General features: G+C 69.6%; 60 protein-coding genes and 1 pseudogene (1 of these 61 only partly in view). 50 read left to right on the top strand and 11 right to left on the bottom strand.

The window, feature by feature from the left end:
* The 20 genes from rplN to truA all read left to right on the top strand — a co-directional run.
* Nucleotides 1–142, top strand: partial view of a 50S ribosomal protein L14 gene (gene rplN, locus AC068D_RS16730; protein ID WP_003956455.1) — the 3' end only. It extends 227 nt beyond the left edge of the window; only the last 142 of its 369 coding nucleotides appear in the window; its start codon lies beyond the left edge, outside the window; the stop codon is at nt 140–142.
* A gap of 2 nt (nt 143–144) precedes the next feature.
* Nucleotides 145–468, top strand: coding sequence for a 50S ribosomal protein L24 (rplX, locus tag AC068D_RS16725; RefSeq protein WP_105868304.1), 324 nt, complete (start codon nt 145–147; stop codon nt 466–468).
* A complete protein-coding gene (gene rplE / locus AC068D_RS16720) occupies nt 468–1,025 on the top strand; it encodes a 50S ribosomal protein L5 (RefSeq protein ID WP_153486744.1) in 558 nt (185 codons plus the stop codon). Before rplX ends, rplE begins: the two co-directional genes overlap by 1 nt.
* 5 nt (nt 1,026–1,030) lie before the next feature.
* Nucleotides 1,031–1,216: a type Z 30S ribosomal protein S14 gene (locus AC068D_RS16715; RefSeq protein WP_003956452.1), complete on the top strand. Its 186-nt coding sequence runs from the start codon at nt 1,031–1,033 to the stop codon at nt 1,214–1,216.
* Nucleotides 1,217–1,428: 212 nt separating this feature from the next.
* On the top strand, nt 1,429–1,827 hold the full coding sequence (rpsH, locus tag AC068D_RS16710; RefSeq protein WP_017949652.1) for a 30S ribosomal protein S8: 399 nt from the start codon (nt 1,429–1,431) through the stop codon (nt 1,825–1,827).
* A gap of 22 nt (nt 1,828–1,849) precedes the next feature.
* Nucleotides 1,850–2,389 carry a 50S ribosomal protein L6 gene (gene rplF / locus AC068D_RS16705; RefSeq protein WP_351226545.1) on the top strand — a complete coding sequence of 180 codons (540 nt, stop codon included), beginning with the start codon at nt 1,850–1,852 and terminating at the stop codon, nt 2,387–2,389.
* A gap of 3 nt (nt 2,390–2,392) precedes the next feature.
* Nucleotides 2,393–2,776 (top strand): 50S ribosomal protein L18, encoded by a 384-nt coding sequence (gene rplR, locus AC068D_RS16700; RefSeq protein ID WP_336547169.1) that lies wholly within the window; start codon nt 2,393–2,395, stop codon nt 2,774–2,776.
* Between the two features lie 43 nt (nt 2,777–2,819).
* On the top strand, nt 2,820–3,425 hold the full coding sequence (gene rpsE, locus AC068D_RS16695; protein ID WP_006376045.1) for a 30S ribosomal protein S5: 606 nt from the start codon (nt 2,820–2,822) through the stop codon (nt 3,423–3,425).
* The gene (gene rpmD / locus AC068D_RS16690; protein ID WP_071273185.1) at nt 3,425–3,607 is read left to right on the top strand and encodes a 50S ribosomal protein L30; all 183 of its coding nucleotides are present in this window, start codon (nt 3,425–3,427) and stop codon (nt 3,605–3,607) included. Before rpsE ends, rpmD begins: the two co-directional genes overlap by 1 nt.
* Nucleotides 3,608–3,609: 2 nt before the next feature.
* Nucleotides 3,610–4,065 carry a 50S ribosomal protein L15 gene (gene rplO, locus AC068D_RS16685; protein ID WP_478823759.1) on the top strand — a complete coding sequence of 152 codons (456 nt, stop codon included), beginning with the start codon at nt 3,610–3,612 and terminating at the stop codon, nt 4,063–4,065.
* Between the two features lie 269 nt (nt 4,066–4,334).
* Entirely contained in the window at nt 4,335–5,654 is a 1,320-nt protein-coding gene (secY, locus tag AC068D_RS16680) for a preprotein translocase subunit SecY (RefSeq protein ID WP_478823758.1), read from the top strand.
* Complete coding sequence (locus AC068D_RS16675) at nt 5,654–6,319, top strand: adenylate kinase (protein WP_478823757.1); 666 nt, start codon at nt 5,654–5,656, stop codon at nt 6,317–6,319. Before secY ends, AC068D_RS16675 begins: the two co-directional genes overlap by 1 nt.
* A 115-nt stretch (nt 6,320–6,434) precedes the next feature.
* Nucleotides 6,435–7,271: a type I methionyl aminopeptidase gene (map, locus tag AC068D_RS16670; protein ID WP_478823756.1), complete on the top strand. Its 837-nt coding sequence runs from the start codon at nt 6,435–6,437 to the stop codon at nt 7,269–7,271.
* A 140-nt stretch (nt 7,272–7,411) separates the two neighbouring features.
* The gene (gene infA, locus AC068D_RS16665) at nt 7,412–7,633 is read left to right on the top strand and encodes a translation initiation factor IF-1 (RefSeq protein WP_003956442.1); all 222 of its coding nucleotides are present in this window, start codon (nt 7,412–7,414) and stop codon (nt 7,631–7,633) included.
* Nucleotides 7,634–7,691: 58 nt separating this feature from the next.
* Nucleotides 7,692–7,805 carry a 50S ribosomal protein L36 gene (gene rpmJ, locus AC068D_RS16660; protein WP_003956441.1) on the top strand — a complete coding sequence of 38 codons (114 nt, stop codon included), beginning with the start codon at nt 7,692–7,694 and terminating at the stop codon, nt 7,803–7,805.
* Between the two features lie 199 nt (nt 7,806–8,004).
* Entirely contained in the window at nt 8,005–8,385 is a 381-nt protein-coding gene (rpsM, locus tag AC068D_RS16655; protein WP_093656368.1) for a 30S ribosomal protein S13, read from the top strand.
* 64 nt (nt 8,386–8,449) lie between these two features.
* Complete coding sequence (gene rpsK / locus AC068D_RS16650; protein WP_003956432.1) at nt 8,450–8,854, top strand: 30S ribosomal protein S11; 405 nt, start codon at nt 8,450–8,452, stop codon at nt 8,852–8,854.
* Between the two features lie 183 nt (nt 8,855–9,037).
* On the top strand, nt 9,038–10,060 hold the full coding sequence (locus tag AC068D_RS16645) for a DNA-directed RNA polymerase subunit alpha (protein ID WP_003956430.1): 1,023 nt from the start codon (nt 9,038–9,040) through the stop codon (nt 10,058–10,060).
* Between the two features lie 107 nt (nt 10,061–10,167).
* Nucleotides 10,168–10,662: a 50S ribosomal protein L17 gene (rplQ, locus tag AC068D_RS16640; protein WP_478823755.1), complete on the top strand. Its 495-nt coding sequence runs from the start codon at nt 10,168–10,170 to the stop codon at nt 10,660–10,662.
* 87 nt (nt 10,663–10,749) lie between these two features.
* Nucleotides 10,750–11,646: a tRNA pseudouridine(38-40) synthase TruA gene (truA, locus tag AC068D_RS16635; RefSeq protein ID WP_478823754.1), complete on the top strand. Its 897-nt coding sequence runs from the start codon at nt 10,750–10,752 to the stop codon at nt 11,644–11,646.
* On the opposite strand, the gene AC068D_RS16630 is transcribed toward truA, so the two are convergent.
* On the bottom strand, nt 11,614–12,525 hold the full coding sequence (locus AC068D_RS16630; RefSeq protein WP_478823753.1) for a hypothetical protein: 912 nt from the start codon (nt 12,523–12,525) through the stop codon (nt 11,614–11,616). The two genes, truA and AC068D_RS16630, sit on opposite strands and share 33 nt — an antisense overlap.
* 56 nt (nt 12,526–12,581) lie before the next feature.
* Between AC068D_RS16630 and AC068D_RS16625 the strand changes: the two genes are divergently transcribed.
* From AC068D_RS16625 to AC068D_RS16605, 5 genes are all read left to right on the top strand, one after another.
* Nucleotides 12,582–14,201 (top strand): ABC-F family ATP-binding cassette domain-containing protein, encoded by a 1,620-nt coding sequence (locus tag AC068D_RS16625; RefSeq protein WP_478823752.1) that lies wholly within the window; start codon nt 12,582–12,584, stop codon nt 14,199–14,201.
* 292 nt (nt 14,202–14,493) lie between these two features.
* Nucleotides 14,494–14,937, top strand: coding sequence for a 50S ribosomal protein L13 (gene rplM / locus AC068D_RS16620; RefSeq protein WP_478823751.1), 444 nt, complete (start codon nt 14,494–14,496; stop codon nt 14,935–14,937).
* A 41-nt stretch (nt 14,938–14,978) separates the two neighbouring features.
* On the top strand, nt 14,979–15,497 hold the full coding sequence (rpsI, locus tag AC068D_RS16615; RefSeq protein WP_478823750.1) for a 30S ribosomal protein S9: 519 nt from the start codon (nt 14,979–14,981) through the stop codon (nt 15,495–15,497).
* 174 nt (nt 15,498–15,671) lie between these two features.
* On the top strand, nt 15,672–17,030 hold the full coding sequence (glmM, locus tag AC068D_RS16610; RefSeq protein WP_478823749.1) for a phosphoglucosamine mutase: 1,359 nt from the start codon (nt 15,672–15,674) through the stop codon (nt 17,028–17,030).
* 95 nt (nt 17,031–17,125) lie between these two features.
* Nucleotides 17,126–18,535, top strand: a complete 1,410-nt coding sequence (locus tag AC068D_RS16605) for an alpha/beta hydrolase family protein (protein ID WP_478823748.1) — start codon at nt 17,126–17,128, stop codon at nt 18,533–18,535.
* Here the strand turns inward: AC068D_RS16605 and AC068D_RS16600 are convergent.
* Together AC068D_RS16600 and coaA are read right to left on the bottom strand one after the other, a co-directional pair.
* A complete protein-coding gene (locus AC068D_RS16600; protein WP_478823747.1) occupies nt 18,524–19,474 on the bottom strand; it encodes a DUF389 domain-containing protein in 951 nt (316 codons plus the stop codon). The two genes, AC068D_RS16605 and AC068D_RS16600, sit on opposite strands and share 12 nt — an antisense overlap.
* A gap of 12 nt (nt 19,475–19,486) precedes the next feature.
* A complete protein-coding gene (gene coaA, locus AC068D_RS16595; protein WP_478823746.1) occupies nt 19,487–20,479 on the bottom strand; it encodes a type I pantothenate kinase in 993 nt (330 codons plus the stop codon).
* Nucleotides 20,480–20,710: 231 nt separating this feature from the next.
* On the opposite strand from coaA, the gene glmS reads away from it, so the two are divergent.
* The 7 genes from glmS (at nt 20,711) to AC068D_RS16560 (ending at nt 28,100) form a co-directional block, all read left to right on the top strand.
* The gene (gene glmS / locus AC068D_RS16590) at nt 20,711–22,558 is read left to right on the top strand and encodes a glutamine--fructose-6-phosphate transaminase (isomerizing) (protein ID WP_478823745.1); all 1,848 of its coding nucleotides are present in this window, start codon (nt 20,711–20,713) and stop codon (nt 22,556–22,558) included.
* Nucleotides 22,555–22,923, top strand: a complete 369-nt coding sequence (locus AC068D_RS16585; RefSeq protein ID WP_478823744.1) for a holo-ACP synthase — start codon at nt 22,555–22,557, stop codon at nt 22,921–22,923. The genes glmS and AC068D_RS16585 overlap by 4 nt, the downstream gene beginning before the upstream one ends.
* Before the next feature lie 155 nt (nt 22,924–23,078).
* Nucleotides 23,079–24,512 carry an NAD(P)H-hydrate dehydratase gene (locus AC068D_RS16580; RefSeq protein WP_478823743.1) on the top strand — a complete coding sequence of 478 codons (1,434 nt, stop codon included), beginning with the start codon at nt 23,079–23,081 and terminating at the stop codon, nt 24,510–24,512.
* A 326-nt stretch (nt 24,513–24,838) separates the two neighbouring features.
* Nucleotides 24,839–25,990, top strand: coding sequence for an alanine racemase (gene alr, locus AC068D_RS16575; protein WP_478823742.1), 1,152 nt, complete (start codon nt 24,839–24,841; stop codon nt 25,988–25,990).
* A gap of 39 nt (nt 25,991–26,029) precedes the next feature.
* Nucleotides 26,030–27,259 (top strand): alpha/beta fold hydrolase, encoded by a 1,230-nt coding sequence (locus AC068D_RS16570; RefSeq protein WP_478823741.1) that lies wholly within the window; start codon nt 26,030–26,032, stop codon nt 27,257–27,259.
* Complete coding sequence (tsaE, locus tag AC068D_RS16565) at nt 27,231–27,743, top strand: tRNA (adenosine(37)-N6)-threonylcarbamoyltransferase complex ATPase subunit type 1 TsaE (RefSeq protein ID WP_478823740.1); 513 nt, start codon at nt 27,231–27,233, stop codon at nt 27,741–27,743. Before AC068D_RS16570 ends, tsaE begins: the two co-directional genes overlap by 29 nt.
* A 159-nt stretch (nt 27,744–27,902) precedes the next feature.
* The gene (locus AC068D_RS16560; protein WP_478823739.1) at nt 27,903–28,100 is read left to right on the top strand and encodes a hypothetical protein; all 198 of its coding nucleotides are present in this window, start codon (nt 27,903–27,905) and stop codon (nt 28,098–28,100) included.
* Between the two features lie 124 nt (nt 28,101–28,224).
* Here AC068D_RS16560 and AC068D_RS16555 read toward each other — a convergent pair whose 3' ends face one another.
* Nucleotides 28,225–28,785, bottom strand: coding sequence for a L,D-transpeptidase (locus AC068D_RS16555; RefSeq protein ID WP_478823738.1), 561 nt, complete (start codon nt 28,783–28,785; stop codon nt 28,225–28,227).
* Nucleotides 28,786–28,886: 101 nt separating this feature from the next.
* Here AC068D_RS16555 and tsaB point away from each other — a divergent pair, with 101 nt between their 5' ends.
* The 8 genes from tsaB (at nt 28,887) to AC068D_RS16515 (ending at nt 35,248) form a co-directional block, all read left to right on the top strand.
* Nucleotides 28,887–29,540: a tRNA (adenosine(37)-N6)-threonylcarbamoyltransferase complex dimerization subunit type 1 TsaB gene (gene tsaB, locus AC068D_RS16550; RefSeq protein WP_478823737.1), complete on the top strand. Its 654-nt coding sequence runs from the start codon at nt 28,887–28,889 to the stop codon at nt 29,538–29,540.
* Nucleotides 29,541–29,590: 50 nt separating this feature from the next.
* Nucleotides 29,591–30,127 (top strand): ribosomal protein S18-alanine N-acetyltransferase, encoded by a 537-nt coding sequence (gene rimI / locus AC068D_RS16545; protein WP_478823736.1) that lies wholly within the window; start codon nt 29,591–29,593, stop codon nt 30,125–30,127.
* The gene (gene tsaD / locus AC068D_RS16540; protein WP_478823735.1) at nt 30,120–31,223 is read left to right on the top strand and encodes a tRNA (adenosine(37)-N6)-threonylcarbamoyltransferase complex transferase subunit TsaD; all 1,104 of its coding nucleotides are present in this window, start codon (nt 30,120–30,122) and stop codon (nt 31,221–31,223) included. Before rimI ends, tsaD begins: the two co-directional genes overlap by 8 nt.
* Complete coding sequence (locus AC068D_RS16535; RefSeq protein ID WP_478823734.1) at nt 31,220–31,489, top strand: hypothetical protein; 270 nt, start codon at nt 31,220–31,222, stop codon at nt 31,487–31,489. The genes tsaD and AC068D_RS16535 overlap by 4 nt, the downstream gene beginning before the upstream one ends.
* A 448-nt stretch (nt 31,490–31,937) precedes the next feature.
* A complete protein-coding gene (locus AC068D_RS16530; protein ID WP_478823733.1) occupies nt 31,938–32,786 on the top strand; it encodes a polysaccharide deacetylase family protein in 849 nt (282 codons plus the stop codon).
* Between the two features lie 93 nt (nt 32,787–32,879).
* The gene (locus AC068D_RS16525; protein ID WP_478823732.1) at nt 32,880–33,236 is read left to right on the top strand and encodes a YciI family protein; all 357 of its coding nucleotides are present in this window, start codon (nt 32,880–32,882) and stop codon (nt 33,234–33,236) included.
* 37 nt (nt 33,237–33,273) lie between these two features.
* Complete coding sequence (locus tag AC068D_RS16520; protein ID WP_478823731.1) at nt 33,274–34,578, top strand: RNA polymerase sigma factor; 1,305 nt, start codon at nt 33,274–33,276, stop codon at nt 34,576–34,578.
* 10 nt (nt 34,579–34,588) lie between these two features.
* A complete protein-coding gene (locus tag AC068D_RS16515; RefSeq protein WP_478823730.1) occupies nt 34,589–35,248 on the top strand; it encodes a hypothetical protein in 660 nt (219 codons plus the stop codon).
* Between the two features lie 565 nt (nt 35,249–35,813).
* On the opposite strand, the gene AC068D_RS16510 is transcribed toward AC068D_RS16515, so the two are convergent.
* Nucleotides 35,814–37,022 (bottom strand): class I SAM-dependent methyltransferase, encoded by a 1,209-nt coding sequence (locus tag AC068D_RS16510; RefSeq protein ID WP_478823729.1) that lies wholly within the window; start codon nt 37,020–37,022, stop codon nt 35,814–35,816.
* Nucleotides 37,023–37,112: 90 nt separating this feature from the next.
* Between AC068D_RS16510 and AC068D_RS16505 the strand changes: the two genes are divergently transcribed.
* The 3 genes from AC068D_RS16505 to groL all read left to right on the top strand — a co-directional run bounded on the left by AC068D_RS16505 (nt 37,113) and on the right by groL (nt 40,564).
* Nucleotides 37,113–38,045: a polysaccharide deacetylase family protein gene (locus tag AC068D_RS16505; RefSeq protein WP_478823728.1), complete on the top strand. Its 933-nt coding sequence runs from the start codon at nt 37,113–37,115 to the stop codon at nt 38,043–38,045.
* A gap of 450 nt (nt 38,046–38,495) precedes the next feature.
* Nucleotides 38,496–38,804, top strand: coding sequence for a co-chaperone GroES (gene groES, locus AC068D_RS16500; RefSeq protein ID WP_015035628.1), 309 nt, complete (start codon nt 38,496–38,498; stop codon nt 38,802–38,804).
* A gap of 137 nt (nt 38,805–38,941) precedes the next feature.
* Nucleotides 38,942–40,564, top strand: a complete 1,623-nt coding sequence (gene groL / locus AC068D_RS16495; RefSeq protein ID WP_478823727.1) for a chaperonin GroEL — start codon at nt 38,942–38,944, stop codon at nt 40,562–40,564.
* A 142-nt stretch (nt 40,565–40,706) separates the two neighbouring features.
* Here groL and AC068D_RS16490 read toward each other — a convergent pair whose 3' ends face one another.
* From AC068D_RS16490 to AC068D_RS16480, 3 genes are all read right to left on the bottom strand, one after another.
* Nucleotides 40,707–41,399 (bottom strand): ester cyclase, encoded by a 693-nt coding sequence (locus AC068D_RS16490; protein WP_478823726.1) that lies wholly within the window; start codon nt 41,397–41,399, stop codon nt 40,707–40,709.
* A gap of 496 nt (nt 41,400–41,895) precedes the next feature.
* Entirely contained in the window at nt 41,896–42,669 is a 774-nt protein-coding gene (locus AC068D_RS16485; protein WP_478823725.1) for an SDR family NAD(P)-dependent oxidoreductase, read from the bottom strand.
* A gap of 93 nt (nt 42,670–42,762) precedes the next feature.
* On the bottom strand, nt 42,763–43,434 hold the full coding sequence (locus AC068D_RS16480) for an MOSC domain-containing protein (protein ID WP_478823724.1): 672 nt from the start codon (nt 43,432–43,434) through the stop codon (nt 42,763–42,765).
* An 80-nt stretch (nt 43,435–43,514) separates the two neighbouring features.
* Here AC068D_RS16480 and AC068D_RS16475 point away from each other — a divergent pair, with 80 nt between their 5' ends.
* Nucleotides 43,515–44,405, top strand: a complete 891-nt coding sequence (locus AC068D_RS16475; RefSeq protein ID WP_478823723.1) for a LysR family transcriptional regulator — start codon at nt 43,515–43,517, stop codon at nt 44,403–44,405.
* Between the two features lie 182 nt (nt 44,406–44,587).
* On the opposite strand, the gene AC068D_RS16470 is transcribed toward AC068D_RS16475, so the two are convergent.
* Nucleotides 44,588–44,914: a WhiB family transcriptional regulator gene (locus AC068D_RS16470; RefSeq protein ID WP_451076822.1), complete on the bottom strand. Its 327-nt coding sequence runs from the start codon at nt 44,912–44,914 to the stop codon at nt 44,588–44,590.
* Nucleotides 44,915–45,297: 383 nt separating this feature from the next.
* On the opposite strand from AC068D_RS16470, the gene AC068D_RS16465 reads away from it, so the two are divergent.
* The 4 genes from AC068D_RS16465 to AC068D_RS16450 all read left to right on the top strand — a co-directional run bounded on the left by AC068D_RS16465 (nt 45,298) and on the right by AC068D_RS16450 (nt 49,748).
* Nucleotides 45,298–45,909, top strand: coding sequence for a response regulator transcription factor (locus AC068D_RS16465; RefSeq protein WP_003948568.1), 612 nt, complete (start codon nt 45,298–45,300; stop codon nt 45,907–45,909).
* Nucleotides 45,910–46,244: 335 nt separating this feature from the next.
* A complete protein-coding gene (locus AC068D_RS16460) occupies nt 46,245–46,832 on the top strand; it encodes a sigma-70 family RNA polymerase sigma factor (protein ID WP_478823722.1) in 588 nt (195 codons plus the stop codon).
* A 178-nt stretch (nt 46,833–47,010) separates the two neighbouring features.
* Nucleotides 47,011–48,513 carry an IMP dehydrogenase gene (guaB, locus tag AC068D_RS16455; RefSeq protein ID WP_478823721.1) on the top strand — a complete coding sequence of 501 codons (1,503 nt, stop codon included), beginning with the start codon at nt 47,011–47,013 and terminating at the stop codon, nt 48,511–48,513.
* A 107-nt stretch (nt 48,514–48,620) separates the two neighbouring features.
* On the top strand, nt 48,621–49,748 hold the full coding sequence (locus AC068D_RS16450) for a GuaB3 family IMP dehydrogenase-related protein (protein ID WP_478823720.1): 1,128 nt from the start codon (nt 48,621–48,623) through the stop codon (nt 49,746–49,748).
* Nucleotides 49,749–50,141: 393 nt separating this feature from the next.
* On the opposite strand, the gene AC068D_RS16445 is transcribed toward AC068D_RS16450, so the two are convergent.
* Complete coding sequence (locus AC068D_RS16445; protein WP_478823719.1) at nt 50,142–50,648, bottom strand: hypothetical protein; 507 nt, start codon at nt 50,646–50,648, stop codon at nt 50,142–50,144.
* 160 nt (nt 50,649–50,808) lie between these two features.
* A complete protein-coding gene (locus AC068D_RS16440; RefSeq protein WP_478823718.1) occupies nt 50,809–52,050 on the bottom strand; it encodes a nucleotide sugar dehydrogenase in 1,242 nt (413 codons plus the stop codon).
* 238 nt (nt 52,051–52,288) lie between these two features.
* Between AC068D_RS16440 and AC068D_RS16435 the strand changes: the two genes are divergently transcribed.
* Together AC068D_RS16435 and AC068D_RS16430 are read left to right on the top strand one after the other, a co-directional pair.
* Nucleotides 52,289–53,995: a glycerol-3-phosphate dehydrogenase/oxidase gene (locus AC068D_RS16435; protein ID WP_478823717.1), complete on the top strand. Its 1,707-nt coding sequence runs from the start codon at nt 52,289–52,291 to the stop codon at nt 53,993–53,995.
* 299 nt (nt 53,996–54,294) lie between these two features.
* Nucleotides 54,295–54,746, top strand: a pseudogene (locus AC068D_RS16430) (hypothetical protein); the annotation flags it as partial.

Here is a 54,746-nt window from a genome sequence, read left to right as displayed (position 1 = left end):
CATCCGCTTCGACGAGAACGCCGCTGTCATTCTGAAGAACGACGGCGACCCTCGCGGCACCCGTATCTTCGGCCCGGTCGGCCGTGAGCTGCGCGAGAAGAAGTTCATGAAGATCATCTCGCTCGCGCCGGAGGTGCTGTAAGCATGAAGATCAAGAAGGGCGACCTGGTACAGGTCATCACCGGCAAGGACAAGGGCAAGCAGGGCAAGGTCATCGCGGCCTTCCCCCGCGAGGACCGCGTCCTGGTCGAGGGTGTCAACCGGGTCAAGAAGCACACCAAGGCCAACCAGCCGGGCCGTGCCTCGCAGGCCGGTGGCATCGTCACCACCGAGGCCCCCATCCACGTCAGCAACGTTCAGCTGGTTGTGGAGAAGGACGGCAACAAGGTTGTGACCCGCGTCGGTTACCGCTTCGACGACGAGGGCAACAAGATCCGCGTTGCCAAGCGGACGGGTGAGGACATCTGATGGCTACCACCACCACTCCGCGTCTCAAGACGAAGTACCGCGAGGAGATCGCGGGCAAGCTGCGTGAGGAGTTCTCCTACGAGAACGTCATGCAGGTTCCCGGCCTCGTGAAGATCGTGGTCAACATGGGTGTGGGCGACGCCGCCCGCGACTCCAAGCTGATCGAGGGTGCCATCAAGGACCTCACCACGATCACCGGCCAGAAGCCGGCCGTCACCAAGGCCCGTAAGTCCATCGCGCAGTTCAAGCTGCGTGAGGGCCAGCCGATCGGTGCCCACGTCACGCTCCGTGGCGACCGCATGTGGGAGTTCCTGGACCGCACCCTGTCGCTCGCGCTGCCGCGCATCCGCGACTTCCGTGGTCTGTCCCCCAAGCAGTTCGACGGCCGTGGCAACTACACCTTCGGTCTCACCGAGCAGGTCATGTTCCACGAGATCGACCAGGACAAGATCGACCGCGTCCGGGGTATGGACATCACCGTGGTGACCACGGCGACCAACGACGCTGAGGGCCGTGCCCTTCTCCGTCACCTCGGCTTCCCGTTCAAGGAGGCGTAAGCGAGATGGCGAAGAAGGCTCTCATTGCCAAGGCTGCTCGTAAGCCCAAGTTCGGTGTGCGTGCGTACACCCGCTGCCAGCGCTGCGGCCGCCCGCACTCCGTGTACCGCAAGTTCGGCCTCTGCCGCGTGTGCCTTCGTGAGATGGCTCACCGTGGCGAGCTGCCGGGCGTGACCAAGAGCTCCTGGTAATCCCGGGTTTACCCGGAATTACCAGAGGCTCTCGGTAAGCAACGGGTCGGCGGGTCCCTCCCCCACATGCCGTAGGCTTGTGGGGTTGGGCGCCCGCCGCCCTGATCGACTTACTACGCCGTAGGTCCCCGCGCCGCACCCGTCCCGCCCATGTGTGGGGAGAGGGATGGCGCATACAGGAAACCCCGGCGAGAGAGGCCGAAGGCCAATTCATGACCATGACTGATCCGATCGCGGACATGCTGACTCGTCTGCGTAACGCGAACTCGGCGTACCACGACTCCGTGACGATGCCGCACAGCAAGATCAAGTCTCACATCGCGGAGATCCTCCAGCAGGAGGGCTTCATCACGGGCTGGAAGGTCGAGGACGCCGAGGTCGGCAAGAACCTCGTCCTCGAGCTGAAGTTCGGCCCGAACCGTGAGCGCTCCATTGCGGGCATCAAGCGGATCTCCAAGCCCGGTCTCCGGGTTTACGCGAAGTCCACCAACCTGCCGAAGGTGCTCGGCGGCCTGGGCGTGGCGATCATCTCCACGTCGCACGGTCTCCTCACCGACAAGCAGGCCAGCAAGAAGGGTGTGGGCGGGGAAGTCCTCGCCTACGTCTGGTAGTCGGGAACGGAGGAGAAGAACAATGTCGCGTATCGGCAAGCTCCCCATCTCGGTTCCCGCCGGCGTGGATGTCACCATCGATGGCCGTACGGTCCAGGTGAAGGGTCCCAAGGGCTCCCTGACCCACACCGTTGCCGCGCCGATCGAGATCGTGAAGGGTGAGGACGGCGTACTCAACGTCACCCGCCCCAACGACGAGCGTCAGAACAAGGCCCTGCACGGCCTGTCCCGCACGCTGGTGGCCAACATGATCACCGGTGTGACCCAGGGGTACGTCAAGGCGCTCGAGATCAGCGGTGTCGGTTACCGCGTTGCCGCGAAGGGCTCCAACCTGGAGTTCCAGCTCGGCTACAGCCACCCGATCCTGGTGGAGGCCCCCGAGGGGATCTCCTTCAAGGTCGAGTCGCCGACCAAGTTCTCGGTCGAGGGCATCGACAAGCAGAAGGTCGGCGAGGTCGCCGCGAACATCCGCAAGCTGCGCAAGCCCGACCCGTACAAGGCCAAGGGCGTGAAGTACGCGGGCGAGGTCATCCGCCGCAAGGTCGGAAAGGCTGGTAAGTAAGCCATGGCATACGGCGTGAAGATTGCCAAGGGCAAGGCCTACAAGGGCGCTTCCCTGAAGCGTCGCCACATCCGCATCCGCAAGAAGATCTCGGGTACCCCGGCGCGTCCGCGTCTGGTCGTCACCCGGTCCAACCGCGGCATCACGGCTCAGGTCATCGACGACCTCGCGGGTCACACCCTCGCGTCGGCGTCCACCCTGGACTCGTCCATCCGCGGCGGCGAAGGCGACAAGTCGGCGAAGGCGAAGCAGGTCGGCCAGCTCGTGGCCGAGCGTGCCAAGGCTGCCGGCGTCGAGGCTGTCGTGTTCGACCGTGGCGGCAACCAGTACGCCGGGCGCATCGCCGCCCTGGCGGACGCCGCCCGCGAAGCCGGCCTGAAGTTCTGAGCCGGTTCCGTAGCTCAGCGGAAAACGAAGAGAGGTAATTCCAATGGCTGGACCCCAGCGCCGCGGAAGCGGTGCCGGTGGCGGCGAGCGGCGGGACCGGAAGGGCCGTGACGGCGGCGCAGCTGCCGCCGAGAAGACCGCTTATGTTGAGCGCGTTGTCGCGATCAACCGTGTCGCCAAGGTTGTGAAGGGTGGTCGTCGCTTCAGCTTCACCGCGCTGGTCGTGGTGGGCGACGGTGACGGCACCGTGGGTGTCGGTTACGGCAAGGCCAAGGAGGTGCCGGCCGCCATCGCCAAGGGTGTTGAGGAGGCCAAGAAGCACTTCTTCAAGGTCCCCCGTATCCAGGGCACCATCCCGCACCCGATCACGGGCGAGAAGGCCGCGGGCGTCGTCCTGCTCAAGCCTGCTTCCCCCGGTACCGGTGTTATCGCGGGTGGCCCGGTGCGTGCCGTCCTGGAGTGCGCCGGCGTTCACGACATCCTGTCGAAGTCGCTCGGCTCGTCCAACGCGATCAACATCGTTCACGCGACCGTGGCGGCCCTCAAGGGTCTGCAGCGTCCCGAGGAGATCGCGGCTCGCCGTGGTCTGCCGCTCGAGGACGTCGCCCCCGCGGCTCTGCTTCGTGCGCGTGCGGGAGCGGGTGCGTAATGGCCCGCCTCAAGATCACGCAGACGAAGTCGTACATCGGCAGCAAGCAGAACCACCGTGACACGCTGCGTTCGCTTGGCCTGAAGAGGGTCAACGACGTGGTCGTCAAGGAGGACCGCCCCGAGTTCCGCGGAATGGTGCACACCGTCCGCCACCTCGTGACGGTCGAGGAGGTCGACTGATCATGGCGGAGAACAACCCGCTCAAGATCCACAACCTCCGTCCCGCCCCGGGCGCCAAGACCGCCAAGACCCGTGTGGGTCGTGGTGAGGCGTCGAAGGGTAAGACGGCCGGTCGTGGTACCAAGGGCACGAAGGCCCGCTACCAGGTTCCGGAGCGCTTCGAGGGTGGGCAGATGCCCCTCCACATGCGTCTTCCGAAGCTGAAGGGCTTCAAGAACCCGTTCCGCACCGAGTACCAGGTCGTGAACCTGGACAAGCTGACCGCGCTCTACCCGCAGGGTGGCGAGGTCACGGTGGCCGATCTGGTCGCCAAGGGCGCGGTGCGCAAGAACAGCCTCGTCAAGGTCCTGGGCCAGGGCGAGATCTCCGTTGCGCTGCAGGTTTCGGTTGACGCCGTTTCCGGCTCCGCCAAGGAGAAGATCACCGCCGCCGGCGGTACCGTCACCGAGCTCGTCTGAGACGAGTCGATGGCCTGAACACCCACCGGGGATGCCTCATAAACGGGGCATCCCCGGTTGGTCGTTCCAAGCGGGGCACACTCGCCGGTAAGGTGGCGAGCGTTGTTGCTGTATTTACCGGGGGGCGACTCCCGGCCCATCCCCTTCGGGGGACTCCAGGCCGCGAAGGGCCGCCCTACCGGGCTCCGAGCGGCTCTTGACTTATTCGTATTCGTCGAACCTCAAGACCGTCACCTCTGACGCTTTGCGCGGGGGTCGCAGGAGGCACCGTGCTCACCGCGTTCGCCCGGGCGTTCAAGACGCCCGACCTGCGCAAGAAGCTGCTCTTCACGCTCGGCATCATCGTGCTGTACCGGATCGGCGCACACATCCCGGTTCCCGGCGTCAGCTACGAGAACGTGCAGATCTGTGTCGACCAGGCATCGAAGGGCAACAACAGCCTCTTCGGTCTCGTCAACATGTTCAGCGGCGGTGCGCTGCTGCAGATCACGATCTTCGCGCTCGGCATCATGCCGTACATCACGGCGAGCATCATCCTGCAGCTGCTGACCGTGGTCATCCCGCGCCTGGAAGCCCTCAAGAAGGAGGGCCAGTCCGGCACGGCCAAGATCACGCAGTACACCCGTTACCTCACGGTCGCCCTGGCCGTGCTTCAGGGCACCGGCCTGGTGGCCACCGCCCGCAGCGGCGCCCTCTTCAGCACCTGCACCGTGGGCAGTGAGATCGTCCCCGACCAGTCGATCTTCGTGACCGTCACCATGGTGATCACCATGACCGCCGGCACGGCCGTGGTCATGTGGCTCGGCGAGCTGATCACCGACCGCGGCATCGGCAACGGCATGTCCATCCTGATGTTCATCTCCATCGCCGCCGGTTTCCCGGGCGCGCTGTGGGCCATCAAGGAGAGCGGCAAGCTCGCCAAGGGCTGGATCGAGTTCGGCACGGTCATCCTGATCGGCTTCGTGATGGTCGCCCTCGTCGTCTTCGTCGAGCAGGCCCAGCGCAGGATCCCCGTGCAGTACGCGAAGCGCATGATCGGCCGCAGGTCCTACGGCGGTACGTCCACATACATCCCGCTCAAGGTGAACCAGGCGGGTGTGATTCCCGTCATCTTCGCGTCGTCGCTGCTCTACATCCCGGCGCTGATCGCCCAGTTCTCCAGCTCGAACGCCGGATGGAAATCGTGGATCGAAGCGCACTTCGTCAAGGGTGACCACCCGTATTACATCGCCACCTACTTCCTTCTGATCGTCTTCTTCGCCTTCTTCTACGTGGCCATCTCGTTCAACCCCGAGGAAGTCGCGGACAACATGAAGAAGTATGGTGGCTTCATCCCGGGTATCCGGGCTGGTCGACCTACCGCCGAGTATCTGAGCTACGTGCTCAACCGGATCACCTGGCCGGGCTCGCTGTATCTGGGTCTGATCGCTCTTGTGCCGACGATGGCGTTGGCGGGCTTCGGTGGTGCCAACCAGAACTTCCCGTTCGGTGGCACCAGCATCCTCATCATCGTGGGTGTCGGTCTCGAGACCGTGAAGCAGATCGAGAGCCAGCTCCAGCAGCGCAACTACGAAGGGTTCCTCCGCTGATGCGAATCGTCCTCGTCGGACCGCCCGGTGCGGGCAAGGGCACGCAGGCCGCGTTCCTTGCCAAGAACCTGTCGATCCCGCACATCTCCACGGGCGACCTCTTCCGCGCCAACATCAGCCAGGGCACGGACCTCGGCAAGCAGGCCAAGGCGTACATGGACGCCGGCAACCTGGTGCCGGACGAGGTCACCATCGGGATGGCCCGGGACCGGATGGCTCAGCCGGACGCCCAGAACGGCTTTCTGCTGGACGGCTTCCCGCGCAACGTCTCCCAGGCCGAGGCGCTCGACGCCGCGCTGGAGACCGATGGTGTGAAGCTGGACGCAGTGCTCGATCTGGAGGTCGAGGAGGACGAGGTCGTCAAGCGGATCGCGGGCCGCCGCATCTGCCGCAACGACAGCGCGCACGTCTTCCACGCGACGTACGCCCCGCCGAAGTCCGAAGGCGTCTGTGACACCTGCGGCGGCGAGCTGTACCAGCGCGACGACGACTCCGAGGAGACCGTCCGCAAGCGGCTCGAGGTCTACCACACGCAGACCGAGCCGATCATCGACTACTACAAGGCCCAGGGCCTGGTGGTCACCATCTCCGCGCTCGGCAAGGTCGGCGAAGTGACCGAGCGGGCCATGGAGGCTCTGCAGAAGGACCGGGCAGCGCAGGCCTGAGCCCGCGCTGTACCTCTGAGCTGTACGCCATACGGCCGCGGTGTCCCAAGGACGCCGCGGCCGTATCGTTGATTACCCACGATTACTCCCCCGATCCGGAAAGGCGCCGGCCCTCATGGTGCAGATCAAGACTCCCGAGCAGATCGCGAAGATGCGCGAGGCGGGACTGGTCGTCGCCGCGATCCACGCGGCGACCCGTGAGGAGGCGGTCCCCGGCGCCACCACCAAGGATCTGGACGAGGTCGCACGCAAGGTGATCGCCGACCACGGCGCCAAGTCGAACTTCCTGGGGTACGGCGGCTTCCCCGCCACCATCTGCACCTCGGTGAACGAGGTCGTGGTCCACGGCATCCCGGACGAGAAGACCGTCCTCAAGAACGGCGACATCATCTCCATCGACGCCGGCGCGATCGTCGACGGCTGGCACGGCGATGCCGCGTTCACCGTGTTCGTCGGCACCGGCCACGCCCCCGAGCTGATCGAGTTGTCCCGGGTGACCGAGGAGTCGATGTGGGCCGGCATCGCGGCGATGAAGACCGGCAACCGGCTGGTCGACATCTCCCGTGCCATCGAGACCTACATCCGCCGGCAGCCGAAGCCGGGCGGCGGCAAGTACGGAATCGTCGAGGAGTACGGCGGCCATGGCATCGGCACCGAGATGCACATGGACCCCCACCTGCTGAACTACGTCTCGCGCAAGCGCGGCAAGGGCCCGAAACTGGTCCCGGGCTTCTGCCTGGCCATCGAGCCCATGGTCTCCCTCGGCACCCCGCACACCGAGGTCCTCTCGGACGACTGGACCGTGATCACGACCGACGGCACCTGGTCGTCGCACTGGGAGCACTCGGTGGCGCTGACCGAGGAGGGGCCGCTGGTCCTGACGGCGGTCGACGGCGGCAGGGCGAAGCTGGCGGAGCTGGGTGTCACGGCGGCTCCGGACCCCCTCGCTTAATGATCTCCTACGTGGGGCAGACTCCCGGGATTCGTCTTTTCCAGGGGCCTGACGTAGACTGATGCGTCGGCTCTCGTGTACCCGTATGTCCGCATGCGGCGACGAGAGTCGATCAAGGTAGCCGATTCGAAGGGCGAAGCGTGGCCAAGAAGCAAGGTGCCATCGAAATCGAGGGCACCGTGATCGAGTCCCTCCCGAACGCCATGTTCAAGGTGGAGCTCCAGAACGGTCACAAGGTCCTCGCGCACATCTCCGGCAAGATGCGGATGCACTACATCCGTATCCTCCCGGACGACCGGGTCGTCGTGGAGCTGTCTCCGTACGACCTGACGCGTGGCCGGATCGTCTACCGGTACAAGTAGATCTTGCCCTCACCCCTCCCGTGGGGTGCTGGCACTGACCCGGAGAACCTCACATCCCATGAAGGTCAAGCCGAGCGTCAAGAAGATCTGCGACAAGTGCAAGGTGATCCGCCGTCACGGCCGGGTCATGGTCATCTGCGACAACCTGCGCCACAAGCAGCGCCAGGGCTGACGCACGACCTCCTGCATTTCGCAGTTACTTCGCGCGACGTAAGCAATACATGAAGATACGCAGAACCCGCCCAGCCCGTTTCAGGGTCGGCGGCACCTCCGGCGGGGGCCGGGGACCCGGACGTACCACCTCTCCTTCGGGAGGTCGGCGGACGGGAGTGGTTCTGCGGAAGACCCCCGAACACCACAGGAGCCATTGAATGGCACGCGTTTCCGGTGTTGACATCCCGCGCGACAAGCGCGTGGAGGTCGCACTCACCTACGTCTTCGGCATCGGCCGCACCCTGGCGAAGGAAACCCTCGCCGCGACCGGTGTGAACCCGAACACCCGCGTTCGTGACCTGGCCGAAGAGGACCTGGTCAAGATCCGCGAGTACGTGGACGCCAACCTCAAGACCGAGGGTGACCTCCGCCGCGAGATCCAGGCCGACATCCGCCGCAAGGTCGAGATCGGCTGCTACCAGGGTCTGCGCCACCGCCGCGGTCTGCCGGTCCACGGCCAGCGCACCAGCACGAACGCTCGTACCCGCAAGGGACCGCGTCGCGCCATCGCCGGTAAGAAGAAGCCGGGCAAGAAGTAGTCCTCAGCAGGACGCTTAATCGCGGTCTTCGCTGTAGGACCGACCACCTCCACGGGAGAAATACATGCCCCCCAAGGGACGCCAGGGCGCTGCCAAGAAGGTGCGCCGCAAGGAAAAGAAGAACGTCGCGCACGGCCACGCGCACATCAAGAGCACGTTCAACAACACGATCGTGTCCATCACGGACCCGAGCGGCAACGTGATCTCCTGGGCCTCCGCCGGCCACGTCGGCTTCAAGGGCTCGCGCAAGTCCACCCCCTTCGCCGCGCAGATGGCCGCCGAGTCGGCCGCCCGCCGCGCGCAGGAGCACGGCATGCGCAAGGTCGACGTCTTCGTCAAGGGTCCCGGCTCCGGCCGTGAGACCGCGATCCGCTCCCTCCAGGCCACCGGCCTCGAGGTCGGCTCGATCCAGGACGTCACCCCGACGCCGCACAACGGCTGCCGTCCCCCCAAGCGTCGTCGCGTCTGACCCCCCTTACGCCCTGGTGGGCGTGGTGGGACCCCAGCGCATGACCTGAGTGTCCGGGCGGTACGGCTCCTTCGGGGACGTGCCGCCCGTACTCTTGTAGTACGCAGTAGTTTTGAACGCCGGGCAACCGCCCGGTGAGTCGGGCGTCAAATAGCGGGCGCCCCCGACTGAAGGATCACAGACATGCTGATCGCTCAGCGTCCCTCGCTGACCGAAGAGGTTGTCGACGAGTACCGCTCCCGGTTCGTCATCGAGCCGCTGGAGCCGGGCTTCGGCTACACCCTCGGCAACTCGCTCCGCCGTACGCTCCTTTCCTCGATCCCGGGTGCGGCGGTCACGTCCATCCGTATCGACGGTGTCCTGCACGAGTTCACCACCGTGCCGGGCGTCAAGGAGGACGTCACCGACCTCATCCTGAACATCAAGCAGCTGGTCGTCTCCTCGGAGCACGACGAGCCGGTCGTGATGTACCTGCGCAAGCAGGGTCCGGGTCTGGTCACCGCCGCCGACATCGCCCCGCCGGCCGGTGTCGAGGTGCACAACCCCGACCTGGTCCTCGCCACGCTGAACGGCAAGGGCAAGCTGGAGATGGAGCTGACCGTCGAGCGCGGTCGCGGCTATGTCTCCGCCGTGCAGAACAAGCAGGTGGGCCAGGAGATCGGCCGTATCCCGGTCGACTCCATCTACTCCCCGGTGCTCAAGGTCACGTACAAGGTCGAGGCGACCCGTGTCGAGCAGCGCACCGACTTCGACAAGCTGATCGTCGACGTCGAGACCAAGCAGGCCATGCGTCCGCGCGACGCCATGGCATCGGCCGGCAAGACCCTGGTCGAGCTGTTCGGTCTGGCCCGCGAGCTCAACATCGACGCCGAGGGCATCGACATGGGCCCGTCCCCGACGGACGCCGCCCTGGCCGCCGATCTGGCGCTGCCGATCGAGGAGCTCGAGCTCACGGTCCGTTCGTACAACTGCCTCAAGCGTGAGGGCATCCACTCCGTGGGTGAGCTCGTCGCCCGCTCCGAGGCCGACCTGCTCGACATCCGCAACTTCGGTGCGAAGTCGATCGACGAGGTCAAGGCGAAGCTGGCCGGCATGGGCCTGGCCCTCAAGGACAGCCCGCCCGGATTCGACCCGACCGCCGCCGCCGACGCCTTCGGCGCCGACGACGACGCGGACGCCGGTTTCGTCGAGACCGAGCAGTACTAAGAGAATCGCGGGGGGCTCGGGCCCCCCGCGCCTGCCCCCTCGCGACCGCCTGGGGGAACTGACACCGGTACCTGATACGGCCGGTGCAGATCATGAGGAGAAACACCATGCCGAAGCCCGCCAAGGGTGCCCGTCTGGGCGGCAGCGCCGCGCACGAGAAGCTGCTTCTCGCGAACCTCGCGAAGTCGCTGTTCGAGCACGGCCGCATCACCACGACCGAGGCCAAGGCCCGCCGCCTGCGTCCGGTCGCGGAGCGTCTGATCACGAAGGCGAAGAAGGGCGACATCCACAACCGTCGCCTGGTCCTGCAGACGATCACGGACAAGGGCGTCGTCCACACGCTCTTCACCGAGATCGCTCCGCGCTACGCCGAGCGTCCGGGTGGCTACACCCGGATCACGAAGATCGGCAACCGTCGTGGTGACAACGCCCCGATGGCCGTGATCGAGCTCGTCGAGGGCGAGATCGCGAAGAAGGCCACCGTCGCCGAGGCCGAGGCCGCCACCAAGCGTGCGGTCAAGGAGGCGGACGAGGCCAAGGTCGAGGAGACCAAGGCCGAGGACGCCACCGAGGCTCCGGCCGAGGAGTCGAAGGACGCCTGAGGCGTTCCGAGACGGCTTTACGGCTGACGGACGGGCCCGTTCCCCTTTGTGGGGGACGGGCCCGTCCCGCTGAAAGGGACATGAGACGTGAGCGATGACGTGAGGCCCGGCTTCGTACGGGTGCGGCTGGACCTGTCCTACGACGGCAGGGACTTCTCCGGCTGGGCCAGGCAGACCCGTGGGCAGCGGACCGTGCAGGGCGAGATCGAGGACGCGATCCGTACGGTCACCCGGTCGCAGGAGAGGTATGAGCTGACCGTGGCCGGCCGCACCGACGCGGGTGTGCATGCGCGTGGCCAGGTCGCCCACGTCGATCTGCCGCAGGACCTCTGGGACGAGCACCGGGAGAAGCTGCTGCGGCGGCTCGCCGGACGCCTGTCCCACGACGTACGGGTGTGGAAGGCCGAGGAGGCCCCGGCCGGCTTCAACGCGCGCTTCTCCGCGATCTGGCGGCGCTACGCCTACCGGGTCACCGACCATCCCGCCGGCGTCGACCCGCTGCTGCGGGGCCATGTGCTGTGGCACGACTGGCCGTTGGACGTGGACGCCATGAACGCCGCCGCGGAACGGCTCCTCGGCGAGCACGACTTCGCCGCCTACTGCAAGAAGCGCGAGGGCGCCACCACCATCCGGACCCTGCAGGAGCTGCGTTGGGAGCGGGGCGCGGACGGGATCCTGACGGCGACCGTGAAGGCCGACGCCTTCTGCCACAACATGGTGCGTTCGCTGGTCGGGGCCATGCTGTTCGTCGGGGACGGGCACCGGCCGGCGGACTGGCCGGGCAAGGTGCTGGCGGCGGGCGTACGCGACTCGGCCGTCCATGTCGTCAGGCCGCACGGGCTCACGCTGGAGGAAGTCGGCTACCCCGCCGACGAGCTGCTGGCCGCCAGGAATCTGGAGGCCCGCAACAAGAGGTCGCTGCCGGGCCCGGCGTCCGGGGTCGCGGCCGGCTCACTGTCCGGCAGGAGCGGCGGCTGCTGCTGACGCCTGCCTCTCGCCGCGTGCCACGATCTGGCGGAACGTGAACTCCGCCAGGTCGTCGCCGGGCTGGAAGGCCTTGGTGTCGCCCTTGGTGACGGACTTTCCGTTCAGATAGCCGGTCGCCGTGAAGTAGGCGTACCGGCCGTACGAGTTGCCCACGAAGCGGCAGACCGGACCGCCCTTGCAGAAGCCCTTGACGCCCGAGCCGGAGAGCGGGGCGACGTTCCTGGCCGAACGCTTCAGCGCGGCCTGGGCCTTGGCCTCCGTGGGGAAGACCGCGACACCTATGGTGACGGCCACGCCGTTCCTGGTGTACGTGGCGCGGATGACCTGGTCGCAGCCATTGCTCTTGAGCGCGGCGCCGAGCGAACCCTGCGTGGCAGAGGCGCAGTTGGCGGTGCGCGCGGTCGGGCCCTTGGCGTACACCCGGCCGCCCATCGTCAGCTTCTTGCCCGGGAAGAGAGTGTCGGCACTGAGCGGCGCCTTGTCCTTCCCCGCGCTGGAGATGAACTCCTTGGGGTTGGGCGGGGGAGCCGGCGCGACCGAGGAGAACGACGGCTGCGGGCCGCCCGACTCGTTCGGCAGGTCGGGTGCCGTCGGCAGTTCGCTGGCGCTGCCCGTCGCCTCGGCGCCGTCCTTGTTCGTGGACACGACGGCCGTGGCCACGATCGCGGCTATCGCTGCTGTGGCCAGCGCACCGCCGCCGATCATCAGCCATTTCCTGCGCCGGGCACGCGTGGCCGAGGCGTCGGCCAGCGCGGCCCAGTCCGGCGTCTGCGCCTGCCGCTCCTGGCGCTGGAACGGCTCGAACGGTTCGAAGGGCTCGAACGATTCGGACTGGCGGCGTGGCTCCTGCGGCCACTGCGGTCCCCCAAAGCTCATGCCGCGCATCCTAAACCTGTTGGGCATGAACGTGTCCGGCAGTGAGAATGCCGGCCATGGGACATCTCGAGGCCGGGCATCTGGAGTACTACCTGCCGGACGGGCGGCCGCTGCTGGCCGACGTCTCCTTCCGGGTGGGTGAGGGGGCCGTGGTCGCCCTCGTCGGCGCCAACGGTGCGGGGAAGACCACCCTGCTCCGGCTGCTCTCCGGGGAGCTCAAGCCGCACGGTGGCACCGTGTCGGTGAGCGGCGGCCTCGGGGTGATGCAGCAGTTCGTGGGTTCGGTCCGGGACGAGCGGACGGTACGGGACCTGCTGATCTCGGTGGCCCAGCCACGTATCCGGGAGGCGGCGCGGGCGGTCGACGCGGCCGAGCACCTGGTCATGACGGTCGACGACGAGTCCGCGCAGATGGGGTACGCGCAGGCGCTGAGCGACTGGGCGGAGGTGCAGGGGTACGAGGCCGAGACGGTGTGGGACATGTGCACCACGGCCGCCCTCGGAATGCCCTACGACAAGGCGCAGTGGCGTCTCGTACGGACGCTGTCGGGCGGCGAGCAGAAGCGGCTGGTCCTGGAGGCGCTGCTGCGCGGCCCCGACGAGGTGCTGCTCCTGGACGAGCCGGACAACTATCTGGACGTGCCGGGGAAGCGATGGCTGGAGGAGCGGCTGCGGGAGACCCGCAAGACGGTCCTGTTCGTGTCGCACGACCGGGAGCTGCTCGCACGGGCCGCGCAGAAGATCGTGGCCGTGGAGCCCGGCCCTGCCGGGAGCGACGTCTGGGTGCACGGCGGCGGCTTCAGCACCTTCCACGAGGCGCGGCGGGAACGGTTCGCGCGGTTCGAGGAGCTGAAGCGGCGCTGGGAGGAGAAGCACGCGCAGCTGAAGAAACTGGTGATCAATCTGCGGCAGGCGGCGGCGGTGAGCCACGAGATGGCCTCGCGGTACGCGGCGGCGCAGACGCGGCTCAGGAAGTTCGAGGAAGCGGGTCCGCCGCCGGAGCCGCCGCGCGAGCAGGACATCCGGATGCGGCTACGGGGAGGACGCACGGGCGTCCGGGCGGTCACCTGCGAGGGTCTGGAGCTGTCCGGGCTGATGAAGCCCTTCGACCTGGAGATCTTCTACGGCGAGCGGGTGGCGGTGCTGGGATCGAACGGCTCGGGCAAGTCCCACTTCCTGCGGCTGCTCGCCGGGGAGGACGTGGCGCACGAGGGCGGGTGGAAGCTGGGTGCCCGGGTGGTTCCCGGCCATTTCGCCCAGACGCACGCCCATCCGGAGCTGCTGGGGCGCACCCTCGTGGACATCCTGTGGTCGGAGCACGCCAAGGACCGGGGGGCCGCGATGAGTGCCCTGCGGAGGTACGAGCTGGAGCGTCAGGGCGACCAGACCTTCGACCGCCTCTCGGGCGGCCAGCAGGCGCGCTTCCAGATCCTGCTGCTGGAGCTGCGCGGCACGACCGCGCTGCTGCTGGACGAGCCGACGGACAACCTGGACCTGGAGTCGGCGGAAGCCCTCCAGGAGGGGCTGGAGTCGTACGAGGGCACGGTCCTGGCGGTCACGCACGACCGCTGGTTCGCGAAGGCCTTCGACCGCTATCTCGTCTTCGGCACGGACGGCAGGGTGCGCGAGACGACGGAGCCCGTCTGGGACGAGCGGCGGGTGGAGCGGGCCCGGTAGACCCCGGTGGACAGGGGGTGGGGATCGGACAGGCGTACCCGGGCGTTTTGACCCGTGCGGGGGAGCGCGGGTATTCTGCTGGTTCGTTATGCGTATTGGCTTGCTCTATCTCACGTGAGGGGCCCTTACGCCGGTCCACCGGGCCGATGACCAGCGGTATGCACTTGGGTTGCGTCGCCCGATGTGCGACCACGGCTGTCGTGATCGTCCGGGTGGCCTTGTCAGGACCCCGTCCTCCGTGCCCTTGCGGGCGCGGTGGATCCCCATCACTGAAGAAGCGAAGGCTACGACCGTGCGTACGTACAGCCCCAAGCCCGGCGATGTGACGCGCCAGTGGCACGTCATTGACGCCCAGGACGTCGTCCTGGGCCGTCTGGCCACCACTGCTGCCACCCTCCTGCGGGGCAAGCACAAGCCGATCTACGCGCCCCACGTCGACGCTGGCGACTTCGTCGTCATCATCAACGCCGACAAGGTGCACCTGTCCGGCAACAAGCGGACCCAGAAGATGGCGTACCGCCACTCCGGCTACCCGGGTGGTCTGCGTTCCGTCCGCTACGACGAGCTCCTCGAGAAGAACCCCGAGAAGGCCGTCGAGAAGGCCGTCAAGGGCATGCTCCCGAAGAACTCCCTGGGCCGTCAGATGCTCTCGAAGCTGAAGGTCTACGCGGGTGAGAACCACCCGCACGCTGCTCAGCAGCCGGTCCCGTTCGAGATCACCCAGGTCGCGCAGTAAGTCCGGCCACCCCCTAAGACGAAAAGAATCTGAGGAGCATCGTGGCCGAGACCACCGCTGAGACCCCCGTCGAGAGCGAAGAGACCTACGCCGAGGTCACCACCTTCGAGTCGGAGACCCCCGTCGAGGGCGAGTACACCTCCGAGTCCATGGCGTCCCGCTTCGGCGACCCGCAGCCGGCTGCCGGCCTGGGCCGTCGCAAGAACGCCATCGCCCGCGTCCGGATCGTTCCGGGCACCGGCAAGTGGAAGATCAACGGTCGCACCCTTGAGGACTACTTCCCCAACAAGGTGCACCAGCAGGAAGTCAACGAGCCCTTCAAGGTGCTCGAGCTCGACAACCGCTACGACGTCATTGCCCGTATCTCGGGTGGCGGCGTTTCCGGTCAGGCCGGCGCCCTGCGCCTCGGCGTGGCCCGCGCGCTGAACGAGGCGGACGTGGACAACAACCGCGGCGCCCTGAAGAAGGCCGGCTTCCTGTCCCGCGACGACCGTGCGGTCGAGCGCAAGAAGGCCGGTCTGAAGAAGGCCCGCAAGGCCCCGCAGTACAGCAAGCGCTAATCGCCTGCTGGCCTGTACGGCATACGAACGCCCCGGCGGCACTCAGTGCCGCCGGGGCGTTCCGTTTCTCGGACCCGGGGAGACCCCCCGGGGTGACACAACTCGATGCCTCGGGCGTATAACGACAAGACAGCGCAGAGGCTCGCACTCTCGGAGCATTTTCGGAGGACACCAGTGGGACGACTCTTCGGCACGGACGGTGTGCGCGGTGTCGCCAACGCGGATCTGACGGTGGAGCTCGCGCTCGGCCTGTCGGTCGCGGCGGCGCACGTGCTCGCCGAGGCGGGCACGTTCGAGGGCCATCGGCCGACGGCGGTGGTCGGGCGTGATCCCCGTGCGTCCGGGGAGTTCCTGGAGGCCGCCGTCGTGGCGGGTCTCGCGAGCGCGGGCGTGGACGTCCTGCGCGTCGGTGTGCTGCCCACCCCCGCGGTGGCGTACCTCACCGGTGCGCTGGGCGCCGACCTCGGTGTGATGCTCTCCGCGAGCCACAACGCCATGCCGGACAACGGCATCAAGTTCTTCGCGCGCGGCGGCCACAAGCTGGCCGACGAGCTGGAGGACCGTATTGAGGCCGTGTACGAGCAGCACCGCACCGGTGCCCCCTGGGACCGGCCGACGGGCGCCGGAGTGGGCCGGGTGCGCGACTACGACGAGGGCTTCGACAAGTACGTCGCCCACCTCATCGCGGTCCTCCCCAACCGTCTCGACGGGCTCCGGATCGTCCTCGACGAGGCGCACGGCGCCGCGGCCCGTGTGTCACCGGAGGCGTTCGCCCGAGCCGGTGCCGAGGTCGTGACGATCGGCGCGGAGCCGGACGGGCTCAACATCAACGACAACTGCGGGTCCACCCATCTGGGCCCGCTGAAGGCCGCGGTCGTCGAGCACGGAGCCGACTTCGGTATCGCACACGACGGCGATGCGGACCGCTGCCTCGCCGTGGACGCCCAGGGCAACGAGATCGACGGCGACCAGATCCTGGCCGTGCTGGCCCTCGCCATGCGCGAGGCAGGCACGCTGCGTGGCAACACCGTCGTGGCGACCGTCATGTCGAACCTCGGCTTCAAGCTGGCGATGGAGCGCGAGGGCGTGCAGCTGGTCCAGACGGCGGTCGGCGACCGTTACGTCCTGGAGGCGATGAAGGCCGAGGGCTACGCGCTCGGTGGCGAGCAGTCCGGCCATGTGATCGTCCTCGACCACGCGACGACGGGTGACGGGACGCTGACAGGTCTGATGCTGGCCGCACGGGTCGCGGCGACCGGCCGCTCGCTCGCGGAGCTGGTCGGTGTGATGGACCGCCTGCCGCAGGTCCTGATCAACGTCCCGGACGTCGACAAGTCGCGCGTGGCCTCGTCCGCGGAACTGTCGGCGGCGGTCGCCGAGGCCGATCGGGAGCTCGGCACCACCGGCCGGGTCCTGCTGCGCCCGTCGGGCACCGAGCCCCTCGTCCGGGTGATGGTCGAGGCCGCGGACATCGAGCAGGCGCGCTCGGTTGCGGGGCGGCTGGCCGACGCGGTGAAGTCGGCGCTGGGCTGACCCTGCCGCACCGGACGACCTGACACCCGCCGTTCGGGCGAACGGCGGGTGTCGCAGAGCGGAGCACGGCGGTACGGCTCGTACGTTCGGCCGGTATGACGTACGTATCCGCAGACCGCGCATCCGGACCCACCCGTCGCTCGGCCCTTGCGGGGCTCGTCGGCGGAGCCGGGGCTCTGGTGGCCACCGGGTGCACGCCCCTGGGTGCCTCGTCCGCGCACGCACCGACGCCCAGCTCCAAGGCATCGGCCCCCGCGGGCGGCCCCACGCCCGGCGTGATGACGCTCTTCGACGACCCGGCGTACAACTTCAACGGGCTCCTCGCGCTCGGCGGATCCGGCTTCGGCGGCGCCGAGGTGGGCGAGGTGCTCACCGCCGTGAACGCGATCAACAAGGCCGGCCTCTCCGCACAGACGTACGTCCAGACCTTCAAGAAGCTGGGCGACCAGCTGCTGGCGGCGCCGCCGGGCAGCAAGCCCGACGACCAGACCACGCGCTTCCGCGCGCTGCGCGCCGCCCAGTACTACGGCCAGGCGCTGTTCTTCGTCCTCGGTTCGAAGGACCCGGGCAGCGAGGAGCAGCTGTACAAGGCCGGGCGCGGCGCCTGGGACAAGTTCTGCGAGCTGTCCGACCCCGCGCCGGTGAAGGCGAACGTGCCGTACGGCAAGACCCCGCTGCCCGTGTGGTTCTTCCGGCCGGACGAGTCGGACGACGTGCGGCGCCCGACCGTGATCCTCACCAACGGCAGCGACGGGCAGAACGTCGACATGTGGACGTACGGCGTCTCGGCCGCCCTGGACCGAGGCTGGAACGCCCTTGTGTACGACGGGCCCGGCCAGGGGCAGCTGCTCTTCGTGGACCAGGTGGTCTTCACCCCGACCTGGGAGAAGGTCGTCACCCCGCTCGTCGACTGGCTGGTCGCCCGCTCGGACGTCGACACCGACAAGATCGCGTTGACCGGACTGAGCATGGCGGGCGACCTGGCACCCCGGGCCGCAGCCTTCGAGCAGCGGATCGCGGCTCTCGTGGCGATGCCCGGCTGTGTGGAGCCGTGGCTGGGGTTTCCTCCGGAGATCCGGGAGCTCGTCACCCCGGACAAGGAGGAGACCAACGAGATCTGGAACAAGGAGGTCGTTCCCGAGCTGGCCCCCGCCGAAGCCGCGACGATGAAGAAGCGCATCGAGCCCTTCTCCATCCCGGCGATGCTGGCCGCCCGCGAGGGCAAGATGTTCACCGACCTGTGGACCCCCGCCCAGGGCATCCAGGCGCTGACCATCACCGATGTCGTGGGCCGCATCAAGATGCCCACGCTGGTGCTCGACTACGACTACGAGCAGTTCTATCCCGGCCAGCCGCGCCGGATGTTCGACAAGCTGACCGGCCCCAAGGACTACCTGAAGCTCTCCACGGCCGAGGGCGCCCAACTGCACTGCTCCCCGATGGCCCCGCAGCTGCATTGCGAGGTGGTCTTCGACTGGCTCCAGGAGACGCTGTCAGGGAGCTGACGTCCGCGACATACGCCGCTTCTGGGTCTCCCAGAGCCACTTCTGGGTCAGCAGCGTGAGGGTCCCGGCGAGGATGATGCCGAAGAGGTTGAGCAGCAGCTGCTCGCTGGAGCCCCATGCCTGGCCGTACTCGCCGTAGCTGAAGGCCACCGCCGCGTTGGCCGCTGCCGGGACCGTCGTCACCGAGATGGCCACACCGACCAGAGCTCCCGACTTGGCCGAGGTGAGCGAGAGGGTGCCCGCCACACCGGCGAGGACGGCGACCACGAAGGAGAAGGCGTCGGGATCGTAGATGAAGGCGGTGTTGGGCCGGTCGCCCTTCAACAGTGAGTGGTGCTGGAAGAGTCCGATGCCGTCCATGAAGTAGCTGAAGAGGACCGTGACCAGTATCGCCGCCGCGAATCCGACGACCAGCGCCACCAGCGAGCGCCAGGCGAGTCTCGGCAGTCGTTGCACCACGGCGGTGCTGAAACCGGCGAGCGGGCCGAACTCCGGGCCGACGGCCATCGCGCCCACGATGAGGATCGCGTTGTCGAGCACCACACCGCACGCGGCGATCATCGTCGCCAGAGTCAGGAACGCGACGTAGGTGACGGAGAGCGTCGACTCCTCGTGCGTCGCGTCGGTCAGCTGCTCCCACAGCACCGCGTCCGCGCCCTCGCCCGGTGCCTCGTGCTCCGCCTTGTCGGCGCGCTTGGACAGCGACAGGTCGATGCTCTCGACGGCGATCGAGCCGTGCCTTTCCAGACCGAGTTCCCGCAGTCGGCCGATCAGCGCATCACCCGCCTCACGTGCCACGTCGCACAGCACCAGGTCACCCGACGGGTTGCGGGCGGCGCCCGGCACGACGGCGACATGGGTCGTACCGACCGTTTTCTCGATGGTGTCGACCACCTGCTCGGTGTGGTCGGACGGGACGATCAGACGCAGGTGCAGCAACGGCGGCACTCCTCAGAGTTTGCGCAGGGACAGACGCTGAACCTTGTGGTCGGGGCCCTTGCGGACGACCAGCGTCGCACGTCCGCGGGTGGGTGCCACGTTCTCCATCAGATTGACGCCGTTGATGGTGCGCCACATGGTGCGTGCGTAGTCCAGCGCCTCCTCCTCGGAGACCTGGGTGTACTTGCGGAAGTACGAGAACGGGTTCTGGAACGCCGTCTCGCGCAGCTTGCGGAAGCGGTTGAGGTACCAGCGCTCGATGTCCTCCGGCCGGGCGTCGACGTAGACGGAGAAGTCGAAGTAGTCGGCGAGACCGACCCGGGTGCGCCCGTCCTTGCCGGGCAGCGCCGGCTGGAGGACGTTGAGGCCCTCGACGATCAGGATGTCGGGGCGGCGGACCGTGAGCCGCTCGCCCGGCACGATGTCGTAGATGAGGTGGGAGTAGACCGGGGCGGTGACCTCGTCCTTGCCGGCCTTGATGTCGGCGACGAAGCGGGTCAGGGCCCGGCGGTCGTACGACTCGGGGAAGCCCTTCCGCGACATCAGTCCGCGGTCCTGGAGCTCCTTCATCGGGTACAGGAACCCGTCGGTCGTGACGAGCTCGACGCGCGGGTGCTCGGGCCAGCGGGCGAGCAGCGCCTGCAGGAGGCGGGCGACCGTCGACTTGCCGACGGCGACCGAGCCCGCCACACCTATGACGAAGGGCGTGCCGCGCTGGGTGCCGTGGCCGTTGCCCGCCTCGCCGAGGAAGGTGTTGAGGGCGCCGCGGAGATTGGCGGTGGCGCCGACGTACAGATTGAGCAGCCGGGAGAGCGGCAGGTAGATGTCCCTGACCTCGTCGAGGTCGATGACGTCACCGAGCCCCCGCAGTTGCTCGACCTCGGCGGCGGTGAGAGGCAGCGGCGTCCTCTCGCGCAGAGCGCTCCACTCCTCCCGGGTGAGGTCCACGTAGGGGGACGACTCCGTCCGGTCGGGCTTGCGGCTTCGTGGCGGCGAAGTGATCACATGCTCATTGTCGGTCCCGTACGGGCGGAGCGCGGCGTGGCGTCGCTCACGCCGGGCCGTATACGCGTACATCCGGTCCGGGAATGTCCGGTGGCATACGTCACAGTGGCGGGACGGTTTCCCGGAGGCTTCCTCGTCGGCCCGCCCGGTCCGCCCGCCGGGCTCCTCCCCGGTCCGTGAAGGCCCGACCGGGTCCGGGCCGTGGCGCGGTGCACGCCGTAGGCTGCGGACATGTGCGGAATCGTGGGTTACGTGGGAGCGCAGTCCGCGCTCGATGTCGTCATCGCCGGACTCAAGAGGCTCGAATACCGGGGCTACGACTCGGCGGGAGTGGCCGTCCTCGCCGACGGCGGCCTGGCCGCGGCCAAGAAGGCGGGCAAGCTTCTCAATCTGGAGAAGGAGCTCGTCGACCGGCCCCTCCCGAGCGGGTCGACGGGCATCGGCCACACCCGATGGGCCACCCACGGAGGCCCCACGGACGCCAATGCCCACCCGCACATCGACAACGCCGGCCGGGTCGCCGTCGTCCACAACGGCATCATCGAGAACTTCGCGGCGCTGCGGGCGGAACTCGCCGGCCGCGGGCACGATCTCGTGTCCGAGACCGACACGGAGGTCGTCGCCCATCTGCTCGCCGAGGAGTTCTCGTCGTGCGGAGAGCTTGCGGAGGCCATGCGGCTGGTGTGCCGTCGGCTGGAGGGCGCGTTCACCCTCGTCGCGGTGCACGCGGACGAGCCGGACGTCGTGGTCGGTGCCCGTCGCAACTCGCCGCTCGTCGTCGGCGTCGGGGACGGCGAGGCGTTCCTCGCATCCGATGTGGCGGCCTTCATCGCCTACACGCGGTCGGCGATCGAGCTCGGGCAGGACCAGGTCGTCGAGCTGCGGCGCGACGGAGTGACGGTCACGGACTTCGAGGGTGCGCCGGCCGAGGTGCGCGCGTACCACGTGGACTGGGACGTCTCCGCCGCCGAGAAGGGCGGCTACGACTACTTCATGCTCAAGGAGATCGCCGAGCAGCCGAAGGCCGTCGCCGACACCCTGCTGGGGCGGATCGACGCGAACGGGTCGCTCACGCTGGACGAGGTGCGGATTCCCGGCGCGGTGCTCCGGGAGGCGCACAAAGTCGTGATCGTGGCGTGCGGTACGGCGTTCCACGCCGGCCTCATCGCCAAGTACGCCATCGAGCACTGGACGCGCATTCCGTGCGAGGTGGAGCTGGCGAGCGAGTTCCGCTACCGGGATCCCATCCTCGACCAGCGGACGCTCGTCGTCGCGATCTCGCAGTCCGGCGAGACCATGGACACGCTGATGGCGCTGCGGCACGCGCGCGAGCAGGGGGCGAAGGTCCTGGCCATCTGCAACACCAACGGGTCGACGATTCCCCGTGAATCGGACGCGGTGCTGTACACGCATGCCGGGCCGGAGGTCGCCGTCGCGTCGACCAAGGCTTTTCTGACGCAGCTGGTGGCGTGCTATCTGGTGGCGCTGTACCTGGGACAGGTACGGGGCACGAAGTGGGGTGACGAGATCCGGGCCGTCGTCCGTGACCTGTCCCAGATCGCCCGCGAGGTCGAGCAGGTCCTGGAGACCATGGAGCCGGTGCGGGAACTCGCGCGGTCGCTCGCCGACAAGAACACGGTCCTGTTCCTGGGACGGCACGTGGGCTACCCGGTGGCCCTGGAAGGCGCCCTCAAGCTCAAGGAACTGGCGTACATGCACGCCGAGGGCTTCGCAGCGGGGGAGCTCAAGCACGGGCCGATCGCGCTGATCGAGGACGATCTTCCGGTGGTGGTGGTCGTGCCGTCGCCGCGCAGCCGGTCCGTACTGCACGACAAGATCGTGTCGAACATCCAGGAGATCCGGGCGCGGGGAGCGCGGACGATCGTGATCGCGGAGGAGGGGGACGAGACGGTGGTGCCGTACGCGGACCATCTGATCCGCATCCCGGCGACGCCCGCGTTGCTGCAGCCGCTCGTGGCGACCGTGCCGTTGCAGGTGTTCGCCTGCGAGCTGGCGACCGCCCGGGGCAACGAGGTCGACCAGCCGCGGAATCTGGCGAAATCGGTCACCGTCGAATGATCATCGGTGTGGGGATCGACGTCGCCGAGATCGACCGCTTCGGAGATGCGCTGAGCCGCACCCCGGCGCTGGCGGACCGGCTCTTCCTCGACAGCGAGCTGCTCCTGCCGAGCGGGGAGCGACGCGGGACCGCGTCGCTCGCGGTGCGGTTCGCGGCGAAGGAGGCCGTCGCCAAGGCGCTCGGCGCGCCGCCGGGACTGCTCTGGACGGACTGCGAGGTGTACGTCGAGGAGTCGGGACAGCCGCGGCTGCGGGTCCGGGGAACGGTGGCCGACGCGGCGGCCGCGCGAGGAGTGAGGTCGTGGCACGTCTCGTTGAGCCATGACGCCGGTGTCGCGTCCGCGGTCGTGATCGCGGAGGGGTAGGCCCTCCGCCCACGGCGGGGGCGGTGCCTCGTGCGGTACGGAGCGGGCCCGCGCCGGGCGGCGCCATGCACGCGGCCGCCTCCCGGCCGGTGCCGGGCGGCGGGCCCGGCACGGCGACGTGGCCCGGGACGGCAGGACACGGCATGCTTCTGGGCATGCGTCAGGCGTACAGCGTGGAGACCGTACGGGCCGCCGAGGCCGAGTTGATGGCCCGTCTGCCGGAGGGTGCGCTCATGCAGCGGGCCGCCGCCGGGCTCGCCGCAGCAGCCGCAGGGCTGCTCGGGCGGGTGTACGGGTCCAGGGTCGTGCTGCTCGTCGGGAGTGGTGACAACGGGGGCGACGCGCTCTACGCGGGGGCCCGACTCGCGAGGCGTGGCGCCGGGGTGAATGCGGTGCTGCTCGCGCCCGCCCGGGTGCACCGCGCCGGACTGGCGGCCCTGGAGCGGGCCGGAGGGCGGGTCGCCGACGACCCCTACGAGGTTCTGGCCGTGGCGGACCTGGTGCTGGACGGCATCACGGGCATCGGAGGGCACGGCGGGCTGCGTCCCGACGCGGTGCCGGTCGCCCGCGCCGCGCACGGTTCCGGTGCGGTGGTCCTGGCCGTCGACCTGCCGAGCGGGACCGAGGCGGACACCGGGCAGGTCGTGGGGGAAGCCGTGCGGGCCGATGCGACGGTCACGTTCGGTGCGTACAAGCCGGGCCTGCTGATCGACCCGGCGCGGGAGTACGCGGGTGCCGTGCGGCTCGTCGACATCGGCCTCGAGCCGCATCTGCCGTCCGTTCCGGAGCTGGAGGCGCTGCAACACGTGGACGTGGCCCAGCTGTTGCCGGTCCCCGCCGTGGAGAGCGACAAGTACCGGCGCGGTGTCGTGGGGGTCGTGGCCGGCTCCGCCCGCTATCCCGGTGCCGCGGTGCTGGCGGTGGCCGGGGCCCTGCGTGGTGGGGCAGGGGCCGTGCGGTACGTGGGGCCGGGCGCGGACGCTGTCATCGCCCGCTTCCCGGAGACCCTGGTCCATGGCTGGCCCCCCTCCAAGGCGGGCCGGGTCCAGGCGTGGGTCGTCGGGCCTGGGCTCGGCGACGGGCCCGGCGTGGACGAGGTGCTGGAGTCCGATGTGCCGGTGCTGGTCGACGCGGACGGGCTGCGCGCTCTCGACCCGTCCGCGATCGGGTCGCGTACCGCGCCGACACTGCTCACCCCCCACGCGGGGGAGGCCGCCGCGCTGCTCGGTGTGTCGCGCGAGGAGGTCGAAGGGGCCCGGCTCGCCTCCGTGCGGGCGCTGGCCGCGAAGTACGGGGCGACGGTGCTGTTGAAGGGCTCGACGACCCTCGTCGCCGATCCGGACCCGCGCCGCCCGGTCCGGGTGAACCCGACCGGCACGTCCTGGCTCGCCACCGCCGGCAGCGGCGATGTGCTGTCCGGGCTCGCGGGGTCCCTCCTCGCGGCGGGCCTCGCACCGTTCGACGCCGCCTCCGTGGCCGCCTATCTGCACGGGCTCGCGGCGCGTATCGCCTCCCGCGACGCCCCGGTCTCGGCCCACGACGTGGCCACGGCGGTCCCGCGCGCGTGGCGCGACACGACAACCCCCTGATCACGCCCCTCCGGCGGCCGTACGGCGCACCTGCCCGTGCCGGGTGCGCGGAACCGGGGGCATTCCGGGACGCCGGGCGGCCCCCGGCCCGGCCCCGCCCCCCCCGGCGCCTGCACGGTGGGCCGCCCCACGTGAACCGGGACGGTCGGGAGCGAGGCTCCGGCCGGCGCGGCCGCGCGATCGTGCCCGTATCCGGGTCGCGCGTACGTCCGGTGGTCCTCTTCCGACGACTCCACGGCCGCCCCGACGCGTCACGCGGGTGACCAGGACCACTCGTGGTCGTTGCCGTACGAACTATGCCGGGGGCCTCTGAGAGACTGGCCGCGATGACTCAGAACGCACCCTTCCGAGCCCGCGCCGAGATCGATCTCGCAGCGCTGCGCGCCAACGTCCGCGCACTGCGCGCGCGGGCGCCCCGTGCCGCCGTCATGGCCGTGGTGAAGGCCGATGCGTACGGACACGGAATGGTGCCCTGTGCGAAGGCGGCGCTGGAGGCGGGAGCGACCTGGCTCGGCACGGCAACGCCCGACGAGGCGCTGGCCCTGCGGGCCGCCGGCATAGGGAGCCGGCTGATGTGCTGGCTGTGGACGCCCGGTGGCCCCTGGCGCGAGGGCATCGAGGCGGACCTCGACATGGGTGTCAGCGGCATGTGGGCGCTGCGTGAAGTCGTCCGCGCGGCCGAGGAGGCCGGTCGCCCGGCCCGTGTCCAGCTCAAGGCGGACACCGGCCTCGGCCGCAACGGCTGCCAGCCGGCCGACTGGGCCGCTCTGGTCGCCGAGGCCCGCGCCGCGGAGGAGGCCGGGACCGTCAAGGTCACCGGTCTGTGGTCGCACTTCGCCTGCGCCGACGAGCCGGGCCATCCTTCCGTCGACGCCCAACTGGCCGTCTTCAAGGATCTGGTGGCGTACGCCGAGAAGGAGGGCATCGAGCCCGAGGTCCGTCACATCGCCAACTCCCCGGCCACGCTGACCCTTCCGGACACGCATTTCGACCTGGTGCGCACGGGCATCGCGATGTACGGCATCTCCCCGAGCCCCGCGCTGGGCGCTCCCGGCGACTTCGGCCTGCGGCCGGTGATGACGCTCAAGGCGTCCGTTGTGCTGGTCAAGCAGGTGCCCGAGGGGCATGGGGTCAGTTACGGGCATCACTACGTCACGGACCACGAGACCACCCTGGGCCTGATCCCCGTCGGATACGCGGACGGCATCCCCCGCCATGCCTCGGGCCGTGGCCCGGTGCTGCTCGGCGGTGAGTGGCGGCGCGTGGCCGGACGGGTCGCCATGGACCAGTTCGTGGTGGATCTCGGTCCGGACGGTGGCCGCACGGTCCAGGAGGGTGCCGAGGCGGTGCTGTTCGGACCGGGGGACCAGGGCGAGCCGACCGCGGAGGACTGGGCCGTGGCGGCGGGCACGATCGCCTACGAGATCGTCACCCGGATCGGCAAACGCGTCCCACGCGTCCATGTCGACGAGCGTTAACGAATCCCGGCGGTAACGAGACCACTAGGAGCGGGCACGGTGAGCGAGAGCAGCGCGGGGGACGTGGCGGCGGCAGTGACCGACGCCGCCACGGGCAACTGGCGCCGGGCGGGCTTCGCCGGTGCCGCCATAGGGGTGATCGCCGCCGGTGCGGCGGCGGGCGTCGCGATAGAGCGGATGACCGTGGGCCGCGGCATGCGGCGCAAGGCCCGGCTCGCTCTGGACGCTTCAGGCCCCTACGGATCGCTGCGTGGTACTCCGGGCCGGGCGACGTCCGACGACGGCACGGCGCTCTACTACGAGATCGATGAGGTCGACCCCGAGGCGGGCGGCGCGGGGCCGCGCAGACGGCGGCTCTTCGGGCGGAAGTCGCCCGCGCCGGTCACCGTCGTCTTCAGCCACGGCTACTGCCTCAGCCAGGACTCCTGGCACTTCCAGCGGGCCGCGCTGCGCGGTCTGATCCGCACCGTCCACTGGGACCAGCGCAGCCACGGCCGCTCGGGCCGCGGAGCGGCCCAGTCGGGGCCGGACGGCGTACCGGTCTCGATCGACCAGCTCGGTCGAGATCTGAAGGCGGTCATCGACGCGGCCGCGCCCGAGGGCCCGCTGGTGCTCGTCGGCCATTCGATGGGCGGCATGACGCTCATGGCCCTGGCCGACGCGTTCCCCGAGCTCATCCGTGAGCGTGTCGTCGGCGTGGCCTTCGTCGGGACGTCGGCGGGCAGGCTCGGTGAGGTGAACTACGGGCTGCCGGTGGCGGGCGTGAATGTGGTGCGGCGTGTGCTGCCGGGCGTGCTCAAAGCCCTGGGCTCGCAGGCCGAACTGGTCGAGCGGGGCCGCAGGGCAACGGCCGACCTGTTCGCGGGACTGATCAAGCGGTACTCGTTCAGTTCGAAGGACGTGGATCCCGCGGTGGCCCGGTTCGCCGAGCGGATGATCGAGGGCACCCCGATCGATGTGGTCGCCGAGTTCTATCCGGCGTTCGCCGAGCACGACAAGGCGGCGGCCCTGGAGGTCTTCCAGGAGGTCCCGGTGCTGGTGCTGGCCGGGGACAGGGATCTGGTCACGCCCAGTACGCATAGCGAGGCGATCGCGGATCTGCTGCCCGACTCGGAGCTGGTGATCGTGCCGGATGCCGGCCATCTGGTGATGCTGGAGCATCCTCTGGTGGTCACGGACCGGCTGGCGGACCTGCTGGCCCGGGTCGGGGCGGTCCCGGCAGCGGCTAACGTTGGCACGTATGGAAGCACCGCACAGCCCGGCGGCTGACACGGCCGCCCGCCTCACGCTCACGTCCCCGGAACAGATGCAGGAGCTGGGCCGCCGCCTCTCGAAGCTGCTGAGGCCCGGCGATCTGGTCATGCTCAGCGGTGAGCTGGGCGCGGGCAAGACGACACTGACGCGCGGGCTCGGCGAGGGTCTGGGCGTGCGCGGTGCCGTCACATCCCCGACCTTCGTCATCGCCCGGGTGCATCCCTCACTGGTCGGCGGGCCCGCGCTGGTCCATGTGGACGCGTACCGGCTGGGCGGCGGGCTGGACGAGATGGAGGACCTCGACCTCGATGTCTCGCTGCCCGAATCCGTGGTGGTTGTGGAGTGGGGCGACGGCAAGGTCGAGGAACTGTCCGACAACCGCCTGCATGTGGTGATCCACCGGGTCGTCGGCAACACGGACGACGAGCGCCGCACGGTCACGCTGACCGGTGTCGGTGCCCGCTGGGCCGATGCCGGTCTGGCCGGGCTGACCGCCTGACGGCCCGCTGACCGGGTCCGTCCGGCCCGTCCATTTGTGTATGTTCCGACAAGGCGTCGGCAAAATGTTGCGTCCGTTGCTCCAGGCGTGGTCACATGGATGACGACACCAAGTTAGGTCTACCTAACCAGCCTGCCCCCGGAGCAGCAGGAGGCATCCATGTCGGCGTCCGAGCACGAAGCGACGCAGCCGCGTCCGCGACCGAAGTCACCGTCACCGTCCGCCTTCTCGATGCGCGATCTGCTGGCTTCCTGCGCTGCCGCCAGCGCGGTCTCCACTCCACCACGGGTGCGCGATGCGCAGTCCGAGCTGCCCTCCGTCACCGGGGAGCCGGAGGAACGGCGCGACGCCGCGTAGCCCGTTCGGGTGAAATGGGGCGACGGAGGTCCGGGTGGCGCCCCGCACGGACGGCCCCCGGGAGCGCCCCTGCGCGCGGCCTCCGGCTCACGCCGTGCGTTCGCGCGGCGCACGAACGGTCCCGCTAAGGGACGACGACGACCTTGGAGCCGATCGTCGCGAACGTCCACATCGCGTCCCCGTCCGCGCGTGACATCCGCACACCGCCGGTCTTCCGGCCGGGAGCCGGGGACTGCATCGTCCCGTCCACAGCCGCGCTGAACCCGATGTTCACGTCGTCGACGGTCGCGAACCGCACGACGTGCTCGATCTGCGCCCCGTCCGAGCCGCGGATGCTGCCGCTCCGCGAGGTCACGGCATAGGAGCCGGGCCGCGGGCTGACGGTGCTCGGCATGACCTGGAAGGTTCGTGCGGAGCGGCCCCCCTTGTCCACCAGCCACACCCGACGCTCGGACAGCGAGTAGACGACCCGCATGCCCTTGCCGGAGGCCGCAGGCACGGTGAGCGGGTCCTTGCGCGTCCGGTCGGTGGCGCCTGCGGAGGGCCGGGCGGCGGGGGACTCGGCCGTGGCCGGCCCCTTCAGGTTCTCGGGAACGTTCGCCGAAGCCTGGTAGGCGAGGAAGGCGACCACGACGAGTGCTGCCGTGGTGAGCCCGGCCACCATTCCCGAGCTGCTCCTTGCCACGCTTGCTCCCCTTTCGGACGCACGTACCTGGGTGACGGTAGCAGCAGGGGCCGGGCGGTACGGGACGCCGTGCCCCGCCGCCGTGGCCGTAGGCTGTTTGCGTGCTCTTGCTCGCCGTTGATACCGCCACCCCTGCCGTCACCGTCGCCCTCCACGACGGTGAATCCGTCGTGGCCGAGGCCACCTCGACCGACGCGCGCCGGCATGGGGAGCTGCTGCTGCCCGCCGTCGACCGCGTCCTCGGGGACGCGGGTCTGAAACTCGATGCCGTCACGGATCTGGTGGTCGGTGTCGGCCCGGGCCCGTACACCGGGCTGCGCGTCGGTCTGGTGACGGCCGCGGCCTTCGGCTCGGCGCTCGGCGTCCCGGTCCACGGCCTGTGCACGCTCGACGGCCTCGCGTACGCGTCCGGCTTCGACGGGCCGTTCGTGGTGGCGACGGACGCCCGCCGCAAGGAGGTCTACTGGGCGCGGTACGACGGCTTCCGGACCCGGGTCGGGGAGCCCGCCGTCGACCGGCCCGCCGAGATCGCCGCGGAGGTCGCCGGGCTGCCGGTGGTGGGCGCGGGAGCGCTGCTCTACCCCGAGGCCTTCCCGGACGCCCGCGGCCCCGAGCACCAGTCGGCCGCCGCGCTGGCCTCGCTCGCCGCCGAGAGGCTGACCGCGGGTGCGGAGCTGCTGCCTCCGCAGCCGCTCTACATGCGCCGGCCGGATGCCCAGGTGCCCAAGAACTACAAGGTGGTCACGCCGTCGTGAGCCCCGCGCACGCGGCCGGACATCCGAAAGAGGAAGACACGGTGACCGCGATGACGGAAGCCGTCCTGCGCGAGATGCGCTGGTGGGACATCGAACCGGTGCTGAAGCTGGAGCACGAGCTGTTCCCCGAGGACGCCTGGTCACCGGGGATGTTCTGGTCCGAGCTCGCGCACGCGCGCGGCCCGCGGGCCACCCGCCGCTATGTCGTCGCGGAGACCCGCGCCGACGCTCGCACCAGCGGCTCCGCCGACGGCCGGTCGGGCAGGATCGTCGGCTACGCGGGCCTCGCGGCGGCGGGCGGGCTCGGCGACGTCCAGACCATCGCCGTCGCACGCGACCAGTGGGGCACGGGACTCGGCGCCCGGCTCCTCACCGATCTGCTCCAGCACGCCACCGCATTCGAATGCGACGAGGTGCTCCTCGAAGTGCGTGTCGACAACACCCGCGCGCAGAAGCTGTACGAGCGATTCGGCTTCGAACCCATCGGGTTCCGCCGCGGCTACTACCAGCCGGGCAATGCCGACGCCCTCGTCATGCGCCTGCACGTACACGACGCAGAAGTACAAGGAACCGATAACCATGGCTGACGAACCCCTCGTGCTCGGCATCGAGACGTCCTGCGACGAGACGGGTGTCGGCATCGTCCGCGGCACCACACTGCTCGCCGATGCCATCGCCTCCAGCGTCGACGAGCACGCGCGCTTCGGCGGTGTCGTGCCGGAGGTCGCCTCGCGTGCGCATCTGGAGGCCATGGTGCCGACCATCGAGCGCGCCCTGCAGGATGCCGGGGTCTCGGCGAAGGACCTGGACGGGATCGCGGTGACGGCCGGCCCCGGCCTCGCGGGCGCGCTGCTGGTGGGCGTGTCGGCGGCCAAGGCGTACGCGTACGCGCTGGGCAAGCCGCTGTACGGGGTGAACCACCTGGCCTCGCACATCTGCGTGGACCAGCTGGAGCACGGCCCGCTGCCGGAGCCCACGATGGCGCTGCTGGTGTCGGGCGGCCACTCCTCGCTGCTGCTCGCGCCCGACATCACCAGCGACGTGCGGCCGATGGGCGCGACGATCGACGACGCCGCGGGCGAGGCCTTCGACAAGATCGCACGCGTGCTCAATCTGGGCTTCCCCGGCGGCCCGGTCATCGACCGGCTGGCGAAGGAGGGCGACCCCACGGCGATTGCGTTCCCGCGCGGCCTGAGCGGTCCGCGCGACCCCGCGTACGACTTCTCCTTCTCCGGGCTGAAGACCGCCGTCGCCCGCTGGATCGAGGCCAAGCGGAACGCGGGCGAGGAGGTGCCCGTACGGGATGTGGCGGCGTCCTTCCAGGAAGCCGTCGTGGACGTCCTGACCAGGAAGGCCGTCCGGGCCTGCAAGGACGAGGGCGTCGACCATCTGATGATCGGCGGCGGTGTCGCGGCGAACTCCCGTCTGCGGGCGCTGGCGGAGGAGCGCTGCGAGCGGGCCGGGATCAGGCTCCGTGTGCCGCGGCCGAAGCTGTGCACGGACAACGGGGCGATGGTGGCTGCGCTCGGCGCCGAGATGGTGGCGCGGAACCGGCCGGCGTCGGACTGGGAACTCTCGGCGGACTCCTCGCTGCCGGTGACGGATCCGCATGTCCCGGGACAGCAGCACAACCACGACCACGATCATGTGCACGAGATCAGCAAGGACAATCTCTACTCATGACGGTCGTCACGCTGATGTGGGAGGCGCGGGCGGCCGACGGCCGGGGCGCGCAGCTGCTGGAGTGGGCCAGGGCGCAGCCCCTCGCCGCGGTCCCGCTGCGGCGTGAGACGTTCCGGGCTCCCGGCGAGCGGGTGCTGGTGCTGACCTGGTGGGAGGCCCCGGGCGCCGGCGCCTCACTGCCCGAACTGCCCGAGCCGGACGCGGATCTCATCACGCGTCCGGTGCACCGCTGGCGCTTCGAGTCCCTCGGGACAGAGGACCGGTGACGACCGCATCGGGCTGCTCGGCGATGTCGTGGGCATCGGCACTGCCCGACCAGCGGCCCGCGAGGGCCTTCCTGGGCGGCAGCCCGGCCGCGACCGCCTCGCGGAGTCGATGATCTGCCCGTCCCCGGTGCACCCCGATCCGTGAGATCGACCCGGACCGGCACTGCGGCCGGGCTCGCCTTCCTGCCGTTCCCGCGCAGCATCGCGGCGGGCTCCCTGCTCGCCCCCGCGCGCCCATGGCGCGGTACGGCGAGGAGCGGTGCCGGCTGCCGGGGCGGAGGACCGCCCTTCGGAGTCGCGGCGCTGCTCCTGACGGTGGCCTCCCCGGTGACCGTCCTGGTCGTGGGACGGCGCCCGGCACCCCTGCGGGAGAGGGAACCCCGGACGCCTGTTCGTCATCAAGCAGGAAGGAACGGCTGGGCGTCGGAGACGGACACGGGGGACACGGGTGGGCAAGCGAATCAGGGGCGGGGCGCTGGCCTGTGCCCTTCTCATGGCAGGGCTCGCATCGGGCTGTACCACGGAGGCCCCCGCGTCCTCCCGACCCGCCGCCCCCTCCGCCTCCGTACCTCGTGCGCAGCTGCCCCACGGCGGAGGCGACGCGAAGGCCGCCTCGGAGGCCGCGTACCGCAAATGGGGCCTCGAGCCGCTGGCGGCGCCGCCCGCACCGCCGACGACCAAGCCGGTGAAGCTGCGTCCGGGGGGCGAGGTGCCCGTCATCAGTGACATCCCGGTCAAGGACAAGGTCGTCTTCATCACCGTCGACGACGGGGCCGAGAAGGACCCCGAGTTCGTGGCGATGATGCAGGAGCTGAAGATCCCGTTCACGATGTTCCTGACGGACTCCGTGATCAACTCGGACTACGGCTACTTCCGGCGGCTCCAGAAGCTCGGCAATGGGGTGCACAACCACACGCTGACCCATCCGAACCTCCGCACCCTGGGCGCCGCAGCCCAGAAGCAGGAGATCTGCGGCCAGCAGGACAGGCTGAAGAATCGTTACGGCACCATGCCGCGGCTGCTCCGCCCACCCTTCGGCAACTGGAACGAGGACACCCGCGCCGCCGCCAGGTCCTGCGGTGTCGAGGCGATCGTGCTCTGGCGCGAGTCCATGCAGATCACCAACATGCAGTACCAGCGAGCCGACCGGAAGCTGCACCCCGGCGACATCATCCTGGCCCACTTCCGCGGGCCGTCCGACCTCAAGGGCACGACGATGACCGAGATGACGGCGAACATGCTGCGCCGCATACAGGAGCAGGGCTTCACCGTCGCGCGCCTCGAGGACTACATGTAGAAATTCCGGCCGCCGTGTCGATCGACGCCGATCCCGTTCGACGTAGAGGGTGAGAGGTGGGGAAAGGCCCCGCCGCCCGCACGAGGAGACACCATGCCGCGCTACATGACCATGGTCCGCATCAATGAGTCCGAGGTTCCCGCCGAGGGCCCCAGCCAGGAGCTCATGGAGCGGATGGGAAACCTCATCGAGGAGATGACCAAGGCGGGTGTCCTGCTCGACACCGCGGGACTCACCCCGACCTCCCAGGGCAAGCGCGTCACCTGGTCCGGCGGAAAGATCACCGTCACCGACGGGCCGTTCACCGAGTCCAAGGAGGTCATCGGCGGCTACGCGCTCATCCAGGCCAAGGACGAGGCCGAGGCGCTGGAGTGGACGAAGCGATTCCTGCAGATCCACGAGCCGCACTGGACCATCACCTCCGAGGTCCGGGAGATCGTCGAAGGCTGATTGCCGCAGCGCCCTGCGAGTGCTCTGATGGGTGTCCGTGAGGGCACGAAAAGCGGACGAGACCATCGAGACCGTGTTCCGGATCGAGTCCGCACGGATCATCGCCGCCGTGACCCGGATCGTCAGGGACCTCGGTGTGGCGGAGGAACTCGCGCAGGACGCGCTGGTCGCCGCGCTGGAGCAGTGGCCGGAGTCGGGTGTCCCGGACAACCCGGGAGCCTGGCTCATGGCCACCGCCAAGCACCGCGCGATCGACCTCGTGCGCCGCCGCGAGACCTACGCACGCAAGCTCACCGGGATGGGCCGCGACCTGGAGGCGGCCGCAGCGGCGTACCAACCCGACCCGGCCGACCTCGCCTCCGGCCCCGACGACATCGACGACGACCTGCTCCGGCTCGTCTTCACCGCCTGCCATCCGGTGCTCTCCGCCGAGGCGCGCATCGCGCTCACGCTGAGGCTGCTCGGCGGCCTGACGACGGATGAGATCGCCCGGGCATTTCTCGTGCCCGAGCCGACGGTCGCGCAGCGCATCGTGCGTGCCAAGCGGACGCTGGCGAAGGCGAGCGTGCCCTTCGAGGTGCCGTACGGCGACGAACGCGCCGTACGCCTCGCCTCGGTGCTCGAGGTTATCTACCTCGTCTTCAACGAGGGATACGCGGCCACCGCCGGCGACCACTGGCTGCGCCCGGCCCTGTGCGAGGACGCCCTGCGCCTCGCCCGCGTCCTCACCGGCCTCGTGCCGAAGGAGCCCGAGGCACACGGTCTCGCCGCGCTGCTGGAGCTCCAGGCCTCCCGCACGGCCGCCCGCACCGGTCCCGACGGCGAGCCCGTGCTCCTCGCCGACCAGAACCGCCGCCGCTGGGACCAGTTGCTGATCCGCCGAGGCTTCGCCGCCCTCGGCCGGGCGAACGCGTTGGGCCGCCCGCCCGGCCCGTACGCCCTCCAGGCAGCGATCGCGGCGTGCCACGCCCAGGCCGTGACCTACGAGGACACCGACTGGGCGACCATCGCCGCCCTGTACGCCCGGCTCGCGGCCGTCGCTCCTTCCCCCGTCGTCGAGTTGAACCGCGCGGTCGCCGTCTCGATGGCCGAAGGCCCGGAAGCGGGCCTCGCGATCGTGGACCTCCTCGCGGCCGAACCGGCCCTCAAGGACTACCACTTGCTCCCGAGCGTGCGCGGGGACCTGCTCTCCCGCCTCGGGCGTACGGCTCAGGCGCGGGTGGAGTTCGAGCGGGCCGCCTCCCTGACCCGCAATGCGCGGGAGCGTGAGCTGCTGCTGGCGAGGGCGTCGGCACCGGGTGCTCGAACTCCCGGGGTCCAGCGGCCATCGACCGGTCGCTAGCCTCGTGTGCATGTCCGCCCGCAAGCGCCCGCTTCCTCCGCCCCCGCCGCCCGAGGCCGTACGCACCTGGCCCGACCGCGATGCCCTCCTCTCCGACCGGGCGGCCGTACTGGCGGACCTCACCAAGCGGCTCGTCGGTGTGCCGGGGCTGCTGATGTTCCTGCTCATGGTGATGCTGCTGCAGCTGGGCTGGGGCATCGTGGGGACGGCACTCGTCTCCATGGGTCCACGCGTGGATGCGATGTCCGCGGTGGCTCTGGGGATCAGTGGGGTGATCGGTCTGTGCGTGCTCGTCCCTGCCGTCGTTCTCGTCACCTCCGGACTCCACCGCGACCGAAAGGTCCGCGAACTCGTCGTCCAGTGGGCCGTGCTGGACCGTGACCCGGCCGGTGATGCCCGGTTCCGCTGGCCGGGGCCCAGCCTGAGCTGGCTGCTGGTGTCGTTCCTGCTGAGCGCGTCCGGCCTGTGGATCTCTTTCGCCGCCCCGGCGACAGCCCGCCCGGGCAGCTGGACCTACGGCGACGTGGCGTACTTCATGGGCGTCGGCGTCATCCTCTGGGTGATGGGCCTGATCGGCATGGCCAAGGCAGTGGCCCACTACCGCTGGGCGGTGCGGCTCACCACCGCAGAGGCACCCGCGAAGAACCCCGCCGGCAGCCAGGAGGACTGACCGGCCCCGGGCACGGCGGGCCCACCGCCCACGCGGCAGTGCACCCGAAGCCCCCGGGCTCACCGATCGTCCCGTGCGAAAGCCCCGGCGTCTTCGGGCCGGGGACGACACCTATCCCGGGTTGCTCCGACCTGCGGGCCGGAGCGGATGTTGCCGCTCCCGGGGGCCCCTCCACACCGGACACCACTCCAACAGGCCGGGTTCTCGGGAGACTTCTCGTGCAGTGACCGGATGGGTTCGCCGGGAAGCTCGCGGCGTCCGGTGCATGGGGTCTCCCCGGCCCCTTGGGGCCGCAGGCATGGGGTCTCCCCCGGCCCCTTGGGGCCGAGGGCATGGGGTCTCCCCCGGCCCCTTGGGGCCGAGGGGACGTATCGCAAGGCCGGTGGGGGTGCTCCTCCTGGCTCCGCCCGGGGGTACCCCCACCGGCCGGAGGCCGGCGGAGTATCGCCCTCGTACCGGATGTACTCGGGAGATTCGACAACGCAGCGAGGGGGCACCTCCCGGCGAAGCCAGGGGGAGCGCCTTGCAGGGCGTCGCGAGCCGGTGAACCCATCCGGTCACAGCACTAGACGGCCGGCCGGCCGATCAGCATCGTCGGGGCGCCCGCCACCCGGGTCAGGAACACCGTCGCCGCGTTCGGGCCGCTGGGCTTCACCCTGCGGCGGAGTTCCTCCGGTTCGACGGCCGAGCCGCGCTTCTTCACCGTCAGGATGCCGACCTCGCGCTCGCGCAGCAGCGCTTTCAGCCTCTTGAGGTGGAAGGGCAGTTCGTCGGTGATCTCGTAGGCCGTGGCGTAGGGCGTCGGACGCAGCTCGTCCGCCGTGATGTACGCGATCGTCTCGTCGATCAGACCCCCCTCCAGCTCCTCGGCGACCTCGGCGACGAGATGGGCGCGGATGACGGCTCCGTCGGGCTCGTAGAGGAACCGGCCGACCTTGCGGACCCGGGGGTCGGGCAGGCCGCGGCCCGTCAGTGTCGCGCCGGACGGGAGGAGGGTGGCGCGCCGGGCGCCGGGGGTGACGGGGCTCGCGGACGGATTCCCGCCGTCGTGCCAGAGCACTGCCTCCTTCACATCGCCACCGTCCGAGATCCACTCGGCCTCGAAGTCGTCCGGGACCAACTCGTGCGGGACCCCCGGCGCGATCTTGATCGCGCCGGTGCCGACCTGGCGGACCTTCTCGATCGCCCAGGACAGCGGCGGCGAGTACGCCTCGGGGTCGAAGATGCGGCCGCGGCCGCCACGCCTCGCCGGATCGATGAAGAGGGACTCGCTGCCCGACAGGTCGTGGTCCATGACGTCCACGCAGGTGACCGTCATCAGCGGGGTGCCCTCCACCACCGTGTGCACATTGAGCAGAGCGGTCTCGGCGGTCAGCGGGTCCCGGTCGACGGCCTGCACGGTGAAGCCCTCGCGTGCGAACGCGATCGCATCGCCGCCGATGCCGCAGCACAGATCGGTGACCCCGGCCGGGCCGAGGTCCCGGAAGCGCCGGGCCCGGTAGGCGGCGACCGACGCCCGTGTGGCCTGCTCGATCCCGTGCGGCGTGAAGTACATCCGGAAAGCGTCCTCCGCCCCGAACTTGGCCACTGCCCGCTGCCGCAGCCGCGCCTGGGTGAGCGCTGCCGAGACCAGCTCGGCCGGGTGCTCGCGGCGCAGCCGGGTCGCGAGGGCCAGCTCCTGCGCCGGGTCGTGGTCGCGGAGTGCGGCGAGCAGGGCCTGCCCCTCGGCGGTGAGCAGAGGTGCGAGGAGCGGGAAGAGGACGTGATCGTTCACCCGGCCATTGTCGGCCAGGCGGGGGACCGTGCGCGCCGGGCGGCGGTGTCGGAGCCCTGTGGGGGAGTGGCGCTGACAGGATGCGGCGCCATGCAGACAGTGCGACAAAAGGAAAAAATGCGAAGAAGGGGGCGTAGTCGGCCCCTGCTGCTGACCGCCCTGCTCGTCGCCGCGATCGTGTCGGGCTGTGTGGCCGAGTCGCCCGGTACCGGGGGTGCGCGGCACCCCAGGCCCGCGCACGGCCAGCAGAAGCCCGCCGGTCCCGCGGGTGCGCTCGGCGCCTACGTGGAACGTACGAAGAAGACGCATGCCGCACGGGTCGCGGCCGCCAGGCGCTGGGGGCTCAGGAGGACCCCGCTGACCGCGCCCCCGCCGCCGGCCAGGAAGCCGAGGATCACCTTCCGCAAGGGCTTCGAGGTCCACGACGGCGACGGCCTGCCCCCCGTCTTCACCAGGGTGCCGACGAAGGAGAAGATCGTCTTCCTGACGATCGACGACGGGGCAGAGAAGGATCCCGAGCTGCTGGAGATGATGAGCGACCTGGGCATCCCGTACACCGCCTTCCTCAGCGACTACCTCGTGCGTGACGACTACCACTACTTCGAGGAGATGCAGGACCGGGGTGTCGCGCTGCAGAACCACACCCTCAACCACCGCTATCTGCCCGCGCTTTCGTACCGGCAGCAGAAGAAGGAGATCTGCGGGCAGCAGTCGAGGATGGAGAAGCGGTTCGGGAAGCGCCCGCCGCTCTTCCGCCCGCCGTACGGCAACTACGACAGGGACACGCTCAGGGCCGCGAAGTCGTGCGGGGTGAAGGCCGTACCGCTCTGGGCCGCGGAGGCGTTCCCGGATCACATGGAGTGGCGTGAGTGGGACCGGGATCTGCATCCGGGGGACATCATCCTCACTCACTTCCGCGGCGAGGAGCAGTGGAAGGGCAGCATGGCCGACATGATCCGCAACGTCATGAAGGTCGTCACGGGCAGGGGGTATGCCGTGGCCCGGCTGGAGGACTACGTGTGAGACGCCCGCGCCGGCCCGTGCCCCGGGGTGATCGAGGGCCGGTGCACCCTTCGCCGCCGTCGGGGGGGCGTCCTGCACCCGCCCGCGGCGCCCCTGCACCCGCCCGCGGCGCCGTGTTGCCCGTCCGCGCGCCATGTTGCCCGTCCGTGCGCGTCTGTGCAGCGTTCCGTCCCGGCCGGGACCGTCCGTCGGGTCCGGCCCTTCGTGCGCATGCGCGGAACACGCTTCGGTGTTCGGTCGTTGTCCGGATCGAGATCGAACCGCCACACCGGGCGGATTGGCACTCCGCTTGACCGAGTGCTAATCGCAGTCATAGTCTCGGGTCTGGCACTCCCCACCGGAGAGTGCCAACACAGCGACGGGCAGGTCCGGCACCCGCGACGACGGATCGACCTGGTCGCCACCTCAGACAGTAAACCCCGTGAGATCTCCGAAGGGGGAGGTCGGATCGTGACGACCACCAGCTCCAAGGTTGCCATCAAGCCGCTCGAGGACCGCATTGTGGTCCAGCCGCTCGACGCCGAGCAGACCACGGCCTCTGGCCTGGTCATTCCGGACACTGCCAAGGAGAAGCCCCAGGAGGGCGTCGTCCTGGCCGTGGGCCCGGGTCGCTTCGAGAACGGCGAGCGCCTGCCGCTCGACGTCAAGACCGGCGATGTCGTGCTCTACAGCAAGTACGGCGGCACCGAGGTGAAGTACAACGGCGAGGAGTACCTCGTCCTCTCGGCCCGCGACGTGCTCGCGATCGTCGAGAAGTAGGTCGGGGGTAACCGGGGAGCGATTCCCGGAAGACTCCGTACCAGGCAGATTTGCTTGAGCTGCGCCCCTGGCCCCCGCGTCGTAAGAAGCCGGGTGGCCCGGGGCGCGGTTCGTTTTGAGAGGACTTGAGAAGCTCCATGGCGAAGATCCTGAAGTTCGACGAGGACGCCCGTCGCGCCCTTGAGCGCGGCGTCAACAAGCTCGCCGACACGGTCAAGGTGACGATCGGCCCCAAGGGCCGCAACGTCGTGATCGACAAGAAGTTCGGCGCCCCCACCATCACCAACGACGGTGTCACGATCGCCCGCGAGGTCGAGATCGAGGACCCGTACGAGAACCTCGGTGCCCAGCTGGTGAAGGAGGTGGCGACCAAGACCAACGACATCGCAGGTGACGGCACCACCACCGCCACCGTGCTCGCCCAGGCCCTGGTCCGCGAGGGTCTGCGCAACGTCGCCGCCGGTGCCTCCCCGGCCGCCCTGAAGAAGGGCATCGACGCCGCGGTCAAGGCCGTCTCCGACGAGCTGATCGCCACCGCGCGTCCGATCGAGGAGAAGTCCGACATCGCGGCCGTCGCCGCGCTGTCCGCCCAGGACCAGCAGGTCGGCGAGCTCATCGCCGAGGCGATGGACAAGGTCGGCAAGGACGGTGTCATCACCGTCGAGGAGTCCAACACCTTCGGTCTGGAGCTGGACTTCACCGAGGGCATGGCCTTCGACAAGGGCTACCTGTCGCCGTACATGGTGACCGACCAGGAGCGTATGGAGGCCGTCCTCGACGACCCGTACATCCTGATCAACCAGGGCAAGATCTCCTCGATCCAGGACCTGCTGCCGCTGCTGGAGAAGGTCATCCAGGCCGGCAGCTCCAAGCCGCTGCTGATCATCGCCGAGGACGTCGAGGGCGAGGCCCTCTCGACCCTCGTCGTGAACAAGATCCGCGGCACCTTCAACGCGGTCGCGGTCAAGGCCCCCGGTTTCGGTGACCGCCGCAAGGCGATGCTGCAGGACATGGCCACCCTCACCGGTGCCACCGTCATCGCCGAGGAGGTCGGCCTCAAGCTCGACCAGGCCGGTCTGGACGTGCTGGGCAGCGCCCGCCGCGTGACCGTCTCCAAGGACGACACCACCATCGTCGACGGTGGCGGCAGCCACGAGGACGTCGTCGGTCGCGTCAACCAGATCAAGGCCGAGATCGAGTCCACGGACTCCGACTGGGACCGCGAGAAGCTCCAGGAGCGTCTTGCGAAGCTGGCCGGCGGCGTGTGTGTGATCAAGGTCGGCGCAGCCACCGAGGTGGAGCTGAAGGAGAAGAAGCACCGTCTGGAGGACGCCATCTCCGCGACCCGCGCCGCGGTCGAGGAGGGCATCGTCTCCGGTGGTGGCTCCGCGCTCGTCCACGCCGTGAAGGTGCTGGACGGCAACCTCGGCAAGGAGGGCGACGAGGCCACCGGTGTCGCGGTCGTCCGCCGCGCCGCCGTCGAGCCGCTGCGCTGGATCGCCGAGAACGCCGGCCTCGAGGGCTACGTCATCACCGCCAAGGTGGCGGAGCTGGAGAAGGGCAACGGCTTCAACGCCGCGACCGGTGAGTACGGCGACCTGGTGAAGGCCGGCGTCATCGACCCGGTCAAGGTCACGCGCTCCGCGCTGGAGAACGCCGCGTCGATCGCCTCCCTGCTGCTCACCACCGAGACCCTCGTGGTGGAGAAGAAGGAAGAGGAGCCGGCGGAGGCGGGCCACGGCCACGGCCACTCCCACTGAGCGGACGCACTCCCGCTCGGCGGCGCGTACACCCGCTGAGCCGCGTGCACGGAAGGGCCCCCGTTCCCGGAGAGGGAACAGGGGCCCTTCCCCGTGCCGTGTCGGGCTGCCCGCCTCCTGACGCGCGGGTGCGTGGCGATCTCTACATCTCGAGCACGCCGAGCTGGCCCATCAGGCCGAGCCTGTCGTACTGCCACCAGCTCTCGCAGATCAGGCCGTCGCGGAACCGCTGCGTGGTCGTACCCGTCATGGTGCACCGCTTGCCGCTCGGTTCGAGCCCCATGAACTCGCCCTTGTGCAGGCCGTTCCAGGTCCAGCGGGTGGTGACCCGGTCGCCTTCGGCGATCTGGTCCTCGAGGGTGAAGGTGAAGTCGAAGCCACTGCGCCACACACCGACCTCGTGCATCAGCGCTTCGATCCCGGTGAGGTCGTCCGGGTTGGACGGGTCGTGGTCGAGGTAGTCGTCGGCGAGCAGTTCGCGGAGGATCTCAGGGTTGCCGGCGGCGGCGTCCACGAAGAAACGGCGGCTCGCGTCCTTGTTCAGCTGCTCGTCCCGGACCACGTCCAGGTCGGTGAACGTCGGCATGCCGTCGCACAGCGCCACCATCTCCTGGAAGATCCGGTCGGTCTCGGGCAGGTGCGAGTTCTTCATCGCCTCTTCGTACGAGGGGAACTCGACGATCTCTATGACATGCGTCGCGTCCGACCGGTCCATGGCCATCAGGCTGTGGGTGGCGGTGCGCTTCCCCTTGGTCTGTTCGACCCAGGTGTCCATGAGCTGGTTGAGCTCGTCCACGCGATTCGTCTTACAGTCGATCAGTTGTACGAATGTCATGGCGTCTCCCCGGAGTGGGTGGGATACGCCCATTTTAGTGAAAATGCTAGGGTTCGCCGGTTGTCTGGAGAGATGCGGCGACTCCGGCCGTACGGGATCGGCGAACGGCAGCCCCCTCGCGAACCGCCCCGCCTCGTCCGGCGCCGGACCGGCCTCCGGTGCAGCCCGCCACCGCAGGCGAGCCCACCACATGCGGGGCGGCCCATCGGGCAGGCCGTACAACGGGGCGTCCGGCGGCGGGACTTCGGGCTCGGTCACTTCCGGCCCGGCATCCGGTCGACCGGACACCGCCTCGAAGCGGTGCCGCGTCGACGGCTGAATCGCGCGATGCGTCATCGGCGCCGCGCCGTACGGGCATCAGTGCGGCCGGCGGGAAAGTCGCGCTCCCCGTACGGCAGATGAGGCCACCGGGATCGACCGGCACCCGACCGTACCGGTGCCGCGACGGGCCGGAACGGGCGGGACGAGCAGGGCGGCCGTACTGCTCCGGGGCGGACTACTTCGGCCCGTACTTGCGGCCTGCCCGCGAACTGAAGCCGCCCAGCAGGCCCCTCGGCGCCAGCTTCACCACGCCCATCAGCGCCTTGTACCGCGGATCCGGGATGGACAGGGACTTCCCGCGCGAGAGGTCCGCCAGCGCCGTCGACACCAGTTTGTCTGCGTCCAGCCACATCCAGCCCGGGATGTTGTCCGTCCCCATCCCGGCCCGCTGGTGGAACTCCGTCCGTACGAACCCGGGGCACAGTGCCATCAACCGCACCCCCGTCCCCGCCAGATCGCGGGCGGCACCCTGGGTGAACTGCACGACCCAGGCCTTGGACGCGCCGTACGTCCCGCGCGGGACGAACGCGGCCACCGAGGCGACGTTCACCACTCCGCCCCTGCCCCGCTGCCGCATCGGCTCCGCCGCCGCGGACGTCAGCCGCAGCACCGCCTCGCAGTGCACCTTCAGCATCCGCAGCTCATCGGCCATGGACACCTCGAGGTACCGGCCCTTGTTGCCGAAACCGGCGTTGTTCACCAGCAGATCCACGGGGCGCCTTCGATCGGCGAACCGTGCCTCGACCGAGCGGATCCCGGCCTCCTCCGCCAGATCGGCGGCCAGTGCCTCGGCCTCGATGCCGTGCCTGTCGTGGAGCTCGGTGGCCTGCTCCTGAAGGCGCTTGATGTCGCGCGCCACCAGGACCAGATCGTGTCCGTCCGCCGCGAGCCGCCGGGCGAACGCGGCACCGATGCCCGCGGTCGCGCCCGTAATCAGTGCTGTCGTCATGGTCGGCACGTTAGTGCCCCGCGGACAGGTTGCACGTCGTGCCCCATGCCCTTCGGCGTGCGGTCGCCGCACGAACCCTCCCGGTCCGCCGTCCTAGCGGGAGCCGTGCCCGGCGACGTAGGACCGTGCCGTCCTCAGCAGCTCGGACTCCATCCATTCGGCGGCCACCAGGGTGCGCGGCAGCAGATGCCGCTCCAGCGTCGCGGCCCGGAACAGCAGCGTGACGGTGATGTCGTGGTCCGGCCGGTGCACGACCCGGACCGGGTCTCCGGCCCGGATCGTGCCGGGTTCGACGACGCGTAGCAGCGCTCCCGGTGCCGCTTCCCGGGTGAACCGCCTGACCCAACCCTTCTCGCCCACGTGCCCCTGGAACGTCCGGCACGGGATGCGGCCTCCGGTGACCTCGAGGACCACACCCGAGCCGATGCGCCAGCGCTCGCCGATGAGTGCCCCGTTCACATCGAGTCCGGTGGTGGTGAGGTTCTCGCCGAAGGCGCCGTCGGCGAGCGTCCGCCCGAGTTTCCGTTCCCACGCGTCGAGGTCCTCGCGCGCGAACGCGGTCACGGCCCGGTCGTCGCCTCCGTGGAAGCGCAGATTGCCGATCGTGTCCCCCTCGACACCGCTGGCGCCGACACCCTTGGGGCCGGGAGCGAAGACCCGTACGGGACCGTCCACGGGGCGCTTGTCCACGCCGGTGAGACCGTCGGCGGTATCGGTGTACTCGACTTTTCTGGGCCGGCCCGCATTGACAGACAGGAGCTTCATGACGAGGACGCTAGCCCAATTCCCTCAAAGCATCCATTGAGTACTGTGCTCGTACCCCAAGCGCACCTTATGCTCAAGAGGTGATCGAGGCTCGTCATCTCCGTGTCCTGCGTGCCGTCGCCGCCACCGGTTCCTTCTCCGCGGCGGCGCGGGAGCTGGGCTGCACCCAGCCGGCCGTCAGCCAGCAGATGAAGGCGCTCGAAACCTCCGTCGGCACACCGTTGTTGATCCGGACCGGCCGGGAGATGCGACTCACCCAGGCAGGCGAGGCCCTCGTGCGCCATGCCGCAGGAATCCTCGCCGGGCTGACCGCCGCCGAGGAGGAGGTCGCCGCCATCGCCGGGCTGCGCGCGGGCAGGGTGCGTCTGGTGTCGTTCTCCAGCGGCAGTTCCACCCTGGTGCCCGTCGCGCTCGCCGCTCTGCGCGCGGCGCACCCCGGCACACGTGTCTCGCTGGTGGAGGCCGAACCGCCGCGCTCGGTGGAGATGCTGCGCGAGGGCGACTGCGATGTGGCGCTTGCCTTCCGCTACGGCCCGGCAGGGGAGGAGTGGGAGGGCCTGGTCGTCCGGCCGCTGCTGAGCGACAGGCTCGTCGGTCTGGTGCCCGAGGGGCATCCGCTCGCCGGCGCAGGAGCGGTCTCCATGGTGGATCTGGCCGATGAGCCCTGGATCGCGGGCTGCCCGCGCTGCCGCCGCCAGCTCGTGGCGGTCTGCGAGGAAGCCGGCTTCACCCCCAGGATCGATTTCGCCACGGACGACTACCCGGCCGTGGTCGGACTCGTCGGCGCGGGTCTGGGCGTGGCCGTACTGCCGGAACTGGCGCTGGAGTCGGTGCTGCCCAAGAACGCGCGTTCGGTCACCGTCGAGCCGGCCGTGCATCGTGAGATCGTCGCCCTGACGCTCCCTGATCTGGCCCAGGTCCCGGCGGTCGCGGCCACCCTGGACCGGCTGGCTCTCGCCGCGGCCCGCTGACGGCACCAATGGCCCGCTGACGACGCCACGGCCGCCCGGCACCGTGCCGTGGTGCGCGACGGCGTACGTCGCCTCGATGTGAACGCACCCCGCGCCGGAGCGACGAGGGCACACCTCAGCGGCCCCGCCGTGGCCGGAAGGGGCGGCGCAGGAACGTTTCTTCCGAAGTTTTCGGCGGCGGGTCAGCCGTGGCCGGTGACACCACCTGTGCTGGACGCCGGGATCAACCGGTTCCGTGCCCGCCCCATCAGTTCCTCACGCTCGTCCTCCGTCAGTCCGCCCCACACCCCGTAGGGCTCCCGCACTGCCAGTGCGTGCGCCGCGCACTCCGCGCGTACCGGGCACCTCATGCAGACCTCTTTCGCTGAGTTCTCGCGCGCACTCCTTGCCGCGCCGCGCTCCCCCTCGGGGTGGAAGAAGAGCGAGCTGTCTACTCCACGGCACGCCGCGAGCAGCTGCCAGTCCCACAGATCGGCGTTCGGTCCGGGAAGGCGGGAGAAATCTGCCATAGCGCATGTCCCCTTGTAGCCGTGCTGAGTGGATGCCTGAAGCTCTGACCGTACATCTACGGTGTAAGTAGATGTAAATATGACTCATTGCGAATCTAGCCACAGACACCAGCAAAAGGGAAGAAAAGCCGCTAAATGGGGCATTAGCGTCCATGTGACGCGTCGTTGAGTCGTGTTGCTCTCTTCCGTATGTGGACCCTCACGTAGAGTGCCGAAGGTGCCCGTGGGACCCGTAACTCTTTCGAGTGACCGTCGTTGAGAGTGCGGAGGCGGTTGAGAGAACAAGCGCTCGGGCAGGTGTCCTGGAGCGTCAACCGCACAGGTGACGATACGTAACCAGCCTGGAGGCTCAAGGTGACGCGCATCAGCTGCGGAGGGCGGCCATGACATCCGTCCTCGTCTGCGACGACTCCCCGCTCGCCCGAGAGGCGCTCCGCCGCGCGGTCGCAACCGTGCCCGGCGTAGAGCGCGTGACGACCGCGGCCAACGGCGAGGAAGTCCTCCGCCGCTGGGGCGCCGACCGCTCGGACCTGATTCTGATGGACGTACGCATGCCCGGACTGGGCGGCGTCGAGACGGTCCGAAGGTTGCTCTCCGCCGACCCCGGCGCCCGGATCATCATGCTCACCGTCGCCGAGGACCTGGACGGTGTGGCGCTCGCGGTGGCCGCCGGGGCGCGCGGATACCTGCACAAGGACGCCTCGCGCGCCGAGCTGCGGGCCACCGTGACCCAGGCGCTCGCCGACCCGACCTGGCGGCTCGCCCCGCGTCGGCTGCGTTCGGCCGAGATGGGCGCGGCCCCCACGCTCACCGCACGTGAGATCCAGGTGCTGGAGGGCATGAGCCACGGCAGGTCCAACGCCGAGATCGGGCGTGAGCTGTTCCTCTCCGAGGACACGGTGAAGACGCACGCCAGGCGGCTGTTCAAAAAGCTGGGTGCATCGGACCGGGCGCACGCTGTCGCGCTCGGATTCCGCTGGGGCCTGGTGCGCTGAACGGTGCCTGGCCAGGCCGGGACCGCACCGGGTGGCTGCCCCGGAAGCGACCCGCGGAAGCGTGAGCGTCCCCCGCGCAGGGGGCGCGGCCGACGCGGTGCCGAGCGCATGGCCGTCCCCGCCCGCCGACCGGTGGGCGGGGCCACGGCAACCCGCGGGCACACGTTTCCCGCGCGATGCCGCATCCTTGAGATGTGGAGTTCCTCGGGGACAAGTCGGTCGAGCGCAAGGGGAGGGCGCAGGAGATGACTTCCGCCGCACCTGCTCATAACGCTTCGGTGCACAACTACGGACGCGGTGCCACGGACCAGCGGCAGTCAAGGCACCATGGACCGATGCGCAACGACGAGGCGGTGAATGCCCGCGGGGTGATCGGTGCACTCGTTCTCCGTGCCGTCGACGGCGATGAACAGGCCACGCACGATCTGCTGGCGCATGTGCATCCGCTCGCCCTGCGCTATTGCCGCACCCGGCTGAACCGGTTGCCCGGTGATGCTCGTCACTTCGTCGAGGACCTGGCGCAGGAAGTCTGCGTCGCCGTCCTCATGGCGCTGCCGCGCTACAAGGACACGGGACGCCCCTTCGAGGCGTTCGTCTTCGCCATCGCCGCGCACAAGGTCGCCGATCTGCAGCGGGCCGCCATGCGGCACCCCGGCTCGACGGCCGTTCCCTCCGACGAGATGCCGGAGCGGCCGGACGACTCGCTCGGTCCCGAGGAGCGCGCACTGCTCAGCGACGACGCCGAGTGGGCCAAGAAACTTCTGGCCAATCTCCCCGAGAACCAGCGGGAGCTGCTGGTGCTGCGGGTCGCCGTGGGGCTGACCGCCGAGGAGACCGGCCAGATGCTCGGGATGTCCCCCGGTGCGGTCCGGGTGGCCCAGCACCGGGCACTGATCAGGCTGCGTGCGCTGGCCGAACAGTGACCGCGCCGGGCGCCGGGCAGGGCTCCGGGCACGGACCGCGCCGGGTGCTGAACAGGGCGCCCCTCGCACACGTACGAACGCACAAAGCCATTGAGCGATCTTGATCGTGGAATGAGACACCCGCGGATCCCGTTAGCATGGACATCCGCACCGATCAAGGCCATCTGGGGAAGGTGTCATGACTGCCAACGTCGACGGAGTGCCCGAGAAATTCGCGACACTCGGGCTGACCTACGACGACGTGCTGCTGCTGCCCGGCGCGTCGGACATGGCGCCCGACCAGATCGACACCTCTTCGTTCATCTCGAGGAACGTCCGGGTCAACATCCCGCTGCTGTCCGCCGCCATGGACAAGGTCACCGAGTCCCGGATGGCCATTGCGATGGCCCGCCAGGGCGGCGTCGGCGTGCTGCACCGCAATCTCTCCATCGCCGACCAGGCCAATCAGGTCGACCTGGTGAAGCGCTCCGAGTCCGGCATGGTCACCGCTCCGATCACGGTGCACCCCGACGCGACGCTCGGTGAAGCCGACGCGATCTGTGCCAAGTTCCGGATCAGCGGTGTCCCCGTCACCGACGCCGCGGGCAAGCTCCTCGGCATCGTCACCAACCGTGACATGGCCTTCGAGTCGGACCGCAGCCGTCAGGTGCGCGAGGTCATGACCCCGATGCCGCTGGTCACCGGCAAGGTCGGCATCTCGGGTGTGGACGCGATGCAGCTGCTGCGCCGCCACAAGATCGAGAAGCTTCCCCTCGTCGACGACCAGGGCATTCTCAAGGGCCTCATCACGGTCAAGGACTTCGTCAAGGCGGAGAAGTACCCGAACGCGGCGAAGGACAAGGAAGGCCGGCTGCTCGTCGGCGCCGCCGTCGGTGTGGCGGGCGACGCCTTCGAGCGTGCCCAGGCCCTGATCGAGGCCGGTGTCGACTTCATCGTCGTCGACACCGCCCACGGCCACTCCAAGCTGGTCGGCGACATGGTCGCCAAGATCAAGTCGAACGCGTCCGTCGATGTCATCGGCGGCAACATCGCCACCCGCGACGGCGCCCAGGCGCTCATCGACTCCGGTGTCGACGGCATCAAGGTCGGTGTCGGCCCGGGCTCGATCTGTACGACGCGTGTCGTCGCAGGCATCGGCGTGCCGCAGGTCACCGCGATCTACGAGGCAGCCCTCGCGGCGAAGGCGGCCGGGGTCCCGGTCATCGGCGACGGCGGTCTGCAGTACAGCGGCGACATCGCGAAGGCCCTGGTCGCAGGCGCCGACACGGTGATGCTCGGTTCGCTGCTCGCGGGCTGCGAGGAGTCGCCGGGCGAGCTGCTCTTCATCAACGGCAAGCAGTTCAAGTCGTACCGGGGCATGGGCTCGCTCGGCGCGATGCAGTCGCGTGGCGAGCAGCGGTCCTTCTCCAAGGACCGCTACTTCCAGGAGGGCGTCGCCTCCGACGAGAAGCTCGTGCCCGAGGGCATCGAGGGCCAGGTTCCTTACCGTGGTCCACTCTCCGCGGTCGTTCACCAGCTGGTCGGCGGTCTGCGCCAGTCGATGTTCTACGTCGGCGGCCGGACGGTGCCGGAGCTGCAGGACCGCGGCAGGTTCGTACGGATCACGTCCGCGGGCCTCAAGGAGAGCCACCCGCACGACATCCAGATGACGGTCGAGGCGCCGAACTACAGCAGGAAGTAGCCGCACGCGTGTTTTGCGAGGGGCGGTTCCGGGGATTCCCGGGACCGCCCCCTCCCATGTGTCGGGGATACTGGTAGGCGCAGACGTAAAGGGAAAGGCCACACATCGTGACTGAGATCGAGATCGGGCGCGGCAAGCGCGGCCGCAGGGCGTACGCCTTCGACGACATCGCCGTCGTCCCGAGCCGGCGCACCCGGGACCCGAAGGAGGTCTCGATCGCGTGGCAGATCGACGCCTACCGGTTCGAGCTGCCGTTCCTGGCCGCCCCGATGGACTCCGTGGTGTCTCCGCAGACCGCGATCCGCATCGGTGAGCTCGGCGGCCTGGGTGTGCTGAACCTCGAGGGGCTCTGGACCCGGTACGAGGACCCGCAGCCCCTGCTCGACGAGATCGCCGACGAGCTGGACGAGGGCGCGGCGACCCGCCGCCTGCAGGAGATCTACGCGGCCCCGATCAAGGAAGAGCTGATCGGGCAGCGCCTCAAGGAGGTGCGCGACTCCGGAGTCGTCACCGCCGCAGCGCTGTCGCCGCAGCGCACAGCCCAGTTCTCGAAGGCCGTCGTCGACGCCGGCGTGGACATCTTCGTCATCCGTGGCACGACCGTGTCGGCCGAGCATGTGTCGGGTGCCGCCGAGCCGCTCAACCTGAAGCAGTTCATCTACGAGCTCGACGTCCCGGTCATCGTCGGCGGCTGCGCCACGTACACCGCAGCCCTGCATCTGATGCGCACGGGCGCTGCGGGCGTGCTGGTCGGCTTCGGGGGCGGCGCGGCGCACACCACCCGTAACGTCCTGGGCATCCAGGTGCCGATGGCGACGGCGGTGGCGGATGTGGCGGCGGCCCGCCGCGACTACATGGACGAGTCCGGCGGTCGTTACGTCCACGTCATCGCCGACGGCGGCGTCGGCTGGTCCGGCGACCTCCCGAAGGCCGTCGCCTGCGGTGCGGACGCCGTGATGATGGGTTCCCCGCTCGCCCGCGCGACGGATGCGCCCGGTCGCGGCCACCACTGGGGCATGGAGGCCGTCCACGAGGACGTTCCGCGCGGCAAGCTCGTCGACCTGGGCATCGTCGGCACGACGGAGGAGATCCTCACCGGCCCTTCGCACACCCCGGACGGTTCGATGAACTTCTTCGGTGCCCTGAAGCGGGCCATGGCGACGACGGGCTACAGCGAGCTCAAGGAGTTCCAGCGCGTCGAGGTGACGGTCGCGGACTCGCAGCACAAGCGCTGACGCGCATTGCTCCTGCGCACGAGGGGCCCGGCACCGTGGTGGTGCCGGGCCCCTCGTGCGGGTGTCCGTCGGCCAGGTCGCCGGAGGTGCGGGCGAGCCGGAGCCGAGGACAGCCTGTTGTGTACGTGCACCGGTCCCGATCGCGCCCTGCCGCAGGCCCGGCTGCGGCTGCGTCGGCCTGCCTGTCGTGACACCGGCCTGTCGTCCGGTGTCACGAAGCAGGAGCAGGAGCAGGAGCAGGAGCAGGAGCGCCCGAGCGGGAGCGGGCGCGGTGCGAAACCGGTCGTCCCTGTGAGCAGGGCTCGACAGCCGGCGGAATCTGCGGGCCGCACGGCTCGCCGAGTCCGCGGGCACCCCGGCGACCGGCGCCGGACCCCCCCCAGGAGCCGGGACCTACTCCGCGCCCTTCTTGGCACCACCGAATGCCGCGACGGCGGCCAGCGCGAAGAAGACGAAGGTCATGAAGTCCTTGCCTGCGTTCCAGGCATCCGTCAGCAGACCGAAGTGGTCGAGGAACATCTCGGTCGCGGAGACGTCCAGCTCCTTGGCCGCGATGATCGCGATGGCGACGAGCTGGCCGAGGTAGACCGCGCCCAGGGAGAACACTGCGCTCGCGACGGGCAGGACCGGGTTGCGCCCGCCGAGCTTGGCCGCCGCGAAGCCGGTCAGGAAGCCGACGCCGATGGCGGCCCAGCCGATCTCCCGCTCGATCCCGCCGGCGACACCGCCGTACACGCCGCCCGCGACGAGCGCGGCGACGAGGGCGGCCACCAGGCCGAGGGCGACATTGTTGCGGGCCGGAGCGGGCGCCGGAAGCGGAGCCTGGGCCGGGGCGGAACCGTCGGCGGGTGCGGCGCCCTCGGCGAACGGGTTGCCGGACGGTGGAACGGACTGGGACATGCTGAAGATCCCCCCATGGGACGTGGAAGCGCACGAGTGTGCGACAAGTGGCGCTGGACCCTAGCACTCCGGTCCGACGGCGCACATCTGCATTGCAGACCGGGCTCGCACGGCCAGGGGATGCGCCTCCCCGCGGGTGGGCTTCCCGGCCGGGCGGGCGTCACAGACGGTGGGCCGCGCCTGCTGGAGACGCTCCTCTCGTGTCCAGCAGCAGCTGAGCCTTCACCGCAAGTCCCTGCAGGTCGTAGGTGTGATGGTGCTGGAGCAGAACCGTCAGGTCGGCATTGGCCGCGGCCTCGTAGAGGGAGTCCGCGCGCGGCACGGGACGGTCCCGGACGCGCCAGTCGGGCACGTACGGGTCGTGGTAGCTGACCGACGCCCCCAGCTCCATCAGCCGCTCGGCGATCTCGGGTGCGGGAGAGCCCTCGAGGTCGGCGAGGTCCGGCTTGTAGGTGATGCCGAGAAGCAGGACGCGGGCCCCCCGCGCGGACTTGCCGTGCTCGTTGAGGAGGGTCGCGCAGCGCTGGATGACGTACTGCGGCATGCGCTCGTTGATCTGGCCCGCCAGCTCGACCAGCCGCAGCGGCCGGTGTGCGCCGACCGTGTCGACGGGGACGCCGTGGCCGCCGACGCCGGGGCCCGGGCGGAAGGCCTGGAAGCCGAACGGCTTGGTCTCGGCGCAGCGGATGACGTCCCAGAGGTCGACGCCGAGGTCGTGGCAGAGGGCCGCCATCTCATTGACGAGGGCGATGTTGACGTGCCGGAAGTTGGTTTCGAGCAGCTTCACGGTCTCGGCCTCGCGCGGTCCCCGCGCCCGGACCACCTTGTCCGTGACCCGTCCGTAGAAGGCCGCGGCGGCTTCGGTGCAGGCGGGGGTGAGGCCACCGATCACCTTCGGGGTGTTCGCGCAGCCATGGGTGCGGCTGCCGGGGTCGAGCCGGCTGGGCGAGTACGCGAGCGCGAAGTCCTGGCCTGCGCGCAGTCCCGATCCTTCCTCGAGGACGGGCAGCAGACAGTTCTCCGTGGTTCCCGGCGTGACCGCGGATTCCAGCACGACGGTGGTGCGCGGGCGCAGCCGGGCGGCCAGGGCGCGGGCTGCGTCGCCGACGGCGGTCAGGTCGAGTGTGCGGTCGGCGCCGAGCGGGGTGGGGGCGCAGATGACGGCGGTGCGGACACGGCCGAGCTCGGACGGGTCGGTCGTCGGCCGGAAACCGCCTGACAGCATCCGGCGGATTTCGGAGGCGCTGAGCGAGCCCTCGACCGGCGGGCGCCCGGCGGCGAGTTCGGCTACGGGGCGCGGGTCCGTGTCGTAGCCGATCGTCTCGATGCCGGAGGCTACGGCGGCCTGGGCGAGTGGCAGTCCGAGATGACCGAGTCCGATGACGGCGAGATCTGCGGGCATGGCGGTGAGCAGTCCTTCCCGGTAGCCGGAACTCCCTGTAGCCGAAGGGGATGCATCCCGCAAGTCCTGTGGGCAGGAGGAGCGGTGCGCAATGTCAGACTAGGCGTAAATATGACCGAAATATGGCATTGCGAGGTTCTGGCTGTCCGAGTGTTGTCCACAGGCGGTGGCTGAAGTGGGGGAGTGCGGACAGAATCAAGGTTGTGGGTCCGACCAACGGGGGCGACGGGAGGCAGCCGTGAGGACAGCGACACTGGGACCGACCCAGCGTGCCGAGGCACTTGCCGAGATGGCGGAGCGCGAGCTGGATGTGCTGGTGGTCGGCGCCGGCGTGGTCGGCGCGGGAACCGCGCTGGACGCCGCGACACGCGGACTTTCGACCGGCCTGGTCGAAGCCCGGGACTGGGCCTCGGGCACCTCGAGCAGATCGAGCAAGCTCATCCACGGCGGGCTGCGCTATCTGGAAATGCTGGACTTCGTGCTGGTCCGGGAGGCCCTCAAGGAGCGCGGACTGCTGCTGGAGCGGCTGGCCCCCCATCTGGTGCGTCCCGTGCCCTTCCTCTACCCGTTGAAGCACAAGGGCTGGGAGCGGCTGTACGCCGGATCGGGTGTGGCGCTGTACGACGCGATGTCGGTGTCCTCGGGCCACGGCCGCGGACTGCCCGTCCACCGTCACCTCTCGCGGCGGCACGCCCTGCGGGTTGCGCCCTGCCTCAAGAAGGACGCGCTGGTGGGCGCCCTGCAGTACTACGACGCCCAGATGGACGATGCCCGCTATGTGGCGACCCTCGTGCGCACGGCCGCGAGCTATGGCGCACATGTCGCCAGCCGGGCACGGGTGGTCGGGTTTCTGCGTGAGGGCGAGCGTGTCGTGGGTGCCCGTGTCCAGGACGTGGAGGCCGGTGGGGAGTACGAAGTCCGGGCCAAGCAGATCGTCAACGCCACGGGGGTGTGGACGGACGACACCCAGGCCCTGATAGGCGAGCGTGGCCAGTTCCATGTCAGGGCGTCCAAGGGAATCCATCTGGTCGTGCCCAAGGACCGGATCCATTCCACCACCGGGCTCATCCTGCGCACCGAGAAGTCCGTGCTTTTCGTCATCCCCTGGGGCCGTCACTGGATCGTGGGGACCACGGACACCGACTGGGATCTGGACAAGGCCCATCCGGCGGCTTCGAGCGCCGACATCGACTATCTCCTGGAGCACGTCAACTCCGTGCTGGCAGTGCCGCTCAGCCGCGACGACGTCCAGGGTGTGTACGCAGGTCTGCGTCCCCTCCTCGCGGGGGAGTCGGAGGCGACGAGCAAGCTCAGCCGCGAGCACACGGTCGCCCATCCGGTGCCCGGGCTCGTCGTCGTCGCCGGTGGCAAATACACGACGTACCGGGTGATGGCCAAGGACGCCGTGGATGCGGCGGTGCATGGACTGGACCAGCGAGTCGCGGCGTGCGTCACGGAGGATGTGCCCCTGATGGGGGCCGAGGGCTACCGAGCACTGTGGAACTCGCGGGCAAGGATCGCGGCACGCACGGGTATCCATGTCGCCCGGGTGGAGCATCTGCTCAACCGCTACGGCTCCATGATCGAGGAACTGCTGAGCCTCATCGAGGCCGACCCGGGCCTCGGTGAGCCGCTGTCCGCCGCCGACGACTATCTGCGGGCGGAAATCGTCTACGCCGCCTCGCACGAAGGAGCCCGTCATCTCGACGACGTCCTCACGCGACGCACCCGGATCTCCATCGAGACCTTCGACCGGGGGGCCCGCAGCGCCCGTGAATGCGCCGAGCTGATGGCGCCGGTACTCGGCTGGGACAAGAAGCAGATCGAGAAGGAGGTCGAGCACTACGAGAAGCGGGTGGAGGCCGAGCGCGAGTCGCAGCGTCAGCCGGACGACCTGACGGCGGACGCGGCGCGCCTGGGCGCGCCCGACATCGTGCCGATCTGACGAGACACCTCCTTCCCCTTGTCGGCTGGTGTGGAACTCGCCATTTCGTGCGGCTGGTTCCAGAGCTCCGATGTCCGGCCGGTCGTACGAACAGGGCGATGACCAGTACGGGTTGGGTGCCCGACCGGAACGTCCGGCCCAGGAGGAACCTCCCTCTGCGGGCCTGTCCTGACACACGGCGGACCCGGGAGAGTCGCCGGTCCTGGAGTGAGAGAGAATGGGAGCTCTTCCAGGGCGGGTTACCGCATCGCGCGGAAGCGGCAGGCGCGGGCGAGGATCAGGGATCGCAGAGGGGACGCATGTCGGAGGCGGAGCAGTCGCGGGACACGACACCAGAGCCCCTGCGGGACACTGACCGGAGCGTCGAGGGCGCCGCGGCGAAGAGCTCTGACGGGGGCTCGGCGGCGGATGCGGACAAGACGGAAGCCGCGGATTCCGCGGCGGAGTCGGAGCCCGCTGCGGAGACGGGCCAGACGGCCGAGGCGCACACGAGTACCGACAGCGCGAGCGCGGGTGCGGTGAAGGACTCGAAGCCCAAGCCGGGCGTGGATGCGGAGTCGAAGTCGGGTTCGGGTGAACGTGGCGTGGTGAAGGACTCGAAGTCCGAGGCGGGCACGGGTGCGGAGTCGAAGTCGGGTTCGGGTGAACGTGATGCGGTGAAGGACTCGAAGTCCGAGGCGGGCACGGGTGCGGAGTCGAAGTCGGGTTCGGGTGAACGTGATGCGGTGAAGGACTCGAAGTCCGAGGCGGG

The sequence above is a fragment of the Streptomyces sp. NPDC043861 genome (genome assembly GCF_056435905.1).
This window is presented reverse-complemented; position numbering and strand designations above follow the sequence as displayed.

Bases quoted from the DNA above. Each gene is read 5' to 3' on its own strand.
- rplR (WP_336547169.1), top strand. From the start codon at position 2,393: ATGGCATACGGCGTGAAGATTGCCAAGGGCAAGGCCTACAAGGGCGCT.
- AC068D_RS16645 (WP_003956430.1), top strand. From the start codon at position 9,038: ATGCTGATCGCTCAGCGTCCCTCGCTGACCGAAGAGGTTGTCGACGAG.
- AC068D_RS16485 (WP_478823725.1), bottom strand. From the start codon at position 42,669: ATGACGACAGCACTGATTACGGGCGCGACCGCGGGCATCGGTGCCGCG.
- guaB (WP_478823721.1), top strand. From the start codon at position 47,011: ATGACTGCCAACGTCGACGGAGTGCCCGAGAAATTCGCGACACTCGGG.
- rplO (WP_478823759.1), top strand. From the start codon at position 3,610: ATGGCGGAGAACAACCCGCTCAAGATCCACAACCTCCGTCCCGCCCCG.
- rpmJ (WP_003956441.1), top strand. From the start codon at position 7,692: ATGAAGGTCAAGCCGAGCGTCAAGAAGATCTGCGACAAGTGCAAGGTG.
- rpsE (WP_006376045.1), top strand. From the start codon at position 2,820: ATGGCTGGACCCCAGCGCCGCGGAAGCGGTGCCGGTGGCGGCGAGCGG.
- AC068D_RS16675 (WP_478823757.1), top strand. From the start codon at position 5,654: ATGCGAATCGTCCTCGTCGGACCGCCCGGTGCGGGCAAGGGCACGCAG.
- AC068D_RS16465 (WP_003948568.1), top strand. From the start codon at position 45,298: ATGACATCCGTCCTCGTCTGCGACGACTCCCCGCTCGCCCGAGAGGCG.
- AC068D_RS16460 (WP_478823722.1), top strand. From the start codon at position 46,245: ATGCGCAACGACGAGGCGGTGAATGCCCGCGGGGTGATCGGTGCACTC.
- rplX (WP_105868304.1), top strand. From the start codon at position 145: ATGAAGATCAAGAAGGGCGACCTGGTACAGGTCATCACCGGCAAGGAC.
- AC068D_RS16585 (WP_478823744.1), top strand. From the start codon at position 22,555: ATGATCATCGGTGTGGGGATCGACGTCGCCGAGATCGACCGCTTCGGA.
- AC068D_RS16560 (WP_478823739.1), top strand. From the start codon at position 27,903: ATGTCGGCGTCCGAGCACGAAGCGACGCAGCCGCGTCCGCGACCGAAG.
- AC068D_RS16470 (WP_451076822.1), bottom strand. From the start codon at position 44,914: ATGGCAGATTTCTCCCGCCTTCCCGGACCGAACGCCGATCTGTGGGAC.
- AC068D_RS16445 (WP_478823719.1), bottom strand. From the start codon at position 50,648: ATGTCCCAGTCCGTTCCACCGTCCGGCAACCCGTTCGCCGAGGGCGCC.
- rplE (WP_153486744.1), top strand. From the start codon at position 468: ATGGCTACCACCACCACTCCGCGTCTCAAGACGAAGTACCGCGAGGAG.
- AC068D_RS16715 (WP_003956452.1), top strand. From the start codon at position 1,031: ATGGCGAAGAAGGCTCTCATTGCCAAGGCTGCTCGTAAGCCCAAGTTC.
- AC068D_RS16515 (WP_478823730.1), top strand. From the start codon at position 34,589: ATGTCCGCCCGCAAGCGCCCGCTTCCTCCGCCCCCGCCGCCCGAGGCC.
- AC068D_RS16625 (WP_478823752.1), top strand. From the start codon at position 12,582: ATGGGACATCTCGAGGCCGGGCATCTGGAGTACTACCTGCCGGACGGG.
- rimI (WP_478823736.1), top strand. From the start codon at position 29,591: ATGACGGAAGCCGTCCTGCGCGAGATGCGCTGGTGGGACATCGAACCG.
- rplF (WP_351226545.1), top strand. From the start codon at position 1,850: ATGTCGCGTATCGGCAAGCTCCCCATCTCGGTTCCCGCCGGCGTGGAT.
- AC068D_RS16480 (WP_478823724.1), bottom strand. From the start codon at position 43,434: ATGAAGCTCCTGTCTGTCAATGCGGGCCGGCCCAGAAAAGTCGAGTAC.
- AC068D_RS16440 (WP_478823718.1), bottom strand. From the start codon at position 52,050: ATGCCCGCAGATCTCGCCGTCATCGGACTCGGTCATCTCGGACTGCCA.
- rpsH (WP_017949652.1), top strand. From the start codon at position 1,429: ATGACCATGACTGATCCGATCGCGGACATGCTGACTCGTCTGCGTAAC.
- tsaD (WP_478823735.1), top strand. From the start codon at position 30,120: ATGGCTGACGAACCCCTCGTGCTCGGCATCGAGACGTCCTGCGACGAG.
- alr (WP_478823742.1), top strand. From the start codon at position 24,839: ATGACTCAGAACGCACCCTTCCGAGCCCGCGCCGAGATCGATCTCGCA.
- AC068D_RS16630 (WP_478823753.1), bottom strand. From the start codon at position 12,525: ATGAGCTTTGGGGGACCGCAGTGGCCGCAGGAGCCACGCCGCCAGTCC.
- rpsK (WP_003956432.1), top strand. From the start codon at position 8,450: ATGCCCCCCAAGGGACGCCAGGGCGCTGCCAAGAAGGTGCGCCGCAAG.
- rpsM (WP_093656368.1), top strand. From the start codon at position 8,005: ATGGCACGCGTTTCCGGTGTTGACATCCCGCGCGACAAGCGCGTGGAG.
- rpmD (WP_071273185.1), top strand. From the start codon at position 3,425: ATGGCCCGCCTCAAGATCACGCAGACGAAGTCGTACATCGGCAGCAAG.
- tsaE (WP_478823740.1), top strand. From the start codon at position 27,231: ATGGAAGCACCGCACAGCCCGGCGGCTGACACGGCCGCCCGCCTCACG.
- AC068D_RS16605 (WP_478823748.1), top strand. From the start codon at position 17,126: ATGACGTACGTATCCGCAGACCGCGCATCCGGACCCACCCGTCGCTCG.
- groL (WP_478823727.1), top strand. From the start codon at position 38,942: ATGGCGAAGATCCTGAAGTTCGACGAGGACGCCCGTCGCGCCCTTGAG.
- AC068D_RS16490 (WP_478823726.1), bottom strand. From the start codon at position 41,399: ATGACATTCGTACAACTGATCGACTGTAAGACGAATCGCGTGGACGAG.
- glmS (WP_478823745.1), top strand. From the start codon at position 20,711: ATGTGCGGAATCGTGGGTTACGTGGGAGCGCAGTCCGCGCTCGATGTC.
- AC068D_RS16535 (WP_478823734.1), top strand. From the start codon at position 31,220: ATGACGGTCGTCACGCTGATGTGGGAGGCGCGGGCGGCCGACGGCCGG.
- map (WP_478823756.1), top strand. From the start codon at position 6,435: ATGGTGCAGATCAAGACTCCCGAGCAGATCGCGAAGATGCGCGAGGCG.
- AC068D_RS16505 (WP_478823728.1), top strand. From the start codon at position 37,113: ATGCAGACAGTGCGACAAAAGGAAAAAATGCGAAGAAGGGGGCGTAGT.
- AC068D_RS16525 (WP_478823732.1), top strand. From the start codon at position 32,880: ATGCCGCGCTACATGACCATGGTCCGCATCAATGAGTCCGAGGTTCCC.
- AC068D_RS16580 (WP_478823743.1), top strand. From the start codon at position 23,079: ATGCGTCAGGCGTACAGCGTGGAGACCGTACGGGCCGCCGAGGCCGAG.
- rplQ (WP_478823755.1), top strand. From the start codon at position 10,168: ATGCCGAAGCCCGCCAAGGGTGCCCGTCTGGGCGGCAGCGCCGCGCAC.